This window comes from Phycicoccus sonneratiae, from assembly GCF_016887965.1.
GTDB classification, from domain to species: domain Bacteria; phylum Actinomycetota; class Actinomycetes; order Actinomycetales; family Dermatophilaceae; genus Phycicoccus; species Phycicoccus sonneratiae.
The window spans coordinates 1-55,298 of the sequence record NZ_JAFDVD010000014.1 but is presented as its reverse complement, the minus strand read 5'-3'; the positions used below and the strand labels follow the sequence as shown (position 1 = coordinate 55,298).

56 protein-coding genes (1 of these 56 running past the window's edge) are annotated in these 55,298 nt (G+C 73.1%); 24 read left to right on the top strand and 32 right to left on the bottom strand.

Annotated features, from left to right (window positions below):
* Together JQN70_RS13130 and JQN70_RS13125 are read left to right on the top strand one after the other, a co-directional pair.
* Window positions 1–3, top strand: partial view of a hypothetical protein gene (locus JQN70_RS13130; protein ID WP_204131806.1) — the 3' end only. The gene continues 288 nt to the left of window position 1, outside the view; only the last 3 of its 291 coding nucleotides appear in the window; its start codon lies off the left edge, out of view; it ends in the stop codon at window positions 1–3.
* Between the two features lie 2 nt (window positions 4–5).
* The gene (locus JQN70_RS13125; protein WP_307835972.1) at window positions 6–710 is read left to right on the top strand and encodes a dienelactone hydrolase family protein; all 705 of its coding nucleotides are present in this window, start codon (window positions 6–8) and stop codon (window positions 708–710) included.
* Here the strand turns inward: JQN70_RS13125 and JQN70_RS13120 are convergent.
* The 4 genes from JQN70_RS13120 to JQN70_RS20995 form a co-directional block, all read right to left on the bottom strand.
* Window positions 707–1,480, bottom strand: a complete 774-nt coding sequence (locus JQN70_RS13120) for a maleylpyruvate isomerase family mycothiol-dependent enzyme (RefSeq protein WP_204131805.1) — start codon at window positions 1,478–1,480, stop codon at window positions 707–709. The two genes, JQN70_RS13125 and JQN70_RS13120, sit on opposite strands and share 4 nt — an antisense overlap.
* Before the next feature lie 137 nt (window positions 1,481–1,617).
* Window positions 1,618–2,433, bottom strand: coding sequence for a dioxygenase family protein (locus JQN70_RS13115; protein WP_204131804.1), 816 nt, complete (start codon window positions 2,431–2,433; stop codon window positions 1,618–1,620).
* Between the two features lie 59 nt (window positions 2,434–2,492).
* Window positions 2,493–3,176 carry a response regulator gene (locus tag JQN70_RS13110; RefSeq protein ID WP_204131803.1) on the bottom strand — a complete coding sequence of 228 codons (684 nt, stop codon included), beginning with the start codon at window positions 3,174–3,176 and terminating at the stop codon, window positions 2,493–2,495.
* On the bottom strand, window positions 3,173–4,354 hold the full coding sequence (locus JQN70_RS20995) for a sensor histidine kinase (RefSeq protein ID WP_204131802.1): 1,182 nt from the start codon (window positions 4,352–4,354) through the stop codon (window positions 3,173–3,175). The genes JQN70_RS13110 and JQN70_RS20995 overlap by 4 nt, the downstream gene beginning before the upstream one ends.
* Before the next feature lie 141 nt (window positions 4,355–4,495).
* On the opposite strand from JQN70_RS20995, the gene JQN70_RS13100 reads away from it, so the two are divergent.
* Window positions 4,496–5,389, top strand: a complete 894-nt coding sequence (locus tag JQN70_RS13100) for an ABC transporter ATP-binding protein (RefSeq protein ID WP_204131801.1) — start codon at window positions 4,496–4,498, stop codon at window positions 5,387–5,389.
* Window positions 5,386–6,195, top strand: a complete 810-nt coding sequence (locus tag JQN70_RS13095; protein ID WP_204131800.1) for an ABC transporter permease — start codon at window positions 5,386–5,388, stop codon at window positions 6,193–6,195. Before JQN70_RS13100 ends, JQN70_RS13095 begins: the two co-directional genes overlap by 4 nt.
* 192 nt (window positions 6,196–6,387) lie before the next feature.
* Here JQN70_RS13095 and JQN70_RS13090 read toward each other — a convergent pair whose 3' ends face one another.
* From JQN70_RS13090 to iolC, 5 genes are all read right to left on the bottom strand, one after another.
* Window positions 6,388–7,893 carry a CoA-acylating methylmalonate-semialdehyde dehydrogenase gene (locus JQN70_RS13090; RefSeq protein ID WP_204131799.1) on the bottom strand — a complete coding sequence of 502 codons (1,506 nt, stop codon included), beginning with the start codon at window positions 7,891–7,893 and terminating at the stop codon, window positions 6,388–6,390.
* A gap of 97 nt (window positions 7,894–7,990) precedes the next feature.
* The gene (locus JQN70_RS13085) at window positions 7,991–9,010 is read right to left on the bottom strand and encodes a Gfo/Idh/MocA family protein (protein WP_204131798.1); all 1,020 of its coding nucleotides are present in this window, start codon (window positions 9,008–9,010) and stop codon (window positions 7,991–7,993) included.
* Window positions 9,011–9,012: 2 nt separating this feature from the next.
* The gene (iolB, locus tag JQN70_RS13080; RefSeq protein WP_204131797.1) at window positions 9,013–9,960 is read right to left on the bottom strand and encodes a 5-deoxy-glucuronate isomerase; all 948 of its coding nucleotides are present in this window, start codon (window positions 9,958–9,960) and stop codon (window positions 9,013–9,015) included.
* Window positions 9,957–10,847, bottom strand: coding sequence for a Cgl0159 family (beta/alpha)8-fold protein (locus JQN70_RS13075; protein WP_204131796.1), 891 nt, complete (start codon window positions 10,845–10,847; stop codon window positions 9,957–9,959). The genes iolB and JQN70_RS13075 overlap by 4 nt, the downstream gene beginning before the upstream one ends.
* On the bottom strand, window positions 10,844–11,800 hold the full coding sequence (iolC, locus tag JQN70_RS13070) for a 5-dehydro-2-deoxygluconokinase (protein ID WP_307835971.1): 957 nt from the start codon (window positions 11,798–11,800) through the stop codon (window positions 10,844–10,846). The genes JQN70_RS13075 and iolC overlap by 4 nt, the downstream gene beginning before the upstream one ends.
* A 127-nt stretch (window positions 11,801–11,927) precedes the next feature.
* Here iolC and JQN70_RS13065 point away from each other — a divergent pair, with 127 nt between their 5' ends.
* From JQN70_RS13065 to JQN70_RS13040, 6 genes are all read left to right on the top strand, one after another.
* Window positions 11,928–12,665: a GntR family transcriptional regulator gene (locus JQN70_RS13065; protein ID WP_204131795.1), complete on the top strand. Its 738-nt coding sequence runs from the start codon at window positions 11,928–11,930 to the stop codon at window positions 12,663–12,665.
* Window positions 12,666–12,762: 97 nt separating this feature from the next.
* A complete protein-coding gene (locus JQN70_RS13060) occupies window positions 12,763–13,644 on the top strand; it encodes a sugar phosphate isomerase/epimerase family protein (protein ID WP_204131794.1) in 882 nt (293 codons plus the stop codon).
* Between the two features lie 45 nt (window positions 13,645–13,689).
* Window positions 13,690–15,600, top strand: coding sequence for a 3D-(3,5/4)-trihydroxycyclohexane-1,2-dione acylhydrolase (decyclizing) (gene iolD / locus JQN70_RS13055; protein ID WP_204131793.1), 1,911 nt, complete (start codon window positions 13,690–13,692; stop codon window positions 15,598–15,600).
* Window positions 15,601–15,881: 281 nt separating this feature from the next.
* On the top strand, window positions 15,882–16,883 hold the full coding sequence (locus JQN70_RS13050; protein ID WP_204131792.1) for a substrate-binding domain-containing protein: 1,002 nt from the start codon (window positions 15,882–15,884) through the stop codon (window positions 16,881–16,883).
* A gap of 7 nt (window positions 16,884–16,890) precedes the next feature.
* Window positions 16,891–17,928 (top strand): ABC transporter permease, encoded by a 1,038-nt coding sequence (locus JQN70_RS13045; protein WP_204131791.1) that lies wholly within the window; start codon window positions 16,891–16,893, stop codon window positions 17,926–17,928.
* A complete protein-coding gene (locus tag JQN70_RS13040) occupies window positions 17,925–18,830 on the top strand; it encodes an ATP-binding cassette domain-containing protein (RefSeq protein ID WP_204131790.1) in 906 nt (301 codons plus the stop codon). Before JQN70_RS13045 ends, JQN70_RS13040 begins: the two co-directional genes overlap by 4 nt.
* Window positions 18,831–18,951: 121 nt before the next feature.
* Here JQN70_RS13040 and JQN70_RS13035 read toward each other — a convergent pair whose 3' ends face one another.
* From JQN70_RS13035 to JQN70_RS13025, 3 genes are read right to left on the bottom strand one after another with little or no spacing between them, the layout of a single operon-like run.
* A complete protein-coding gene (locus tag JQN70_RS13035; RefSeq protein ID WP_204131789.1) occupies window positions 18,952–19,374 on the bottom strand; it encodes a universal stress protein in 423 nt (140 codons plus the stop codon).
* Window positions 19,375–19,388: 14 nt separating this feature from the next.
* On the bottom strand, window positions 19,389–20,393 hold the full coding sequence (locus JQN70_RS13030; protein ID WP_204131788.1) for a Gfo/Idh/MocA family protein: 1,005 nt from the start codon (window positions 20,391–20,393) through the stop codon (window positions 19,389–19,391).
* Window positions 20,394–20,410: 17 nt separating this feature from the next.
* Window positions 20,411–21,346, bottom strand: coding sequence for a TIM barrel protein (locus JQN70_RS13025; protein WP_204131787.1), 936 nt, complete (start codon window positions 21,344–21,346; stop codon window positions 20,411–20,413).
* Window positions 21,347–21,453: 107 nt separating this feature from the next.
* Here JQN70_RS13025 and JQN70_RS13020 point away from each other — a divergent pair, with 107 nt between their 5' ends.
* Complete coding sequence (locus tag JQN70_RS13020; RefSeq protein WP_204131786.1) at window positions 21,454–22,323, top strand: sugar phosphate isomerase/epimerase family protein; 870 nt, start codon at window positions 21,454–21,456, stop codon at window positions 22,321–22,323.
* Window positions 22,324–22,330: 7 nt separating this feature from the next.
* On the opposite strand, the gene JQN70_RS13015 is transcribed toward JQN70_RS13020, so the two are convergent.
* Window positions 22,331–23,098: an AAA family ATPase gene (locus JQN70_RS13015; RefSeq protein ID WP_204131785.1), complete on the bottom strand. Its 768-nt coding sequence runs from the start codon at window positions 23,096–23,098 to the stop codon at window positions 22,331–22,333.
* A 100-nt stretch (window positions 23,099–23,198) separates the two neighbouring features.
* On the opposite strand from JQN70_RS13015, the gene JQN70_RS13010 reads away from it, so the two are divergent.
* The 4 genes from JQN70_RS13010 (at window position 23,199) to JQN70_RS12995 (ending at window position 25,991) form a co-directional block, all read left to right on the top strand.
* A complete protein-coding gene (locus JQN70_RS13010; RefSeq protein ID WP_239111570.1) occupies window positions 23,199–24,650 on the top strand; it encodes a lysine--tRNA ligase in 1,452 nt (483 codons plus the stop codon).
* Window positions 24,651–24,654: 4 nt separating this feature from the next.
* Window positions 24,655–24,909 carry a hypothetical protein gene (locus tag JQN70_RS13005; protein ID WP_204131783.1) on the top strand — a complete coding sequence of 85 codons (255 nt, stop codon included), beginning with the start codon at window positions 24,655–24,657 and terminating at the stop codon, window positions 24,907–24,909.
* A 114-nt stretch (window positions 24,910–25,023) separates the two neighbouring features.
* The gene (locus tag JQN70_RS13000; RefSeq protein WP_204131782.1) at window positions 25,024–25,353 is read left to right on the top strand and encodes a histone-like nucleoid-structuring protein Lsr2; all 330 of its coding nucleotides are present in this window, start codon (window positions 25,024–25,026) and stop codon (window positions 25,351–25,353) included.
* A 59-nt stretch (window positions 25,354–25,412) separates the two neighbouring features.
* A complete protein-coding gene (locus tag JQN70_RS12995; RefSeq protein ID WP_204131781.1) occupies window positions 25,413–25,991 on the top strand; it encodes a (2Fe-2S)-binding protein in 579 nt (192 codons plus the stop codon).
* Between the two features lie 144 nt (window positions 25,992–26,135).
* Here JQN70_RS12995 and JQN70_RS12990 read toward each other — a convergent pair whose 3' ends face one another.
* The 3 genes from JQN70_RS12990 to ligD (JQN70_RS12980) all read right to left on the bottom strand — a co-directional run bounded on the left by JQN70_RS12990 (window position 26,136) and on the right by ligD (JQN70_RS12980) (window position 28,372).
* On the bottom strand, window positions 26,136–26,393 hold the full coding sequence (locus tag JQN70_RS12990; protein WP_204131780.1) for a hypothetical protein: 258 nt from the start codon (window positions 26,391–26,393) through the stop codon (window positions 26,136–26,138).
* Between the two features lie 145 nt (window positions 26,394–26,538).
* The gene (gene ligD, locus JQN70_RS12985; RefSeq protein WP_204131779.1) at window positions 26,539–27,423 is read right to left on the bottom strand and encodes a non-homologous end-joining DNA ligase; all 885 of its coding nucleotides are present in this window, start codon (window positions 27,421–27,423) and stop codon (window positions 26,539–26,541) included.
* The gene (gene ligD, locus JQN70_RS12980; protein WP_204131778.1) at window positions 27,416–28,372 is read right to left on the bottom strand and encodes a non-homologous end-joining DNA ligase; all 957 of its coding nucleotides are present in this window, start codon (window positions 28,370–28,372) and stop codon (window positions 27,416–27,418) included. Before ligD (JQN70_RS12980) ends, ligD (JQN70_RS12985) begins: the two co-directional genes overlap by 8 nt.
* A 40-nt stretch (window positions 28,373–28,412) precedes the next feature.
* Between ligD (JQN70_RS12980) and JQN70_RS12975 the strand changes: the two genes are divergently transcribed.
* The 4 genes from JQN70_RS12975 to JQN70_RS12960 all read left to right on the top strand — a co-directional run bounded on the left by JQN70_RS12975 (window position 28,413) and on the right by JQN70_RS12960 (window position 33,318).
* A complete protein-coding gene (locus tag JQN70_RS12975; RefSeq protein ID WP_204131777.1) occupies window positions 28,413–28,970 on the top strand; it encodes an ATP-dependent endonuclease in 558 nt (185 codons plus the stop codon).
* A 372-nt stretch (window positions 28,971–29,342) separates the two neighbouring features.
* Complete coding sequence (locus JQN70_RS12970; protein WP_204131776.1) at window positions 29,343–30,047, top strand: SPFH domain-containing protein; 705 nt, start codon at window positions 29,343–29,345, stop codon at window positions 30,045–30,047.
* An 87-nt stretch (window positions 30,048–30,134) separates the two neighbouring features.
* A complete protein-coding gene (ku, locus tag JQN70_RS12965) occupies window positions 30,135–31,028 on the top strand; it encodes a non-homologous end joining protein Ku (RefSeq protein ID WP_204131775.1) in 894 nt (297 codons plus the stop codon).
* A 190-nt stretch (window positions 31,029–31,218) separates the two neighbouring features.
* Window positions 31,219–33,318: a hypothetical protein gene (locus tag JQN70_RS12960; protein WP_204131774.1), complete on the top strand. Its 2,100-nt coding sequence runs from the start codon at window positions 31,219–31,221 to the stop codon at window positions 33,316–33,318.
* Between the two features lie 157 nt (window positions 33,319–33,475).
* On the opposite strand, the gene JQN70_RS12955 is transcribed toward JQN70_RS12960, so the two are convergent.
* The 3 genes from JQN70_RS12955 to JQN70_RS12945 all read right to left on the bottom strand — a co-directional run bounded on the left by JQN70_RS12955 (window position 33,476) and on the right by JQN70_RS12945 (window position 37,665).
* Window positions 33,476–34,006, bottom strand: coding sequence for an amino-acid N-acetyltransferase (locus JQN70_RS12955; RefSeq protein ID WP_307835969.1), 531 nt, complete (start codon window positions 34,004–34,006; stop codon window positions 33,476–33,478).
* A gap of 349 nt (window positions 34,007–34,355) precedes the next feature.
* Window positions 34,356–36,875, bottom strand: a complete 2,520-nt coding sequence (locus tag JQN70_RS12950) for an ATP-dependent Clp protease ATP-binding subunit (RefSeq protein ID WP_204131773.1) — start codon at window positions 36,873–36,875, stop codon at window positions 34,356–34,358.
* A gap of 163 nt (window positions 36,876–37,038) precedes the next feature.
* Window positions 37,039–37,665: a CGNR zinc finger domain-containing protein gene (locus JQN70_RS12945; protein ID WP_307835968.1), complete on the bottom strand. Its 627-nt coding sequence runs from the start codon at window positions 37,663–37,665 to the stop codon at window positions 37,039–37,041.
* A gap of 70 nt (window positions 37,666–37,735) precedes the next feature.
* Here JQN70_RS12945 and JQN70_RS12940 point away from each other — a divergent pair, with 70 nt between their 5' ends.
* A complete protein-coding gene (locus JQN70_RS12940; RefSeq protein ID WP_204131772.1) occupies window positions 37,736–38,314 on the top strand; it encodes a hypothetical protein in 579 nt (192 codons plus the stop codon).
* A 12-nt stretch (window positions 38,315–38,326) separates the two neighbouring features.
* Here JQN70_RS12940 and JQN70_RS12935 read toward each other — a convergent pair whose 3' ends face one another.
* The 3 genes from JQN70_RS12935 to JQN70_RS20170 all read right to left on the bottom strand — a co-directional run bounded on the left by JQN70_RS12935 (window position 38,327) and on the right by JQN70_RS20170 (window position 40,452).
* Window positions 38,327–38,821 (bottom strand): hypothetical protein, encoded by a 495-nt coding sequence (locus JQN70_RS12935; RefSeq protein WP_204131771.1) that lies wholly within the window; start codon window positions 38,819–38,821, stop codon window positions 38,327–38,329.
* Window positions 38,822–38,860: 39 nt separating this feature from the next.
* Window positions 38,861–39,688, bottom strand: coding sequence for an Fpg/Nei family DNA glycosylase (locus JQN70_RS12930; RefSeq protein WP_204131770.1), 828 nt, complete (start codon window positions 39,686–39,688; stop codon window positions 38,861–38,863).
* Window positions 39,689–39,753: 65 nt separating this feature from the next.
* Window positions 39,754–40,452 carry a DUF305 domain-containing protein gene (locus JQN70_RS20170; RefSeq protein WP_204131769.1) on the bottom strand — a complete coding sequence of 233 codons (699 nt, stop codon included), beginning with the start codon at window positions 40,450–40,452 and terminating at the stop codon, window positions 39,754–39,756.
* 152 nt (window positions 40,453–40,604) lie between these two features.
* On the opposite strand from JQN70_RS20170, the gene JQN70_RS12920 reads away from it, so the two are divergent.
* Window positions 40,605–42,023, top strand: coding sequence for an LVIVD repeat-containing protein (locus tag JQN70_RS12920; RefSeq protein ID WP_204131768.1), 1,419 nt, complete (start codon window positions 40,605–40,607; stop codon window positions 42,021–42,023).
* Between the two features lie 67 nt (window positions 42,024–42,090).
* Here JQN70_RS12920 and JQN70_RS12915 read toward each other — a convergent pair whose 3' ends face one another.
* Window positions 42,091–42,681: an MOSC domain-containing protein gene (locus JQN70_RS12915; RefSeq protein ID WP_204131767.1), complete on the bottom strand. Its 591-nt coding sequence runs from the start codon at window positions 42,679–42,681 to the stop codon at window positions 42,091–42,093.
* Window positions 42,682–42,857: 176 nt separating this feature from the next.
* Between JQN70_RS12915 and JQN70_RS12910 the strand changes: the two genes are divergently transcribed.
* On the top strand, window positions 42,858–43,727 hold the full coding sequence (locus tag JQN70_RS12910; protein ID WP_204131766.1) for an HAD family acid phosphatase: 870 nt from the start codon (window positions 42,858–42,860) through the stop codon (window positions 43,725–43,727).
* 15 nt (window positions 43,728–43,742) lie between these two features.
* Here JQN70_RS12910 and JQN70_RS12905 read toward each other — a convergent pair whose 3' ends face one another.
* The 9 genes from JQN70_RS12905 to JQN70_RS12865 all read right to left on the bottom strand — a co-directional run bounded on the left by JQN70_RS12905 (window position 43,743) and on the right by JQN70_RS12865 (window position 52,960).
* On the bottom strand, window positions 43,743–44,702 hold the full coding sequence (locus JQN70_RS12905; RefSeq protein WP_307835967.1) for an HhH-GPD family protein: 960 nt from the start codon (window positions 44,700–44,702) through the stop codon (window positions 43,743–43,745).
* A gap of 1 nt (window position 44,703) precedes the next feature.
* Entirely contained in the window at window positions 44,704–45,780 is a 1,077-nt protein-coding gene (gene disA, locus JQN70_RS12900) for a DNA integrity scanning diadenylate cyclase DisA (RefSeq protein ID WP_204131837.1), read from the bottom strand.
* Between the two features lie 267 nt (window positions 45,781–46,047).
* Window positions 46,048–47,451 (bottom strand): DNA repair protein RadA, encoded by a 1,404-nt coding sequence (radA, locus tag JQN70_RS12895; protein ID WP_204131765.1) that lies wholly within the window; start codon window positions 47,449–47,451, stop codon window positions 46,048–46,050.
* 99 nt (window positions 47,452–47,550) lie between these two features.
* The gene (gene rplI / locus JQN70_RS12890; RefSeq protein WP_204131764.1) at window positions 47,551–47,997 is read right to left on the bottom strand and encodes a 50S ribosomal protein L9; all 447 of its coding nucleotides are present in this window, start codon (window positions 47,995–47,997) and stop codon (window positions 47,551–47,553) included.
* Window positions 47,998–48,013: 16 nt separating this feature from the next.
* Entirely contained in the window at window positions 48,014–48,250 is a 237-nt protein-coding gene (gene rpsR / locus JQN70_RS12885) for a 30S ribosomal protein S18 (protein ID WP_030526145.1), read from the bottom strand.
* Window positions 48,251–48,351: 101 nt separating this feature from the next.
* Window positions 48,352–48,933: a single-stranded DNA-binding protein gene (locus JQN70_RS12880; RefSeq protein ID WP_204131763.1), complete on the bottom strand. Its 582-nt coding sequence runs from the start codon at window positions 48,931–48,933 to the stop codon at window positions 48,352–48,354.
* A 46-nt stretch (window positions 48,934–48,979) separates the two neighbouring features.
* Entirely contained in the window at window positions 48,980–49,267 is a 288-nt protein-coding gene (gene rpsF / locus JQN70_RS12875) for a 30S ribosomal protein S6 (protein ID WP_204131762.1), read from the bottom strand.
* Window positions 49,268–49,298: 31 nt separating this feature from the next.
* A complete protein-coding gene (locus tag JQN70_RS12870) occupies window positions 49,299–50,639 on the bottom strand; it encodes a hypothetical protein (protein ID WP_204131761.1) in 1,341 nt (446 codons plus the stop codon).
* A gap of 101 nt (window positions 50,640–50,740) precedes the next feature.
* Window positions 50,741–52,960, bottom strand: a complete 2,220-nt coding sequence (locus JQN70_RS12865; RefSeq protein ID WP_204131760.1) for a transglycosylase domain-containing protein — start codon at window positions 52,958–52,960, stop codon at window positions 50,741–50,743.
* A gap of 495 nt (window positions 52,961–53,455) precedes the next feature.
* On the opposite strand from JQN70_RS12865, the gene JQN70_RS12860 reads away from it, so the two are divergent.
* Together JQN70_RS12860 and JQN70_RS12855 are read left to right on the top strand one after the other, a co-directional pair.
* Window positions 53,456–54,019, top strand: coding sequence for a PadR family transcriptional regulator (locus JQN70_RS12860; protein WP_204131759.1), 564 nt, complete (start codon window positions 53,456–53,458; stop codon window positions 54,017–54,019).
* A 70-nt stretch (window positions 54,020–54,089) separates the two neighbouring features.
* Window positions 54,090–55,181, top strand: coding sequence for an inositol-3-phosphate synthase (locus tag JQN70_RS12855; protein WP_204131758.1), 1,092 nt, complete (start codon window positions 54,090–54,092; stop codon window positions 55,179–55,181).
* The last annotated feature ends 117 nt before the right edge of the window (window positions 55,182–55,298 follow it).

Genomic DNA, 55,298 nt, shown 5'->3' with positions numbered 1-55,298 from the left:
TGACCGTGGCCGCCGGGCCGACGCGGGTGGGCGACCTCGACGCCCACCTCGCGGTTCCGCCGGGGGACGGGCCGTGGCCGGGGCTCGTCCTCGTCCACGAGGCGTTCGGGCTCGACGACACGATGCGCGGCCACGCCGACCGGATGGCGGGCGCCGGGTACCTCACGCTCGCGCCCGACCTGTTCTCGCGCGGTCGCCGGGCGGCCTGCCTGCGGGCGACCTTCGCGGCGCTGCGGCGGGGGAGCGGCCCGGCGTTCGACGACGTCGAGGCGGCCCGGGCCCGGCTGCTCGCCGACCCGCGCTGCTCGGGGCGGGTCGGGGTCATCGGGTTCTGCATGGGCGGCTCGTTCGCGCTGGCCCTCGCGGGCCGGCCGGGATGGGCGGCGTCGGCCGTCAACTACGGGATGCTGCCGTCCTCGCCGGACGCCCTCGACGCCGCCTGTCCCGTCGTCGCGAGCTACGGCGGTCGCGACCGCAGCCTCACCGGGGCGGCCGAGCGCCTGGAGGTCGCGCTCGAGGCCCGCGGGGTGCCGCACGACGTCCGCGAGTACCCGCACGCCGGGCACTCGTTCCTCAACCCGGTGGCCACCGCGCCGTGGTGGCTGGCCCCGGTGACGCGCCTCGTCCTGCACGCCGGGCCGGAGCCCGAGGCGGCCGCGGACGCCTGGCGACGCATCGACGCCTTCCTCGCGGAGCACCTCGCGGGCTAGGTGATCCGCCCGTGGTGGCTCCAGCGGCCGAGGAGGCCGGCGGGGTCGTCGGGTGCGCCCCCGCGGTTCCACAGCGCGAGGTACACCTCGACCGGGGAGCCTTCGAGGACGAGCGCCTCGACCGGGGCGGCCTCCTCGGGCGGGAGCTCGCGGACGACGGGTGCCTCGGACCCGATGTCGAGCAGCCAGCGCCGGTCCGCGGCCGAGACGACGGCGCGGTACGGGTCGCCCTCCGCGCGAGGGCCCTTGGTGCGGCGGGGCCAGAAGCCGACGAGCAGCTCGTCGATGCCGTCGAGGGCGGTGGCGTCGTCGAACCACGCGTCGGCGGGCTCGGGGGCGCGGCGCTCGAGGGCGGCGAGGGCGTCGAGCGCGTGGACGGTCGTCTCGTGGTGCTGGCGGCGGGCCCAGAACAGCCGCGCCGGAGGGGCATCCTTGAGGAAGGTGAACGCCTCGAGGTCGTCGGGTGCGTCCCGGAGGGTGTCGAGCAGGTCGGCCGCGCCGGCCCGCAGCCACCCGCCGAGGTCGTCGGCCGCGGCCCCCTCGCCCTCGAAGTCGCCGATGTCGACGGCGCGCGGGTCGCCGCCACGCAGCATCGCCGTCGCCCAGCGGTGCACCGCGCCCTGGTGCACGACGAGCTCGCGGACGGTCCACCCGGGACAGGTCGGCACGGGGGCGTCGGGACCGGCCGCCTCGGCCCAGGCGCCGAGCCGGTCGACGGCGAGCTCGAGGCCGCCGAGGTGCTGCGGGGTCGACAGGTGCACGTCGCTCATGCCGGCCAGTCTGCCGCCCCGACCGGCGGACGACACGGAGGCCGCGGGGCGTGACGGGCCGTGCTCACGACACCCGCGGGCAGCCGCTCGGTGTCGTTGGTCGGCAGGTGCGGTCGATCAACCGGTCCGGCCGCCGGTCAGGCGAACTGCCAGGAGCGCTTGCTCAACCCGTACCAGAAGCCGTCGATGACGCTGTCGCCGGCGGCGTCGCCGCCGACCGACGCGGCCCCGAGCGCGACGTAGAGCGGCGCCCAGTGCTCGGTGCGCGGGTGGGCCTCGCGGGCGGCGGGCGCCTTCGCGAGGAAGTCGAGCACGGCGTCGACGTCACCCGCGGCGACCGTCTCGGCGGCCCAGTGGTCGAACTCCGAGGACGGGGTCGGCGGGGCGGCGTCGGCCCCGGCGCGCGGGTCGAACCAGCCGAGGTTGTGCGTCGTGAAGCCCGAGCCGACGACGAGCACGTTCTCGTCGCGCAGCGGGGCCAGCCGCCGCCCGAGCTCGAAGAGCCGGTGCGGGTCGAGCGTCGGCATCGAGAGCTGGACGACCGGCACGTCGGCGTCCGGGTACATCTCCTTGAGCGGGACGTAGGCGCCGTGGTCGAGTCCGCGGGTGGGGTCCTGGTGCAGCGTCTCGCCGGCCCCGGCGAGCAGTGAGGCGACTGAGCGGGCGACCTCGGGCGCACCGGGCGCGTCGTAGGTGACCTCGTAGTAGCGCTGCGGGAAGCCCCAGAAGTCGTAGGTGAGCGGCACGTCGCCCGAGGTGGCGGACACCGAGATCGGCGCCTGCTCCCAGTGCGCCGACACCATGAGGACCGCGTCGGGTCGCGGCAGGTCGCGCGCCCAGTCGGCGAGCTCGCGGGTCCACGTCGCGTCGTCGGCCAGCGGCGGGGCGCCGTGGCTGAGGTAGAGGACCGGCGGACGGGCGGTGCCGCGGCTCGGGGTGTCGGTGGCGGTCATGCGGGGCTCCTCGGCGTGTGTCGTTGAACATTCAACCAGATCCGCCGCCCGGGTGTTCCTCAGTCCGCGTCGGCCCCCGCGTCGTGCACGAGGATCGCCACCTGGGTGCGGTTCTCGAGCCCGAGCTTGGTGAGGATGCGCCCGACGTGCGCCTTGACCGTCGCGACGCTGAGGTGCAGCGCCGCCCCGATCTCCTGGTTGGTGCGGCCCCGACCGACGTCGACCGCCACCTCGAGCTCGCGCTCGGTGAGCCCGCGCAGCGCCCGGCGGGCCTCGTCGCGCCGCTGCCGCGCGGGCGACCCCTCCTCGCCCTGACCGCCGATGGCGGCGATGAGGGCCGAGGTCGCGCTCGGCGAGAGGATCGGCTCCCCGGCGGCGACGGCGTGCACGGCCTCGACGAGCCGGGCCGGCGGCGTGTCCTTGAGGAGGAAGCCGTGCGCCCCGACCCGCAGCGCCCGCAGGACCATCTCGTCGGCGTCGAAGGTCGTGAGGACGAGCACGCGCGGGGCGTCCGGCAGGGCGAGGACGTCACCGGTGGCGGCGATGCCGTCGCGCCGGGGCATCCGGATGTCCATGAGGACGACGTCGGGGCGGCTCGAGCGCACGAGCCCGACGGCCTCGGACCCGTCGCCGGCCTCCCCGACGACCTCGAGGCGCGGGTCCCCGCCGAGGATCATCGACAGCCCGGCCCGCACGAGCGGGTCGTCGTCGACGAGGGCGACCCGGACCGGCGTGCTGCTCATGCCGTCCACGGTATCGAGGCCCGGAGGACGAAGCGCCCGCGCTCGGTGCCGTGCGTCAGGCGGCCGCCGAGGAGGTCGACCCGTTCCTCGAGGCCGAGCAGCCCGAGCCCCGAGCCGGGCACCGCCGACCGCGCCGACACCGGCACCGGGTTCGCGACCTCGACGACGACGGCGTCGCCGTCGGTGCCCTCGACCGACACGGTGACGGGGCAGCCGGCGGCGTGCTTGCGGGCGTTGGTCAGCGCCTCCTGGGCGACCCGGTAGACCGTGCGGCCGACGGTCGGCGGCACGTCCGGCGGGCACCGGTCCTCGAGGGTCACCCGGGTACCGGCGGCCCGGGTCTGGGCGACGAGGTCGGGCAGGTCGGCGAGCCCGGGCTGCGGGCGCTCGGGGTCGAGCGAGCCGTCGGGCAGCTCGGCCCGGAGCACCCCGAGGACGTCGCGCAGGTCGCGCAGCGCGAGGTGGGCGTTCTCCTCGATGGTCCGCGCCACCTGGGCCTGCTGCTCGCGCGGGAGGTCGTCGCGGAAGGACAGGGCTCCGGCGTGCATCGCGACGAGCGAGATGCGGTGGGCGAGCACGTCGTGCATCTCGCGGGCGATGCGCGTGCGCTCGGCGGAGCGGGCGGCGGCCACCCGGGCCTGCTGCTCGCGCTCGCTCGTCTCGGCGCGGTCGCGCAGCGACTGGACCCGCGCGCGGTCGGCGCCGATCGAGGAGCCCATGGCCACGACGACGGCCACGACGAGCGCGGCCACGAGCGCCGCGACCCACAACGGGAGGGACTGGTTCGAGGGGTAGATCCCCTCGAAGGCCAGCGAGGCGAGGAGCGACAGGAGCGCCAGCGGGGCGATCTCGCGGACCTGCCGACGGGTCGCGAGCGTGCACAGGGCCAGCGCCCACGCGCCGCCGGCCACCGCCGAGACACCGGAGAGCAGCGTGACGGCGACGGCGACCGGCACCGGCCACCGGCGCCGGAACGCCGTCAGCCCGAACGCGACGAGCCCGAGCACCGGGTCGACGACCGCGGCCCACGCCGTCTGCAGCTCGCTGAAGCGCGTCGACGGGTCGTCCGCCGCGAGCACCGACGCCGACCAGAGGACCAGACCCACGAGCCCGGCGAGGCCGAAGCGCCACGTGTGGCCCCACCAGGTGAGGCGCGGGGCGGGCGGGGGAGCGGGCACCTCGTCACCCTACGAGCCCTCCGGACCAGGCCGCGTCCGTCTTTGGTCTACCCCGGGCGCCCCGACGACCGACCGAGGTCGGTGCCGCGCGAGACCCGCGGCCGATGTGGCGGCCCCGCCGGCCCCGGCAGGCTCGTCCCCATGATCCAGATCGAGAACCTCACGAAACGCTACGGCCGCGTCGCCGCCGTGGACGGCGTCACCTTCTCCGTCCCCGCGGGGTCGGTCACCGGCTTCCTCGGGCCGAACGGCGCCGGCAAGTCGACCGTCATGCGGATGCTCACCGGCCTCACGCCGCCGACCAGCGGACGGGCCACCGTGCTCGGGAAGGACTACCGCGACCTCGTCAACCCGGGCAGCCGGGTCGGCGTCATGCTCGACGCGTCGGCGCAGCACCCGGGGCGCACCGGCCGCGAGGCCCTGACCCTCGCCGCCCTCACCGTCGGCGTGCCGCGCACCCGGGTCGACGACGTGCTCCGGCTCGTCGGCCTCACCGACGACGAGGCCGGCCGCCGCGTCCGCACGTACTCCCTCGGGATGCGCCAGCGGCTCGGCCTGGCCGGCGCCTTCCTCGGCGAGCCCGAGGTCCTCGTCCTCGACGAGCCGGCCAACGGCCTCGACCCCCAGGGCATCCACTGGATGCGGACCCTCCTGCGCGACTTCGCCGACCGCGGGGGAGCGGTCCTGCTCTCCTCGCACCTGCTCCACGAGGTGCAGGCCGTCGCCGACGACATCGTCGTCATCGGGCGCGGGCGGATCGTCGCGCAGGGCTCGATGGCCGAGCTCGTCGCGGGCTCCGGCAGCCGGGCCCGCTCCGAGGACGACGGCGCGCTCGCCGTCGCGCTCGAGGCCGCCGGCCACACCGCGACGCTCACCCCCGACGGGGTGGTCGTCGACGTCGAGCCCGCCGACCTCGGCCGGGTCGCGCTCGCGGCCGGCATCGTCGTCACCGACCTGCGCCCGCACGGGTCGCAGGGCCTCGAGGAGCTCTTCCTCCGGCTGACCGCCGACGACTCCCGGGAGGTGGCGGCGTGAGCACCGCGACCCGCACCCCGTCCCGCGCGGAGAACCCCGCACCTGCCGCGCCCCGCACCGACGGCCGCCCCGGCGTCCCGTTCGGCCGCCTCCTCCGGGTCGAGCTGCGCAAGCTCCTCGACACCCGGGCGGGCCGCTGGCTCGGCATCGTCACGGCGGGCATCGCCGTCGTCGCGGTCGTGGCCTTCCTCGTCTGGGGCGAGGCCGCCGACGCGACGTACGCCGGGCTGCTCGGCATCGCGACGCTGCCGCTCGTCATGCTCCTGCCCATCCTCGGCATCATGACCGCGACGGCCGAGTGGAGCCAGCGCACCGGCCTGGTCACCTTCGCCCTCGAGCCGCACCGCGGCCGGGTGGTGCTCGCCAAGCTCGTCGCCGCCGTGGTGCTCGGGCTCGGGGTCGTCGCGGCGGCGGCGCTCGCCGTAGCCCTCGCGCACCTCGTCGGGTCCGGGGCCCGGGACCTGCCGACCGCGTGGGAGGTGCCCGCGGCGACCGCGCTCGGGCTCGTGCTCGCCCTGACGATCTACCTCGTCCAGGGCGTCGCCTTCGGCCTCGTGTTCCTCAACACGCCGGTGGCCATCGTCGCCTCGCTCCTGCTGCCGACGGTGTTCAGCATCGTCACCTCGCTCGTCGACGGCTTCGAGAAGGTGGCGGCGTGGCTCGACCTGTCGCTCGTCACCGAGCCCCTCACCGAGGGCACGATGGCCGGGCAGGACTGGGCCCACCTCGCGACCGCGGCCCTCGTGTGGATCGGGGTGCCGCTCGGTGTCGGGACCTGGCGGGTGCTCACGAAGGAGATCGCCTGACGGCCGCGGGGGGGGGGGGGCCCCCCGGGGGCCCCGCCCCCCCCCCCCCCCCCCCCCGGGGGGGTCGGCCCCCCCCCCCCCCCCCCCCCCCCGCCCCGGCCCCGGGGGGGGGGGGGCGCCCCCCCCCCCCCCCCCGCCGGGGGGGGGGGGGGGCCCGGACGCTGCCCCACGAAGTCGGGGAGAGGCGCGGGGTCAGGCGTTCTGCGGGAAGCCGAGCTCGATGCCGCCGTGGCTCGGGTCGAGCCAGCGCGAGGTGACGACCTTGCCGCGGGTGAAGAAGTGCACGCCCTCCATGCCGTGGGCGTGGGTGTCGCCGAAGAGGCTGTTCTTCCAGCCGCCGAACGAGTAGTACGCCATCGGCACGGGGATCGGCACGTTGACCCCGACCATCCCGACCTCGACCTCGTTCTGGAAGCGCCGGGCGGCACCGCCGTCGTTGGTGAAGATCGCCGTGCCGTTGCCGTACGGGTTGTCGTTGATGAGCTTGAGGCCCTCGTCGTAGGTCTTGACCCGGACGACCGAGAGCACCGGGCCGAAGATCTCGTCCTGGTACACCGACATCTCCGGGGTGACGTTGTCGAAGAGCGTCGGCTTGAGGAAGTAGCCCTCGCCGTCGGCGTCGACGTCGCCCTCACGGCCGTCGATGACGAGCGTCGCGCCCGCCTCGGTGCCGGCGTCGAGGTACGAGGTGACCTTGTCGCGGTGCTGTGCGGTGACGAGCGGGCCCATGTCGCAGCCGCGGGTGCCGTCGCCGGTGACGAGCTTGCCGACCCGGTCCTGGATCTTCTGCACGAGCTCGTCGGCGATGGTGTCGACGGCGAGCAGGGCCGATATCGCCATGCAGCGCTCGCCGGCCGAGCCGAACCCGGCGTTGACGGCGGCGTCGGCGGCGAGGTCGAGGTCGGCGTCGGGCAGCACGAGCATGTGGTTCTTCGCGCCGCCGAGGGCCTGGACCCGCTTGCCGTGCGCGGTACCGGTCTCGTAGACGTACTTCGCGATGGGCGTCGAGCCGACGAACGAGACGGCCTTGACGTCCGGGTGGGTGAGGAGGGCGTCGACCGCCTCCTTGTCGCCGTGGACGACGTTGAGCACGCCGTCGGGCAGGCCGGCCTCCTTCCACAGGGCGGCGACCGCGTTGACGGCCGACGGGTCCTTCTCGGACGGCTTGATGACGACCGCGTTGCCGCAGGCGATGGCGACCGGAACGAACCACAGCGGCACCATGGCCGGGAAGTTGAACGGGCTGATGACCGCGACGACGCCGAGGCTCTGCCGGATGGAGTACACGTCGACCTTGGTCGAGGCGTTCTCGGTGAAGCCGCCCTTCATGAGGTGTGGGATGCCGCAGGCGAACTCGGCGACCTCGAGGCCGCGGGTCACCTCGCCGACGGCGTCGGAGAGGACCTTGCCGTGCTCGGCGGTGATGAGCGCGGCGATGTCCTCCTTGCGCTCGTCGAGCAGCTGGCGGAACTTGAAGAGGACCTGGGTGCGCTTGGTGAGCGAGACGTTGCCCCACTCCTCGGTCCAGGCCTGCTTGGCCGTGGCGACGACCTCGCCGACGAGGTCCGCCGAGGCCAGGTCGAGCACGCCGGTCTGCTCGCCCGTCGCCGGGTTGTGGACGGGGCTCGTGCGCTCGGCGGTGCCCTCCCACGGGACGCCGGCGAGGAGGTGGGTGATGCGGGTGGGGGTCGTGCTCACGGGTATCGGTCCTTGTCCGTGGAGGTGGTGGATTCAGTGTGTCAGGTCGACGGTGACCGACGGATGCAGCAGGTTCGACGGCATCGCGCCGTCTCGATCAGTGGGCGATGGCGAGCAGCCCAGGGACGTCGGCGAGGTCGACCGGCTGCCCCGTGGTCATCGAGCGGGCGCACGCCTCGGCGGTGCGGAAGGCCTGGAGCGCGTCGGCGACGGTGCAGGGGCTGGGGGCGGCACCCCGGGCGACGTCCGCGAAGGCGGTGAGCTCGGCGACGTACGCGGGCAGGAACCGCTCCATGAACGACCAGTGCCGCGGTCCGGGCGGCCAGTCGACGCCCTCCTCGGCCGAGGTGATCGCCAGCGTCGTGTCGTGCCCGACCCCGAGGGTGCCCTGCGAGCCGTGCACCTCCATCCGCACGTCGTGGCCGGCCCCGTTGTAACGGGTCGCGGTGACCGAGACGAGCGTGTCGTCGTCGAGGACGAGGGTGGCCGCCGCGGTGTCGACGTCGCCGGCCTCGGTGAAGAACGGCTCGCCCTTGTTGGCGCCCACGGCGAAGACGCGGCTCACCTCGCGGCCGGTGACGAACCGGACGATGTCGAAGTCGTGCACGCTGCAGTCGCGGAAGAGGCCGCCCGAGGTCGGCAGGTACGCCGCGTGCGGCGGGGCTTGGTCCATCGTCGCGGCGCGCACGGTGTGGACGAAACCGATCTCCCCGGCGGCGACGGCCGCCTGCACCCGCCGGTAGCCGGCGTCGAAGCGCCGCTGGAAGCCGATGTGCACCGGCACCTCGCTGCGGGCCTCGAGCTCGGCGAGGGCGATGGTGCGCTCGAGGTCGAGGGCGACCGGCTTCTCGCAGAAGGTCGGGATGTCGCGCGCGACGGCCGCCTCGATGAGGTCGGCGTGGGCGGCGGTGCCGGCGGTGATGACGAAGGCGTCGAGGCCCGACCCGAGCAGGGCGTCGATGGAGGGCGCGCTGACGATGCCGAGCTCGGTCGCGACCCGGTCGGCGAGCGTGGTGTCGAGGTCGGCGACGACGACCTCGTCGACGCCCGGCAGGGTCGAGAGCGTCTTCGCGTGGAAGGCGCCGATCCGGCCGGTGCCCGCGAGTCCGATGCGCATGGTCACTGCTGTCCCTTCGTGAGGCGGGGGTCGACCGGTTCGTCGGCCCAGGAGTCGCGGACCCAGGCGTGCGCGGGGTCGTCGCAGATCCGCCAGGCCCGCTCGGGGCCGGGGCCGGCCATGACGTTGAGGTAGTAGAGGTCGGCGTCGGGGGCGGCGACGGCGGGGCCGTGCCAGCCGTGCGGCACGAGGACGACGTCGCCGGTGCGCACCTCGGAGAGGACGTCCAGCGGCCGCTCGTCCGAGGAGCCGTAGACCCGGAGGTAGCCCATCGGGTCGGTGTTGCGCGCGTCGGTGGCCCGCGTCTCGACGTAGTAGATCTCCTCGAGCTCGGTCTCGACCCCGGGGCGCTCCTCGTCGTGCTTGTGCGGCGGCCAGGAGCTCCAGTTGCCGGCCGGGGTGATCACCTCGCAGACGAGGAAGGAGTCGGCGTCGAGCACGTCGGGCAGCCCCATGTTCCGGACCTCGCGGCTCGCTCGCCCGGCGCCCCGCAGCTCGACGGGCACGTCACGGGCCTCGATGTGCCGGAACGGTTTCGGCGCCTCGGACTTCGTCGCGGGGGCTCCGCACAACGCGACGCGACCCGCCCCGCCCGTCGTGTTCGTGACGCGCAGGCTGGAGCCCCGCCCGGCGTAGACGACGTCGGTGGGCCCGTCGAAGACCGTGGCCCGGCCGGGCAGCTCGGCGGTGTGGACGGTGCCGTCGGCGTCGGTGACCTCGACCCGCCACGACCCCTCGAGGGGCACGACGAGCGTCTCCTCCTCACCGGACGCGTGCTCGACGACGGCGTCGGCGTCGCACGCGGCGACCCGCAGGGTCGTGTGCTGCCAGCCGGGCGCCGGCGTGGCGGAGGTCGGGGCCACGGAGACCTGGAACGGCCCCTCGGGTGCGGACCCCCAGGGCCGGACCCAGTCGTGGTTGTCGAGGCCGACACCGGTGGGCGAGGTCATCGGGAGCCTCCGTGGACGAGGTCGGCGGCGACGTCGACGGCGGACGCGACGTCGCCGTCGGGCGGGAAGAGCAGGGCCCGGCCGACGACGAGACCGGCCGCCGACGGGTGGGCCAGCGCCTTGCCCCAGAGGGCGTAGGTGTCGGCCGGCTCGCCGGTGGGGTCGCCGCCGAGGAGGAGGCAGGGCAGCGTCGTGGCGTCGAGGACGCGGTCCATCTCCTCGACGACCGGGAGCTTGAGCCAGGTGTGGGCGCTCGTGGCCCCGAGCCCGGAGGCGACGTGGATCGAGGAGATGACCGAGTCGGGGTCGAGGAGGTTCTCGACGCGGGTCGGCGTGCGGCGCACCGTGAGGAACGGCTCGACCATCGCCATCAGCCCGTGCCGGGCGAGCTCGGTGACGGCCCGGCCGCTCGCCTCCAGCGTCGGCGCCGTGCCCGGGTCGTCGAGGGCGACCCGGGTGAGCATCTTGCCGCCCTCGAGGCCGTTCGCGGCGAGGGTGTCGGCGTCGTAGGCGGTGAACCGGTCGTCGAGCTCGAAGACCGCCCCCTGGAGGCCGCCCCGGTTCATCGAGCCGATGGCGACCTTGCCGTCGAGCAGGCCGGCGAGCAGGAGGTCCTCGAGCACGTCGGGGGTGCCGAGGACGCCGTCGACGCCGGGCCGCTCGAGGGCGGTCGCCAGCCGCTCGAGGAGTGCCGGGCGCGAGGCCATCGCCGTGGCGTCGGAGCGGACCGCGAGCGCGCCGCGGGCCGGGTGGTCGGCGGCCACGAGCAGCAGCCGGCCGTCGTCGCTCAGCGCCGACCGACGGCGCCGGCCGGCCCAGGCGGCGGCGACCGCCCCGGGGTCGGCGACACGGCGGGCCGTGAGTGCCGCGGTGTCGAGGGAGCTCACGTCGCGCTCCCGTCCATGAGGGCCAGCACCTCGTGCTCCTCGGGCATCGCCGTCGAGCACTCGAGGCGGGAGGCGACGATCGCGCCCGCGCTGTTCGCGAAGCGGAGGGTGCGCTCGAGGTCCCAGCCCTCGAGCAGGCCGTGGCAGAAGGCTCCGCCGAAGGCGTCCCCGGCACCGAGGCCGTTGGCCACCTCGACGGGGACCGGGGGCACCTCGACCCGCTCGCCCGCGGCCGAGACGGCGAGCACGCCCTTGGGGCCCTGCTTGACGACGGCGAGCTCGACCCCGCGGTCGAGGAGAGCCTTCGCGGCGTCCTCGGGGTCGTCGGTGCCGACGGCGACGCGGCACTCCTCGAGGTTGCCGATGGCGACGGTGCTCGCCTCGAGGGCCTCGGCGGCGGCCCGGGTGGCCTCGCCCTCGGCGCGCCAGAACTGCGGGCGGAAGTCGAGGTCGACGACCGTGTGCGAGCGCCGGCCGCGCAGGGCCCAGGCGGTGGCGTGGGCGGTGCGGCTCGGTTCGGCGGACAGGCCGGTGAGGGTCGTCCAGAAGAGCCGGCTCTCGCGGGCGGCGACCGGGGCGATCTCCTCGGGCGTCACCCGCAGGTCGGGGGCCTGGGGGTAGCGGTAGAAGTAGAGCGGGAAGTGGTCGGGCGGGAAGATCTCGCAGAAGGTGACCGGGGTGGGCAGCGACGGGTCGGTCGTCACGTAGACCGGGTCGACGCCGAGCTCGGCGAGGGTGCGGGTGACGAAGCACCCGAAGGGGTCGTTGCCGGTGCGGCTGACGAGCGCGGCGCTGTGCCCCAGCCGGGCCACCGCGACCGCGACGTTGCCGGCGCTGCCGCCGAGGAACTTGCCGAAGGTCTCGACGTCCTCGAGGCCGACGCCGGTCTGCATCGGGTAGAGGTCGACGCCGACCCGCCCGATCGCGAGGACGTCGAAGAACCGGTTGGGCACGGTTCCTCCTCGCGGTCGGTGGGGGTGTCTGGCGACAAGGCTGCCAAACGTCCCGGGCTCGTGTCAACATTTGTTAGGACATTTGCAAGAGCGGACTCGTTGTCAACCTCGCCCGTACACTGCCGCCATGCCCGAGATCGCCGTCACCATCGACCGCGCCAGCCCGGTCCCGCTCTACCACCAGCTCGCCGAGCAGCTCACCGCGGCCATCGACAGCGGCCGGCTCAAGCCCGGCGACCCGTTCGAGAACGAGCTGGCCCTCGCCGACCGCCTCGAGCTCTCGCGGCCCACGGTACGGCGGGCCATCGCCGAGCTCGTGGGCCGCGGGCTGCTCGTCCGCCGTCGCGGGGTCGGGACGACCGTGGCCAGCCAGGTCATCCACCGGCGCGACGAGCTGACCAGCCTCTACGACGACATGGTCCGCAAGGGACAGAAGCCACGGACGACCGTGGTCTCCCTCGACACCGACGTCGTCGACGCCGTCGCCTCCGAGGCCCTCGGCCTGCCCGCCGACACCCCCCTCGTGTCGCTCGTGCGGCTCCGGTCGGTCGACGACGTGCCGGCCGCCCTCATGCACAACTGGCTCCCGCCGCAGTTCGCCGACCTCACCGAGGGCGACCTCGCCGACGCCAGCCTCTACGCCGTCCTCCGCTCCCGGGGTGCCCACCCGGTCATCGCGCACCAGACCATCGGTGCCCGGCGGCCCACCGCACGTGAGCGCAAGCTGCTCGGCCTGGCCGCCGGCGACCCGCTCCTCACGATGAGCCGCCGCGCCTACTCGGCCAAGGGCGAGGCGGTCGAGTACGGCGACCACTGCTACCGCTACGACCAGTACGCCTTCGACGTCACCGTCCACGACCGCTGAGGGGTTCCGCAGGGGTCCGCAGGACGTTAGAGTGCTAATGTTCTGACATTAGGCCATGTGATGGCGCCCGCTCCGATGGGCCCGGGAGGACCCCGACGTGAAGATCGCCCAGGACCCCACGCCCTTCCACCACGACCACGCGCTGCTCGACTTCCCGCGCGTCGTCGCCGACCTGGGCTACGAGCACATCCAGCTGACGCCGCACGTCGACCTCGTCCCGTTCTTCCGCCACCCCAAGGCCGACGACGCCCTCGTCCGGTCGCTCAAGAGGGCCTGCGACGGCGCCGGGGTCGGCATCGCCTCCCTCCTGCCCGTGCAGCGGTGGTCGAGCCCCGACGAGTGGGCCCGCGAGGCCGCCGTGCGCAACTGGCAGCGGATCATCCAGATCGCCGTCGACCTCGACGTGCGGGTCATCGGCACCGAGTTCTCCGGCCGGCCCGAGCGGGCGGAGGAGTCCGAGGCCGCCTTCCACCGCTCGATGGAGGAACTGCTGCCGATCATCGAGCGCGAGGGCATCGACGTGCTCATCGACCCGCACCCCGACGACTTCGTCGAGGACGGGCTCGAGGCGGTCCGGATGATCCGGGGCCTGAACTCCCCCAACGTCGGGATGGTCTACGTCGCCTGCCACACCTTCCACATGGGGCACCCGATGCGCGAGATCATGCGCGCCGCCGGCGACCTCATCCGCCTCGTCCACGTCGCCGACACGATGGACCACCACCGCTCGCACGGCCTGCGCTACATCTCCAACCCTCCGGGCAACACCGCGCGCGTGCACCAGCACCTGCGGATCGGAGCCGGCGACCTCGACTGGGACGACTTCTTCGGCGGGCTCGCCGAGATCGGCTTCTACGACCGGCCCGGCACGGTGATGTGCAACTCGGTCTTCGCCGAGGACGAGAACGCCGACGAGATGGCCCGCTACCAGCTGCGGACGATGACCGAACAGGTCGCCCGCTTCTCCAGCACCTCCTGACCGGCCGGACCCGGCCGAGAACCCTGCCCGACGAAGGAGTCGACGATGACCGCGACCGTGCGGCTGACCACCGCCCAGGCGCTCGTGAAGTTCCTGGCCGCCCAGTACTCCGAGCGCGACGGGGTCGAGCAGCGGCTCGTCACCGGGATGTTCGGCATCTTCGGTCACGGCAACGTCGCGGGGGTCGGGCAGGCGCTGCTCCAGGCCCAGGTGCAGGGCGAGGAGGGCGCGAGCGGCGACGACGTGCTCGGCGACCTGCCGTACTACCTCGCACGCAACGAGCAGGGTGCCGTGCACGCGGCGACGGCGTTCTCCCGCACCCGGAACCGCCGCCAGGTGCTGGCCGTGACGACCTCGATCGGCCCGGGCGCGACGAACATGGTCACCGGGGCGGCGCTCGCGACGACCAACCGCATCCCGGTGCTCCTGTTCCCCGCCGACCAGTTCGCCAACCGCGTCCCCGACCCCGTGCTCCAGCAGCTCGAGGACCCGGGCGACCTGTCGGTGAGCGTCAACGACGCCTTCCGCCCGGTGTCGCGCTTCTTCGACCGGGTGCACCGGCCCGAGCAGCTCATCCCCTCGCTGATGAACGCGATGCGCGTGCTCACCGACCCCGCCGACACCGGCGCCGTCACGGTCTGCCTCCCGCAGGACGTCCAGGCCGAGGCCCACGACTGGCCGCTGGCCTTCTTCCGCAAGCGGGTGTGGCACATCGGCCGACCCGTCCCCGAGCCCGCCGCACTGGCCCGGGCCCTCGAGGTCATCCGCTCGGCGAAGCGACCGCTCGTCGTCGCCGGTGGTGGGGTCGTGTACTCGGAGGCCTCCGAGGAGCTGCGGGCGTTCGCCACCGCCACGGGGATCCCGGTGTCCGACACCCACGCCGGCAAGGGCGCCATCAACTGGGACCACCCGTCCGCCGTCGGCGGCGTGGGGTCCACCGGCTCCTCGGCAGCGAACGCGCTGGCCCGCGAGGCCGACGTCGTCATCGGTATCGGCACCCGCTACTCCGACTTCACGACCGCCAGCCACACGGTCTTCGCCGACGAGGACGTGCGCTTCGTCAACGTCAACGTCCTCGGCTTCGACGCGGCCAAGCACGGGGCGACGATGCTCCTCGCCGACGCCCGCGAGGCCCTGCGCGCCCTCACGGACGGGCTGGCCGGCTGGCGGGTCGACGACGCCTACCGCCAGGAGGCCGTCGACCTCGACGCCGCGTGGCAGCAGGTCGTCGACGAGTGCTTCCACCGCGACCACACCCCGCTCCCCGCGCAGACCGAGGTCTTCGGCGCGCTCAACGAGCTGATGGGCCCGAAGGACGTCGTCATCAACGCGGCGGGCTCGATGCCCGGCGACCTCCAGTGCCTGTGGCGCGCCTCGACTCCCGAGCAGTACCACGTCGAGTACGCGTACTCCTGCATGGGCTACGAGATCCCGGCCTCCCTCGGGGTGAAGATGGCCGTGGGGGATGCGCAGCAGGTGGTCGCCATCGTCGGAGACGGCACGTACCAGATGCTGCCGATGGAGCTCGCGACGATCGTCTCCGAAGGGGTCAAGGTCATCCTCGTGCTGCTCCAGAACCACGGGTTCGCCTCCATCGGAGCGCTGTCCGAGTCACGCGGCTCCCAGCGGTTCGGGACGAAGTACCGGATGCGGCAGGCCTCCACCGGCCGCCTCGACGGCGAGAACGTGCCGTTCGACCTCGCCGCCAACGCCGAGTCGTGGGGCGCCGACGTGCTGCGCTGCGGGTCGATGGCCGAGTTCCGGGAGAACTACGCGAAGGCCGCGGCCTCCGACCACACGACCGTCCTCTACATCGAGACCGACCTCCTGGGCCCGAACCCGCCCGGGTCGGCCTGGTGGGACGTGCCGGTGTCCGAGGTCTCGGCGCTGGAGTCGACGCAGCAGGCCTTCGAGGAGCACCTCGAGAACAAGAGGGCCCAGCGCCCCTACCTCTGATGGTCTCGACCCGGTCACAGAATGACCGAATGTCAGGACAATTGCTTGACATCATCATCCTCCAAGCGGTCCAATAACACCCGAGGCCACCCCGGCCCACCCAACTGAACAGCTCGACCGGTCCGTGGACCGCCGGCGGGGACACCCTCCCTCCGACCCCACCGGCCACCGCCGCATCGTCGCGAGCGCGCATCCCGGGCAGGCCTCCATGGGCCCACCGGCGCGGCACCCAGACCTCCCGCAGGGTTGCGGGAGGTACGCCCCGAAAGGACACCGTCCCCATGAATCAGAGTCGATTCCGGAAGGCGCTCACGGCCTCCGTCGTCGCGGCATCCGCCACCATCGCCCTGGCCGCGTGCAGCTCCAGCGGCGGCAAGGCATCGACCGACAGCTCCGCCGACACCGGCGCGGCCGCCGAGAAGACGATGACCATCATCATGGTCACCCACCAGGCTCCCGGTGACACGTTCTGGGACCGCATCCGCAAGGGCGCGGAGGCGGCCGCCGCCAAGGACGGCGTCGACTTCCAGTACACGAACGACCCGGACGCCACCAAGCAGGCCCAGCTCATCCAGGCCGCCATCGACAAGAAGCCGGACGGCATCGCGGTCACCGACCCGAACACGGGCGCCATCGGCGACGTCATCAAGAAGGCCGTCGCCGCCGGCATCCCGGTGTCGATGTTCAACGCGGGTGGGCCGGACGCCCTCGGGCTCGGCGCCATCGGCTACTTCGGCCAGGGCGAGAGCGACGCGGGTCTCGCGGTCGGTCAGAAGGCGGCCGGTGACGGCGCGAAGAACATCCTCTGCGTCATCCAGGAGCAGGGCCAGTCCCAGCTCGAGGCCCGCTGCGACGGTGTCACCAAGGGTGCCGGCGGGGCCAAGGTCACCCGGCTCTACGTCAACGGCCGCGACGACGCGGACGTGACGACGAAGATCCAGGCCGCGCTCACCCAGGACAAGACGGTCGACTACGTCGTCACCCTCGGGGCGCAGTTCGCCCTCGACGCCGGCAAGGCCGTGAAGTCCGCGGGCAGCAGCGCGAAGGTCGGCACGTTCGACACGAACGAGGAGCTCATCAAGGCGATCCAGGACAAGTCGGTGACCTTCGCGGTCGACCAGCAGCCCTACCTCCAGGGTTACCTGGCCATCGACAGCATCTGGCTCTACAAGAAGAACGGCAACACCCTCGGCGGCGGCCAGAACGTCGCGACGGGTCCGGCGTTCATCGACGCGAGCAACGTCGAGGCCGTCGCGGGCTTCGCGGCCAACGGGACGCGGTGACCGGACGATGAGCACCGCGACACCAGCGGTGGCAGGAGACGACCGGGTCCAGGCCCGGTCGTCTCTGTCCACCTACCTCGGGATGCCGGCCGTCGGGGCCGTGATCGGCGCCGTGGCCATCGCCGCCCTGTTCCTCGTCATGGCTCCCGCCTTCCGCGAGCTGGGGAACATCGGCACCGTGATGTACCAGGCGTCGACCATCGGGATCATGGCGGTCTTCGTGTCCCTGCTGATGATCGGTGGGGAGTTCGACCTCTCCGCTGGTGTCGCGGTGGTCTCGTCGAGCCTCTGTGCGGCCCACGCCACCTGGTACTTCGGGCTCAACGTGTGGATGGGCGTGACCATCGCGCTCGTCTTCTCGGTGGCGGTCGGCGCCTTCAACGGCTGGCTGCTGCAGGCCACGAAGCTGCCCAGCTTCCTCGTGACGCTCGGTTCGTTCTTCGTGCTCTCCGGAGCCAACCTCGCGCTGACCCGCATCATCGCGGGCGGCGTCTCGTCGAACAACATCAGTGACATGGACGGGTGGAGCACCGCGCACGCGGTGTTCGCCTCCACCTGGCAGCTCGGGCCGATCGAGCTGAAGATCCCCGTCATCTACTGGCTGATCCTCACCGGGATCCTGTCCTTCGTCCTGCTCCGGACCAAGTACGGCAACTGGATCTTCGCCGCCGGCGGAGACTCCGCGGCGGCCCGCGCCGTCGGTGTGCCCGTCACCGCCACCAAGGTCGTGCTCTTCATGGGCGTCGGCTTCGGAGCCTGGCTCCTCGGGATGCACAACCTCTTCGAGTACAACAACGTGCAGTCCGGGGCCGGCGTCGGCTACGAGTTCATCTACATCATCGCGGCGGTCATCGGCGGCTGCTTGCTCACCGGTGGCTACGGCTCGGTGGCCGGCGCGACGGTCGGTGCCCTGATCTACGGCATGACCAACCTCGGCATCACCTACGCGGGCTGGGACGTCGACTGGCTAAAGACCTTCATGGGCGTCCTGCTCATCGGGGCGGTCCTCGTCAACCAGGCCGTGAAGAGGAAGGCGCAGGCATGACCATCACCGACCAGACCAGGACCACCACGGCACCGATCCTCGAGCTCGACGACATCGGCAAGCGCTACGGCAACGTCCACGCGTTGCGTGGGGTGAACATCCGGGTCCGCAAGGGTGAGGTCACCTGCGTTCTCGGCGACAACGGGGCGGGCAAGTCGACCCTCATCAAGATCATCGCCGGCCTGCACGACTACACGGAGGGCTCGATGAAGCTCGACGGGGAGGAGACCCACTTCGCTTCCCCACGAGTGGCCCAGTCGTCGGGCATCGCCACGGTGTACCAGGACCTCGCTCTGGCGCCGCTGATGTCCGTGTGGCGCAACTTCTTCCTGGGCAACGAGATCCGCAAGGGCGTAGGCCTCGACATCGACGAGATGAAGAAGGTCGCCGGCGAGGAGCTCACCAAGATGGGCATCGTCATTCCCGACCTGGACCGGCCGGTGTCGGCCCTGTCGGGAGGACAGCGACAGGTCATCGCGATCGCCCGGGCGATCTACTTCGGTGCCAACGTCGTCATCCTCGACGAGCCGACGGCCGCCCTCGGGGTCAAGCAGTCGGGCGTGGTGCTCAAGTACATCCTCAAGATGCGTGACGCCGGCCTCGGGGTCATCTTCATCACCCACAACCCGCACCACGCCTACCTCGTGGGCAACCACTTCGTCATCCTCAAGCTCGGCAGGGTGGTCCTCGACGCCCACCGCGACGAGCTCACCCTCGAGCAGCTGACGGGAGAGATGGCCGGCGGGCAGGAGCTCGCCGAGCTGTCCCACGAGCTGGCCGGGGCCGACCCCGGCAAGGTCGTTCCGCCGGCGCCGGACGGTGCGGCCGACGTGGTGGCGCCGACCCTCGCGGCCGACGCGCGGGCCGAGCTCCTCGAGGAGGAACAGGACGAGAGCCTCTGAGCTCGTCCCGTTCGCCTCGGCGACGGGAGCCCCCGGCGGAACTGGGTCGCCGGGGGCTTTCGTCGTCCGGGGGCCCCGGACCCACGCGACGCGGATCCGACCCGCGCGGCCGGGGTACGACTCAGGCGGAGACCGGGTCCTTGACGACGAGGACCGGGACGCTGGAGTCGAGCAGGAGCTCCTGGGTCACGCTGCCGAGGAAGGCTTTTCCGACCCGTGAGCGACGGCGCGCACCGATGACGAGCATCTGGGCGCCTGCAGCCTCCGCGGCATCGAGGATGGCCGTCGCCGTGTCGTCGATGGTGGCGTCCTCGCTCGTCGCGATGACCACCTCCCACCCGACACCGTCGACTCCCCGGGCCGCCGCCGCCTGCTCGACCAGGCCCCCGATACCGGAGCGCAGCGCCTCCTCGGTGTCGAGGTCCTTGGTCGTCACGACGTTGATCACCACCAGGGTGGTGTCGCGGCGAGCGGCCTCGTCGACCGCGGCCTCCATGACGTAGGCGCTGGCCCCGCTGGCGTGGTGTGCGACGGCGACGGTCATCGGGTCTCCTCGGGTCAGGCGTAGAACGCCGGCTTCTCGATCATCTCGACGGCGACCTCGCCGTCCTCGGTCAGGGCCTGGACCCCGGCGTCGCAGACGCAGGCGGCGGCGTAGCCGTCCCACGAGGTCGACCCCGTGTGCTCGCCCCGGGCCACCGCCGAGATCCACTCCTGGACCTCGGTGACGAAGGCGCCCCAGAACCGCTCGTTGTGGTCGCGGGTGATGGCGTTCGAGGCCCTGAAACCCGAGCGCACGTCGATGACGTTCTGGTCGGCGAGGCTCACGGCACCCTTCTCGGCGACGGCCTCGCAGCGGATGTCGTAGCCGAACTGGCAGTTGACGAAGATCTCGTCGTCGACGCGGACGCCCGACTCGCTCGTGAGGATGAGCACGAGCGGGTCCTGGAGGTGCGGGAAGCGCAGGGAGGTCTTCTTCGGGGTGTCGACCCGGGCGGAGACGAACTCCTCGCCGAGCAGCCAGCGCATGGTGTCGACCTCGTGGATCGCCGTGTCGTTGATCGCCATGTCCCAGGTGTAGATCTCCGGCACCGTGGGGTTGCGGTGGGCACAGTGCACCATGAGGGTCTCGCCGAGGTCGCCGGAGTCGAGGAGGGCCTTCATCTGCCGGTAGCCGGCGTCGAAGCGGCGCATGAACCCGACGGTGACGAGCTTGCGGCCGGCAGCCTGCTCGGCGTCCATGATCCGCAGCGCGGCGTCGGCCGTCGGCGTCAGCGGCTTCTCGCAGAACACCGGCTTGCCCGCGGCGATGCACGCGAGCACGTCGACCTCGTGGGCCGGGCCGAAGCTGCAGATCATCACGGCGTCGACCTCGGGACTGGAGATGAGCTCGGCCGAGCCGGCGTGGGCGACAGCCCCGATGCGCTCGGCGACGGCCTGCGCGTTGTCGGCGTTGACATCGCTGACGGCGACGACCCGACCGCCGGCGATGACGGTGTGGATGCGGTCGATGTGGGCCTGCCCCATGCCCCCGGGGCCGATCATCCCGATGCGGACGGTCATGTCGTCGGTCTCCTGGGTCACTTCAGGCCGAGGCCGAGGGAGGCGAGGTACTCGCGGGTCTGCACGGCGATGGGGAGCGGCTGGTCCTTGGGGCACCCGTACATGTCCTGCTCGCAGACGACGTAGAGCTCCTTGTCGAGGTCGGCGAGCGCCTCGATGAGGTCGCCCATGTCGGGCAGCCCGGCGGGCGGGGCCACCGAGACGCCGGCGTGCACGGCCTTGACGAACGGCCAGTCCTCGTCATGGGCCTGCTTGACCAGGCTCTGGTCCATCGCCTTGATGTGGACGTAGGAGATCCGTTCGGGGTACTTCCGGCACAGCTCCATCGGGTCGCCGTCGCCGTAGATGATGTGGCCGGTGTCGAGGCAGAAGCCGACGTACTCGGGGTCGGTGGCCTGGAAGACGCGGTCGATGTCCTCGGGCGTCTCGATGTGGCTGTCCCCGTGGGGGTGGAGCACCATCTTCAGGCCGTAGTCCTCCTTCATGATCCGCCCGAGCCGGTCGGCGTTCTTGATGTAGAGGTTCCACGCCTCGGTGGAGAGGACCTTGTCGTCGATGTAGTCGCCGGTCTTCTCGTCGCGGAACATCGGGGGCAGGTGCACGACGTACTCGGCGCCGACCGCGGCGTGCGTCTCGCCGATCTGCCGGAAGAACCTCTCCGTCTCGGCCCAGGCCTCGGCCTTGTGGAGGATGCCCCAGCCGGTGCCGGCGACGACCCGGAAGCCACGGGCGTCCATCTCCTCCTGCAGACGCTTGGGGTCGGTCGGGAAGTACCCGAAGGGCCCGGTCTCCATCACCGAGAAGCCGGCGCTGGCCATCTCGTCGAGGGCGACGTCCCAGTCGATCTGCTTCTCGTCCTGGGGGAACCAGACGCCCCACTGGTCGGGGCACACCCCGATGGTCAGCTTGCTGTACCGCGGGTCGTTCGTGTTGACAGCCTTGGACTCGGCCACGGCGGATCCTCTCGACGATGAGGGCAGGGCTCTCTGCCATTATGTTAGGTCATTAGGTCAACCCAGCATAGTGGTACCGCCAACTTCCCACCCGTCGAGGAGGTCCCGTGCCGACCGCACACCCCGAGCTCATCGCCACCTGCTGGACGAGCGCCGGTGACGCCTCGCCCCTCGGCCGGCAGCGCAGCCCGTCGTCGGTCGAGGAGCGGGTGCGGGCCGTGGCCGCCACCGGCTGGCAGGGGCTCGGCCTCGTCCTTGCCGACCTCCTGCCCGTGCGCGACACCATCGGCTTCGACGGGCTCCGCGAGCTGGTCGCCGCGAACGGCTTGCGGCACACCGAGGTCGAGCTCGTCGAGGACTGGTGGACCTCCGGGGTCGCGAAGGAGGAGTCCGACCGCCGGCGCGACCTGCTCCTCGACGCCGCCGTCGCCCTCGGCGCCCTGCACGTCAAGGCCGGTCCGCCCGTCGACACCGGCCCCGCCGACCCGCACGACCTCGTCCCCGGGCTGCGCGCGCTGGCCCGGGCGGCCGGCGAGCGCGGTGTGCGCGTCGCCCTCGAGCCGCTGCCGTTCTCGACCGTCTCGACGCTGCCGCTCGGGGCGCGGCTCGTCGAGGAGGCCGGCGTGCCGAACCTCGGGCTCGTCGTCGATGCGTGGCACGTGTTCCGCGCCGGCACCTCGCTCGACGAGCTCGCGGATGCCCTGGGTCCGGGAAGCGTGTTCGCGGTCGAGCTCAACGACGCCGACCCCCAGGTGGTGGGCACGCTCTTCGAGGACACGGTCCATCGCCGCCGCTACCCCGGCGAGGGCTGCTTCGACCTCGACGGTCTGGTGCGCGTCCTCACGGCCGCCGGGTTCGAGGGGCCGTGGGGGGTCGAGATGCTGTCGACCGAGCACCGCACCCGGCCGCTCGAGGAAGGGCTGCGGGCGGCCCACGCGTCGGCCACCGCCGTGCTCCGACGCGCGCTGTCGGCCTGAGCCGGGGTCACCCCTCGAGGTCGTCGAGGACGTGGCGCAGGTACCGGCGCGGGTCGTCGAGGAAGCCCCGGTGGTGGGCGACGACGTCGAGCTCGTCCCACGCACTGGGCCGGATGCCGTGCTCACCCAGCTCGAGGAGGTGCGCCCCGGGGATGGCCGCGAGCACCGGCGAGTGCGTGGCGATGACGACCTGCGTGCGCGGGCGGCGGGCCATCTCGGCGAGCTCGGCGACGAGGTGCAGCTGGGCCGAGAACGACAGGCCCGCCTCGGGCTCGTCCATGACGAACAGCCCCTCGCCCCGGAACCGCTTCGTCCCGAGCAGCGCGACGAAGGACTCGCCGTGCGAGAGCGTGTGGAACAGCGGGTCGCGGCTCCACGGCGACTCGGCCCGCGAGGTGTCGAGGTAGGTGAACAGCCCGTGCATCGTCTCGGCCCGCACGAAGTACCCCCAGCGCGGCGCCCCGGGGTCGCGGACCACCCGCAGCCACTCGTCGAGCGGTGACTCGCTGGCGTGGGTGCGGTGCAGCGCGCCCGTGGATCCGCCCTCGGCGTTCATCCCGGCGGCCATCGCGAGCGCCTCGACGAGGGTGGACTTGCCCGACCCGTTCTCGCCGACGAGCACCGTGCACCGGGCGAGGTCGAGGCCGTGCGCGAGGACCTGGGCGACGGCCGGGACCGTGAGCGGCCAGGTGCCGGCCGGCGGTACCTCGGCCTCGCGGACCCGCTCGAGGCGCCGGGCCGGGAGCCCCTCGTCCCACCGGGGCCGTGTGCTCATGCCGGGACGGTACCGGCGCCCCACGACAGCCCCCGTAGGCTTGACCCCCGTGACCGAGAACGTCCCCACCGCCGTCCCCGAGGCCGACCTGCCCGAGCAGATGCGGGTGCGCCGCGAGAAGCGCGACCGGATCGTCGACGGCGGCGGCGAGGCCTACCCGGTGGCCGTGCCGCGCACGCACGCGCTCGCCGAGGTCCGCGAGCAGTGGGGCCACCTCGCCACCGGTGAGGAGACCCAGGACGTCGTCGGGGTCGCCGGTCGCGTCGTCTTCGTCCGGAACACCGGCAAGCTCGCCTTCGCGACGCTCCAGGAGGGCGTCGGCACGCGGCTCCAGGTGATGCTCAGCCTCGCCGAGGTCGGTGAGGAGGCGCTCGCCGCGTGGAAGGCCGACGTCGACCTCGGTGACCACGTGTGGGTCGAGGGGCGCGTCATCTCCTCGCGTCGCGGCGAGCTGTCGGTGATGGCCGGCCGCTGGGGGATGGCGAGCAAGGCCCTGCGCCCCCTGCCGGTGCTGCACAAGGAGCTCTCGGAGGAGTCGCGCGTCCGCCAGCGCTACGCCGACCTCGTCGTGCGCCAGGAGGCCCGCGACATGGTGCGCACGAAGGCCGCGGCCCTTCGGGCGGTGCGCTCGGTGCTCGACGGCCAGGGCTACCTCGAGGTCGAGACGCCGGTCATCCAGCTCGTGCACGGAGGCGCCGCGGCCCGGCCCTTCCGCACGCACATGAACGCCTTCGACCACGAGATGGTCCTGCGCATCGCCCTCGAGCTGAACCTCAAGAAGGCCGTCGTCGGTGGGGTCGACCGGGTCTACGAGATGGGGCGGATCTTCCGCAACGAGGGCGTCGACGCCACCCATTCCCCCGAGTTCACGATGCTCGAGGCCTACCAGGCGTGGGGCGACCAGACCTCCATCGGCGCCCTGATGCGCGACCTCTACCTCGGGGTCGCCGACGCGCTGGGGTCGCGGCAGGTCGAGACGCCGGCGGGCACCGTCGACCTCGACGGCGAGTGGCGCTGGCTGCCGGTGTACGACGCCGTGAGCGAGGTCGTCGGCGAGACCGTCACCCTCGACACCCCGCAGGAGGTGCTCCTCGGGTACGCCGAGCGGCACGGGGTCGAGGTCGACCCGGAGCTCGAGAAGGACAAGGTCTTCCTCGAGCTGCTCGGCGAGCTCGTCGAGCCGCAGCTGCTCCAGCCGACCTTCCTCTGCGACTACCCCGCCATCGCCCAGCCGCTGGCGCGCCCGCACCGCAGCGCGCCGGGGCTCATCGAGGCCTGGGACCTGATCATCGCCGGCGTCGAGCGCGGCACCGGGTTCTCCGAGCTCGTCGACCCCGTCGTGCAGCGTCGGGTCCTCACCGAGCAGTCGCTGCGCGCGGCCGGCGGCGACCCCGAGGCGATGCAGCTCGACGAGGACTTCCTGCGCGCCCTCGAATACGGTGCACCGCCGATGGGCGGGCTCGGTCTGGGAATCGACCGGCTCGTCATGCTCTTCACCGGGGCCTCCATCCGCGAGACCATCCTCTTCCCCCACCTCAAGCCGGAGGCCTGACCCCATGGACTCCGTGGTCCCCTACGTCGTCGCCATCGTCCCGACCATCGTCGTCGCCGTCTTCTTCTACGTCATCATCAAGCGGATGATCGAGGGCGACCGACGGGAACGCCTCGCGCAGAGCAGGTTCGAGGCCGAGGAGGATCGTCGCAGGTCAGCCCACGAGTCGGCCGGCCCCGGGCCGTCAACGGCGGAGCCCACCCCGGGTCCGCGCGACCCCGACGGACCGGACGAGGGCGAGGACAATTCCCCCCGGTAAATGCGCGAAAGCGTGGTCTTTACCATTGCTTTACCCGTAGAATACCTTTTGCATAACCGTGGTGCGGCATGCTCGGAAGCACCCCGGAAATCATCCACCCCGAAGGAATGCCAGATGGCCAAGAAGGTCCAGGTCCTGCTCGTCGACGACGTCGACAAGGAGTCGCCCGCCGACGAGACGGTGACGTTCGCCCTCGACGGCGTCAGCTACGAGATCGACCTCACGAGCGGCAACGCCGCCAAGCTGCGTGACGCGCTCGCCGTGTGGATCGGTCACGCCGAGCGCACCGGTGGCCGCCGCGCCACGTCGCGGGCCGCCGCCAAGGGCCAGCGCCGCGACGTCAGCGCCATCCGCGAGTGGGCGCGCTCCAACGGCTACGACGTCAGCGAGCGCGGCCGCATCTCCACGGAGGTCCAGGAGGCCTACGAGAAGGCCAACTCCTGACCCCTCCCGACGCACCGCACGCGGCGGCGGCACCCGACCTGGGTGCCGCCGCTGCGCGCATGTCCCGGCGGCACGCCTGGCTGCGGTTCGTCGCCGGGGGGCCGCCCCTGCCCCACCGGCCGGCCGGCGACCCCACCGCCTGGCAGCACGGGCTCGGGGCCCTGCACGCGCGCTGGTACGACGGCGCGGCCCCGCCCTCGGTCGCGGCGGTCTTCGTCCTCCAGTGGGTCCTCCAGGTGCCGGCCCACACCGCCGCGCACGCGGCCGCGGCCGGCCCGTGGCGGGCCCGGCTGACCGACCTCACCTTCTCGCTGGGCGGCTCGCTGGTGCCGGACGTCGTGCGGCTCACCGCGCTGGTGGCCGACGCCGAGGACCTCGCCGGGCGGCTCGACGCGGCCGAGGCCGACTACCGGGCGGTCGCGACGCCCCTCGCCGAGGGGTACCCGGCCCCGGTGCGCCTGGGGCCCCACGTCCGGGCCGCCCTCGTCGACGACATGTGGGCCGCCGCCCGGCGCGAGGCCGAGGGCGCGGCCGGTGTGCTCCGGCCCGGCGTCCTGCCGCGGGCGTCGTGCTGCCTCATCTACGCCCTGCCGGGCTGCGTCGAGTGCGCCGGCTGCCCACGACTGCTCCGGCCCTGACGCCGACTTCTTGCCGGTTTGGCCGCCCGACACGCCGCACAGCAGGGTGTGGAGCGGCCCAACTCGCAAGAAGTCGGGGTGAACGGGCGGGGGCGGGGGCCCACGCCTGCTCGGCGGGGCCCACCCACGCCCCGCCGGGCCGAGTCAGACCGGCACCCAGCGCCCGTCCGCCCAGCGGTAGGTCGCGACGACCTGGGTCGTCGTGTCGCGCGGGAGGGCCGACGGGCCGCGGGGATGACGGGACGGCGGGTGCGGCCGGTCGTCGGTGACCCCGGCGGCGGCGGCGGTCGCGGGCGGGAGCACGGCGACCCCGGCGAACGCGACGGCGACCGCCGAGGTCAGGGCGCCGGCGACGCGGATCCCGGTGGAGCGGACGGGGTGCGGGGAGCTGGTCCTGGTCATGGCCCCACCCTCGCGCCGGGTCGCGGGACCCCGCTGTGCGCGTCCTGTGCACTCCCCATGACCGACTTCTTGCGAGTTCCGCCGTTCGGCGCGCCGCTGACAGGCGTGTCGAGCGGCCGAACTCGCAAGAAGTCGGGGTTGCGGGTCAGGGGAGGTCGGCGAGGAGGTCGCCGTCGCGCGCGACCCGGTCGAGCACGTCGTCGAACATCAGCTGCTGCAGCGAGTCCGGCTCCTGCGCACCGCGTTCCACCTCGTCCCAGGTCCGCGGCGCCGCGACGTGCGGCAGCTCGCGTCCGCGCAGCGAGTAGGGACTGATCGTCGTCTTGGCCGCGACGTTCTGGCTCCAGTCGAGGAACACCTTCCCGGGCCGCAGCGACTTCGTCATCTTCCACAGGACGAGGTCGGGGTGCTTCTTCGTCATCTCCTGGGCCAGCTGCATCGCGAGCTCGCGGACCTCGTCGGAGGACAGGTCACCGCCGAGCGCGGCGTAGAGCTGCATCCCCTTGCTGCCCGAGGTGACGGGGTACAGCTCGAGGCCGAGCCGCTCGAGCCGGTCGCGGACGAGCAGGGCCACCCGCGCACACTCGTGCAGCCCCGCCGGCTTGCCGGGGTCGAGGTCGATGACCAGCCGGTTCGGGTTCTGCCGCACCCCGTCCGCGTCGATCGTCCACTGCGGCACGTGCAGCTCGAGGGAGTTGAGGTTGACGAGGTAGGCGAGCTCGGCCATCCCCGGCACGAGCGGGTACGTGACGTCGTCGACCGGCACGCGCGGGAGCCAGGACGGCGCCCCGGACGGCAGGTTCTTCTCGAAGAACATCTGGTCCTCGACGCCGTGCGGCCAGCGCACCCGCGTCACCGGTCGGTCGGCGAGGTGGGGCAGCAGCACCTCGGCGATCCGCGCGTAGTAGTCGAGGACCTCGCCCTTGGTCGTCTCGGTGGCGGGGTACATCACCTTCTCGAGGCTGGTCAGTTTCAGCCGCCGCCCGGCGACCTCGACCCGCGTCACCGACGGGACGTAGCGCTCAGCCACCCTCCTCGACCTCCCGGAGCTCCTCGGGCGTCAGGTCGTGGCGGACCCCGAGGTAGGTCGGCTGGCGCAGCCGGTGGTCGGCGGTGAGCATCAGCGTGCGCACCTCGACCACCAGCGTCGGCTCGACCCACGTCGTACCCGAGGCGTCGACGCGCGGCACCTCGTCGGCGAACGGCGACGTCGCGCGCTCGGCCGACCGCAGACGACGCAGCAGGGCCACGCCGGCCGACCCCGCCAGCCCCGAGCCCACCCGGCCCGCGTACCGCCAGCCACCGTCGTCGTCGGGCAGCCCGACGAGCACCGCCCCGAGCCGGTCGGCCGACGACGCCCCCGAGCCGACCTCGGGCCGCCAGCCCCCGACGACGACCGAGTACGTGCGCCGGTGCGCGACCTTGCGCCAGTCGGCCGAGCGGCGCCCCGGGACGTAGGTCGCGGTCCGCCGCTTGCTGACCACCCCCTCCAGCCCCTGCTCCGCGGTGACGCGCAGGAGCAGCTCGCCGTCGTCGTGCACCTCGGGGACGTGCCACGAGCGGCCGTCGAGCTCGAGCTCCTCGAGCAACCGCCGCCGGACCGACCACGGCTGGCGGGTGAGGTCCTGCCCGAAGAGCCGCAGCAGGTCGAAGACCATGAGGGTGACCGGCCGCCCGGCGACGAGCTTCTCGGCCTGCCGGCGCTTCGTCACGTGCATCCGCTCGGCGAGGGCGTGGAAGCTCGGCCGGCCGTCGTCCATCGCGACGACCTCGCCGTCGAGCAGCAGGTCGTCGTAGGTGTCGGCCAGCCCGTCGAGCTCCGGGAAGGCCGCCGTGACGTCCCGCTCGGTCCGCGAGCTCACCGTCACCGCACCGCCGCGCACGTCGACGAGCACCCGCATCCCGTCCCACTTCACCTCGTGCACCCAGGCGGCGCCGCGCGGCGGGGCCTCGGCGGCGGTGGCGAGCATCGGGCGCATGGGCTCATCCTGCCCGCCCGCCCGGGCTACGGTCACCGACATGGAGGCCACCGGCGGGCACGGCCCCGTCGTGCTCGTCGAGGGCGAGAGCGACGCGGTCGTCGTCCGTGCCCTCCTCGCCCGCCGCGGCGCCGCTGCCGACGTCGTGCCGATGGGTGGGGTCACCAACCTCGCCGCGCACCTCGACCCCCTCGGCGGACCGGCCCCCCACGTCCTCGCCCTCGTCGACGCCCCGGAGGTGCGCTTCGCCGTCGGGGCGCTGCGCCGGCACGGGGTGCGGGCCGAGACGCTCGAGGAGCTCGGGTGGCACGGGGTGCTCGTCTGCGACCGCGACCTCGAGGACGTCCTCATCCGCGCCCTCGGCCCGGACGCCGTCCTCGACGCGCTCGCCGGGATGGCCGAGCTCGGCGCCTTCGAGTCCCTCGCCCAGATGCCGCACTGGCGCGGACGGCCCGTGGCCGAGCAGCTGCACCGCTTCGCCGGCTCGGGGTCCGGGCGCAAGAGCCGGCTGGCCGCGCGGCTCGCCGACCGGCTCGACCCGGCGGCCCTCCCGGACCCGCTCGGCCCCCTCGTCGACGCCGTCCTCGCCATGCCCTGACCGCGCCGGTACCGTCGATCTGCCGAAAACCGTTGGCGCGACGGCCTGCCGAGGCCCCACCCTTGTCGGCGGACAGCGGAGCGGGAAGCAGCCACACCGGGGTACCGGTACGGTCCTGCGCGTCGCCCGTTCCGTCGTGGGTCCACTGCACTGTTCATGCAGACACCTGGCGTGCGGGGTTCGACTCCCCTGGCGCCGCCGGTCGGGACCACGGGAGCCACGGGCCCTGAGGTCCGGTGCCGCCAGCACGGGGCACCGTCACCCCGCCCCGGCCCCCGCCCGACCGGCGGCGTCGTCCGGGCTGCCCGGCCGGTGCCCGGGCCCACCCGTCCGACCGACCGAACCCCGAGCGGCCCCGAGGAGGTGCCCGAGATGTCCCTGTTCAGCCTCACCGTCCCGTCCCACACGACCCGTGTCGAGTACCGCCACGGCGCGGTCCTGCGCGTCCTCGAGCCCGGGCGCCACCCGCGTCGCCTCGGCGCCAGCGGGCGCTCGGTCGACCGGCGCGAGTCGCTGCTCGCCGTCGCGCCGCAGGAGGTCCTCGCGGCCGACGGCGTCTCGGTCCGCGTCTCGGCGACCGTCCTCTGGGCGGTCGGCGACCCGGTCGCCTGGCTGGAGCGCTCCACCGACCCGCTCGGGTCGGTGTACCTCGCGACGCAGCTGGCCCTGCGCGACGCCCTCGCCGCGCTGACGTCCGACGAGCTGGCCCGCCGCGGGGCGACGCTGCCCGCCGAGGCGCTCACCACGGCCGTGCGCGCGGTCGCCGGCGAGGTCGGTGTCGAGGTCCGGGAGGTCGTCGTCAAGGACGTCGTGCTCCCGGGCGAGCTGCGCGCGGCGGCCCTCGAGGTCGTCGCGGCCCGCTCGCGCGGTGCCGCGCAGCTCGAGGCGGCCCGGGCCGAGACGGCCGCGCTCCGCTCGCTCGCGAACGGGGCGAAGCTGCTCGACGACCACCCGGCGCTGGCCCGGCTGCGGCTGGTCCAGTCGGCGCCGTACGGGTCCACGCTGGTCCTCCGCCTCGGTGACGGGGCCGAGGGCCAGGACCCCGGCCCCGACGCGGACCGGGCCGGAACCCGGTGACGGACGGCCGGCGCCCCCGACGGGGGCGCCGGCCGTTCCTCGTCCCGACCCCTCCCCAGCGACCCGCGACCCGCCTACGCTGGGACGATGCGAGCGATCTGGAAGGGCGCGGTCTCCTTCGGGCTGGTCAGCGTGCCCGTGCGCCTCTACTCCGCCACCGAGAACCACGACGTGCAGTTCCGCCAGGTGCACCGCGAGGACGGCGGCCGCATCAAGTACAAGCGCACCTGCTCGATCGACGGCGAGGAGGTGAGCTACGACGACATCGCCAAGGGCTACGAGACCGAGGACGGCGACATGGTCGTGCTCACCGACGACGACTTCGCCGACCTCCCGAGCACCTCGTCCAAGGAGATCGGCGTGACGAAGTTCGTCCCCGCCGACCAGATCGACCCGATGTGGCTCGACAAGAGCTACTACCTCGAGCCCGACAAGTCGGCCACCAAGCCGTACGTCCTGCTCCGCGACGCGCTGGAGAAGGAGAAGCGGATGGCGGTCGTCACCGTCTCCATCCGCACCCGGATGACGATGGCCGTGCTCCGCGTCCGTGACGGCGTCATCGTCATGCAGACGATGCTCTGGCCCGACGAGATCCGCGCCGCCGACTTCGCCTCCGTCACCGAGGACCAGAAGGCCAGCAAGCAGGAGATGGACATGGCGCGCATGCTCATCGACCAGCTCGCCGGCGACTACGACCCCGACGACTACGAGGACGACTACGCCCTCGCCGTCAAGGAGCTCGTCCGCGCCAAGGTCGAGGGCGGCGAGGTGCGGGCCCCGGCCGTCGAGGAGGAGGAGTCCGGCGAGGTCGTCGACCTGCTCGCGGCGCTGTCCCGCTCGGTCGAGAAGGCCAAGGCCTCCCGCGGCGAGGCGCCGGCGCCCGCGTCGAAGGCGCCGGCGAAGAAGGCCGCGAAGAAGTCCCCGGCCAAGAAGGCCACCAAGAAGACGGCCGCGAAGAAGTCCGAGAAGAAGGCCAGCTGACCCGAGTGCGGCCGCTGCGCCGAAACCGCGCTGCAGGGTCCTCCGGGATGGGCGAGAATGGCGGTCGGCGGTGATTTCCGGAAACGCCCCACGGTGGCCGTACCCACCGGTAGTCGTGAGATTTCCCGGACTTTCTGCCTAGCATCGGTCGACTGCCCCCGCCGGTGGGCTCGACGACTCGGAGGGACGCATGAGGAGGATGGTGCTGCGCGCGGCCGGTGCGGCCGCCGTCACCGTGCTCACGGCCTCCACGGTCCTGCTCGGAGCCCCCTCCGCGGTCGCCGCCGAGGGCCTGTCGGCCAGCGCCACGAGCCGCTACGTCCTCGACACCGAGGCCGAGGTCGTCCACGCCCGGATGAGCATCGACCTCGAGAACGTCAGCCCGGACAAGCAGGCCGACGGCGGTGTCTACACCTACTACTTCGACGCCTACACGATCCCCGTGCCCGAGGGCATCGAGAAGGTCAAGGCCGTCAGTGGCGACGCCGAGCTCGACGTCTCGCTCTCCGGCACCGACGACCCGAGCACCCAGCTGGCCCGCATCGGCTTCCCGGACCTGCGCTACCACCAGAAGCGCAGCATCGTCCTCACCTTCGACATCCCCGGGGCCCCGCCGCGCTCGGACAACAGCACCCGCGTCGGGCCCGGGTACGCCACGTTCGTCGCCTACGGTCCCGGCGATGAGGGGCACAACCGGGTCGAGGTGCTCGCCCCGTCCGCGATGTCGTTCTCGAGCACCGTCGACGGGTTCACCCCGGCCGGCGACGGCGACACGACCACGTACACGGCCACCGAGAACACCTTCGAGGGCGGCCTGTGGGCGGCGGTCTCGTTCCGCGACCCGAAGCAGACCACGGAGCGCACCGTCGAGGTCGACGACCTGTCGCTGACCCTCGAGTCCTTCCCCGACGACGCGAAGTGGTCGGCCTTCGTCGCCGACAAGGTGACGGCCGGGCTGCCCCAGCTCGAGCGGCTCGTCGGCAACCCGTGGCCCGGCGGGCTCCAGCGCATCCGCGAGGACGCCTCGCCGTCGCTGCGCGGCTACGACGGCTGGTTCGACCCCACCGGCGACGAGATCGTCGTCGGCGAGCAGCTCGACGACGACCTGATCTTCCACGAGCTCTCGCACGCCTGGGTCTCCGGCGAGAGCTTCGAGGGACGCTGGCTCTACGAGGGGCTGGCCCAGGCGATCGCCGAGCGGGCGGTCAAGGCCACCGACGGCACACCGCGCTCGCATTCCTCGGTCTCACGCACCTCCTCGGACGCGGTGCCGCTCAACTCCTGGGAGGGTGATGCCGGCAGCCGCACGGCCGACGTCGACTCCTACGCCTACCCGGCGTCCTACCGGGTGATGACCGAGCTGCTCGGGAAGCTCTCCGACGAGCAGTTCGCGGCCGTCGTCGGTGCGGCCGTGCGCGGCGAGCGGGCCTACGACCCCGCCGGCCTCGTCACCCCGAGCGGTGGACGCACCGAGTGGACCGACTGGCTCGACCTCGTCGAGACCCGCGGCGGGGTCACGGGTGCGCCGAAGGTGTTCTCCGAGTGGGTGCTCACGAAGTCGCAGGCCAAGCAGCTCGCCCCCCGCGCGGCGGCCCGCACGGCCTACGCCGACCTCGACCGCGGCGACGGCGGGTGGCTGCCCCCGGAGGGCCTGCGCGACGCGATGACGGTCTGGGACTTCGACCGCGCGAAGCACGTCCGCGACGCCGTCGCGCCGCTCGGGGCCCGCGCGGTCGCGGTGCAGCAGGCCGCGCAGCGCACCGGGCTGCCCGTGCCGAAGGCCGTCCGCGAGTCCTACGAGGAGGCCTCGCTCGACGACGACTACGCCGATCTCGCGACGAGCCTGCCGGCCGCGGCGAGCACCATCCTCGACGTCGGGGCCGCCCGCCGCACCGCCGAGGCCGACCACGACCCGCTGACCGACCTCGGGGCCGGGCTGCTCGGCGTGCACGAGCGGTCCGACCGGGCCGTCGCCGCGCTCGCGGCCGGCGAGGTCGAGCGGGCCGGGGCGCTCGCCGACGACGTCCGCGACCGCTCCGGATGGGCGCTGCCGCTGGGTCTGGGCCTCGTGCTCCTCGTCGTCGCGCTCGTCGGCGGGGCCGCGACGGTGGTCGTCCTCGTCCTGCGCCGGCCCGCCCCCCGGCACGCCGTGGCGTCGGTGCCGGCCCCCTCACCCGTCCGGCCGGCCGAGACGCCGGAGGCGGACCGTCCGGCACCGGTCGGTGCGCACCGGGCCCCCCGCAGCGGTGCCCAGGAGTCGGTGGGCCACGGCGGTCGCCCGCTCGGCTGACCCGCGCACGTCGAGGTGCATCAGCGGGGGGTTCGAGGTGAAACCCGACCGTCATCGGGTCCTGTTTCACCTCGGTCGAGCCGGTCATGACCCGGGTCGAGGTGAAACCCGACCGTCATCGGGTCCACTTTCACCTCGAACCGCGGTGGCGGCGGGATCAGAGGACGCGCAGCATCCGGGTGTTGCCGAGCGTGTTCGGCTTGACCCGCTCGAGGTCGAGGAACTCGGCGACACCCTCGTCGTAGGAGCGCAGCAGCTCGGCGTAGACGGCCGGCTCGACCGCCTGGCCGTCGATGGGCTCGAAGCCGTGGCGGCCGAAGAACGCGGTCTCGAAGGTCAGGCAGAACAGCCGCGACAGGCCGAGCAGCCGGGCCCGCTCGACGAGGCGGGCGAGCAGCGCCGACCCGACCCCCTGCCCGAGCACCGAGTCGTCGACGGCCAGGGTGCGGACCTCGCCGAGGTCCTCCCAGAGCACGTGCAGCGCCCCGCAGCCGACGACCCGGCCGCCGACCTCGGCGACGGTGAAGTCGCCGACCGACTCGTAGTACGCGACCGCCTCCTTCTGGAGGAGCACGCGGCGCTCGGCGAGCGGGGCGACGAGGGAGCGGATGGTCCGGACGTCGGCCGTGCGGGCCGGTCGCACCGTGACGGACGGTGCGGCCACGGATTCCGGGGTCTGCTCGGCCACCTCGGCAGCGTAGCGAGTGCCGCGGACCCTCGCGGCGGCGTCCACGGACCCGGTGGCGGACATGGTGCGGCCCGCCACCGCAGGGGTGGTGGCGGGCCGCTGCAAGGTGCCCCGGAGGCCCTTGCCCGACCAGTGTGCGTCACCGCGACCGGCAAGTGGGTAAAGGAACCGTAAGTTTCTGCCTCGAACGGTGTGACCTACGGAATCCGTCGTCAGGTGTGGAAATCCGCAGGTCAGGGGCGCGCGTCTTGGGAGCGCCGCGGACGCGGGGCGGACGCAGGGCGGACGACGGCGAGGGCCCCCGACCGCGGTGGTCGGGGGCCCTCGTCGACGACGGGCGCCGGGTGGCTCAGCCCTCGGCGGCCTCGGCCGCGACGACCGGGAGCTCGATGCCCCGGCTGTGCGGCGTGCCCTGGAAGGTGAACGTGTCGTCCTTGGTCTCGCCGGTGGCGTCGACCGCGACGATCTCGCCGGACTTCAGCTCGTTGAAGAGGATCTTCTCCGAGAGGACGTCCTCGATCTCGCGCTGGATCGTGCGCCGCAGCGGGCGCGCGCCGAGCACGGGGTCGTAGCCCTTGGTCGCCAGCAGGTTCTTGGCCGCGGGCGTGAGCTCGATGCCCATGTCCTTGTCCTTGAGCCGCTTGTCGAGCTTGGCGATCTCGAGGTCGACGATCTGGACGATCTCGGCCTGCGAGAGCTGCGGGAAGACGATCGTGTCGTCGACGCGGTTGAGGAACTCGGGGCGGAAGTGCTGCTTGAGCTCGTCCTGCACCTTGGCCTTCATCCGGTCGTAGTCCGACCGGGTGTCGGGACCGGCGCTGAACCCGAGCGTGCCCTTGGAGATGTCCCGCGTCCCGAGGTTGGTCGTCATGATGATGACCGTGTTCTTGAAGTCGACCATCCGACCCTGGGAGTCGGTGAGCCGGCCGTCCTCGAGCACCTGCAGGAGGCTGTTGAAGATCTCCGGGTGGGCCTTCTCGACCTCGTCGAAGAGCACGACCGAGAACGGCTTCCGGCGCACCTTCTCGGTGAGCTGGCCACCCTCCTCGTACCCCACGTAGCCGGGGGGCGAGCCGAAGAGCCGCGAGACCGTGTGCTTCTCGCTGTACTCCGACATGTCGAGCTGGATGAGGCTGTCCTCGTCGCCGAACAGGAACTCCGCCAACGTCTTCGCGAGCTCGGTCTTCCCCACACCGGTCGGGCCGGCGAAGATGAACGAGCCGCCTGGACGGCGCGGGTCCTTGAGGCCGGCCCGCGTGCGGCGGATGGCCTGCGACAGCGACTTGATGGCCTCGTCCATGCCGACGACCCGCTTGTGCAGCTCGTCCTCCATGTGGAGCAGGCGGCTGGACTCCTCCTCGGTCAGCTTGAAGACCGGGATGCCCGTCGAGGCGGCGAGCACCTCGGCGATGAGCTCCTCGTCGACCTCGGCGATGACGTCCATGTCGCCGGACTTCCACTCGGCCTCGCGCTTGGCCTTCTCGGTGCGCAGGTTCTTCTCGTCGTCGCGCAGCCGCGCGGCCTTCTCGAAGTCCTGGCCGTCGATGGCCGACTCCTTCTCGCGCACGACGGCCGCGATCCGCTCGTCGAACTCGCGCAGGTCCGGCGGTGCGGTCATCCGGCGGATGCGCAAGCGCGCGCCCGCCTCGTCGATGAGGTCGATCGCCTTGTCCGGGAGGAAGCGGTCGTTGACGTACCGGTCGGCCATGTTCGCCGCCGCGACGAGCGCGCCGTCGGTGATGGACACCCGGTGGTGCGCCTCGTAGCGGTCGCGCAGGCCCTTGAGGATCTCGATGGCGTGCGCGAGGGTCGGCTCGGCGACCTGGATCGGCTGGAAGCGGCGCTCGAGCGCGGCGTCCTTCTCGATGTGCTTGCGGTACTCGTCGAGGGTGGTCGCGCCGATGACCTGCAGCTCGCCGCGCGCCAGCATCGGCTTGAGGATGCTCGCGGCGTCGATGGCGCCCTCGGCGGCGCCCGCACCGACGAGGGTGTGGATCTCGTCGATGAACAGGACGATGTCGCCGCGGGTGCGGATCTCCTTGAGGACCTTCTTCAGCCGCTCCTCGAAGTCACCGCGGTAGCGGCTGCCGGCGACGAGCGCGCCGAGGTCGAGGGTGTAGAGCTGCTTGTCCTTGAGGGTCTCGGGCACCTCGCCCTTGACGATGTCCTGCGCGAGGCCCTCGACGACCGCGGTCTTGCCGACACCGGGCTCGCCGATGAGGACGGGGTTGTTCTTGGTGCGGCGGGACAGCACCTGCATGACCCGCTCGATCTCCTTCTCGCGCCCGATGACCGGGTCGAGCTTGCCCTCGCGCGCGGCCTGGGTGAGGTTGCGGCCGAACTGGTCGAGGACGAGCGAGCCGGCCGGGGTGCCCTCGGCGGGACCGCCCTGCGCCGAACCGGCGCCCGGGGCCGCACCCTCCTTGCCACCCTGGTAGCCGGAGATGAGCTGGATGACCTGCTGGCGCACCCGCGAGAGGTCGGCGCCGAGCTTGACGAGCACCTGGGCCGCCACGCCCTCGCCCTCACGGATGAGGCCGAGCAGGATGTGCTCGGTGCCGATGTAGTTGTGCCCCAGCTGGAGCGCCTCGCGCAGGCTCAGCTCGAGGACCTTCTTGGCGCGCGGGGTGAACGGGATGTGCCCGGTGGGGGCCTGCTGGCCCTGACCGATGATCTCCTGCACCTGCTCGCGGACCGCCTCGAGGCTGATGCCGAGGCTCTCCAGGGCCTTGCTCGCGACACCCTCGCCCTCGTGGATCAGGCCGAGGAGGATGTGCTCGGTCCCGATGTAGTTGTGGTTGAGACCGCGCGCCTCCTCCTGGGCGAGCACGACGACGCGGCGTGCGCGGTCGGTGAACCGTTCGAACATGGTGCTTCTCCTGACGTCGAGTCCCCTCGATGCTAGTCGCGTGACCTGAACGTGGCGCCTCCGTTGTCGAAGCCACGGGCCGCGCGTCCTACGGGATGGACAACGCGGCGGCGGGCGGCGGGTGTTCCGCGTTCGCCCTCGGCGTAGCGGCCGGCGCGCCGGGTCAGCGCGGGCGGGCGGCGGACTTCTGGCGCTCCGCGTGGGCCCGGACCTTCGCGCGGTTGCCGCACCACCGCATCGAGCACCAGCGGCGCCGGCCGGAGGTGTCGAGGAAGACCCACCCGCAGCCCAGCCCCGGGCAGCTGCGCACCCCGGAGACCTCGGGGCGGGTCAGCAGGTCGGCGGCGGCCCAGGCGAAGGCGTCGGCGGGCCGGTCGAGGTGCTCGGCCGTGATGCCGCCGACGAGCCAGCGCGCCGGGTGGCCGGGCACCAGCTCGACGGTCGGGGCAGCGGACTGGGCGGCGACGGCGAGCTCGCCGACCGCCTCGGCGTCCGCGGGGTCGAGGACGGCCGAACGCACGACCGCCCGCACCGTGCGCGCCCGCTCGAGCGCGGCCTCGGCGACCTCCGGCTGGCGCGAGGCCGCCCGGCGCAGCCGGGCGACGTCGTGCTCGGGGAGCAGGCCGACCTCCCCCGCGAGGACCGCGAGGTGGTCGAAGGAGACGAGGTAGTCGCTCGCGTGCGCGCCGTCCCATCCCGAGAAGGTGTTGACGAGCTCGAGCGCCGGGTGCCGGGCGACGGGCTGGGGCAGCACGAGACCGTCGACCGTCCTCCAGTGCTGCTCCGCCACCACTGGAGGGTAACGGTCGGTTACGGTCGGTACTAACCGGTTAGTTCAATTGAATGGTTAGGAGACGACCATGACCCCCGTCCGACCGGCCCTCCGGGCCCTCGCCGCCCCCCTCGCCGCCGCCGCCCTGCTCGGCGCGCCCGCCGTCCCGGCCCTCGCCGCCCCGGCCCCCGCGACCTCGGGGACGAGCGCGCGCCCCGGCCACGGGTCGCCGTGGACCCCGTACCGCACCGAGGAGGTCGTCGTGCCGGCCGCCCGCTCGACCTGCGGGTTCGACGTGCGCATCACCCCGCTCATCGACGAGGAGGAGTACCGCACGACCTCGACCTGGCCGGACGGCACGCCGCGGACGCAGCTCTTCCGCGGAGCCCTCGTCGAGCGCTACACCAACCTCACGAGCGGCGCCTCCGTCGTGCGCGACCTCAGCGCGACGGCCGTCTTCGCCTACCGCCGGGACGGCTCGCCGGCGTCGCTGACCTCGCTGCACGGCGCGTTCGGCACGACGATGCCGCCCGGCAGCACCCCGGACACCGGGCTCTACGTGCTCGGCGGGACGGGCACCACCGTGTTCTTCCGGACCGACGACACCCGGGCCTTCGTGCTCGGCCCCCACGGCACGGCCGAGGACGTCTGCGACGCCCTCGACTGACCCGGGGGACGTTCAGGCAGGGGGCGGCCCGGACACCTCGTCGGAGAGCACGGTCATCGCGACGACGAGGTCCGGGCCGCGACGCGACTCGACGAGCACCGGCATCCCCGGCCGGGACAGGTCGAACCAGTAGTGGTCGACCGCGTCGCCGTCGGTGACGGTGTACCGCAGGCAGTCGAGGTCGCCGAGCGGGTGCTCGAGCCGGACCCGTTCGCGCACCGTGCGGTCCGCCGGGAAGGAAGCGTGCGCCTGGAGGTCGACCCACGTGACGGCCTCGCGCGCCGACTCCCCCGCCGGCGCCCCGTCCGGCCCGAGCGGCGTGCGCACCTGGACCGCTCCCGCGTCCCCGGCCTCGGCGTAGACGATGCGCCGGGTCGAGGCCTCCGCCCCGGCCGGCTCCACGCGCACCACCTGGGTGCGACCGTCGGGCGAGGCCGCCCGGATCTCGTCGGCGCTGAACGGGGTCGGGAGGTGCCGGGGGTCCAGCAGGTGCGGGTCGTGGCTCATCGCCCCTGCCTACCAGCCCGGCCGCGCGGCTGTCACGGGTCAGCGCCGCCGCTGGCAGCGCCCGCACCAGAAGAGGTTGCGCCCCGCGACGACCTGCGTCCGGATGCGCGAGCCGCACCGCTCGCAGGGCTCCCCCGCGCGCTTGTAGACCGACGAGGTCCGCACCTCGAGCCGGGGCACCTCGCCGCGGCCGAGCGCCGCCTCGACCTCGAGCACCTGCTCCTCGACGGTGACGATGCGGCCCGTGGCCACCCCGAGGGGCATCAGCCGGACGAGGTCGTCCCAGACGAGCCGCCAGGACGCCGGCCGGACCAGCCGTCCCTCGGTGAACGGCGAGAGCCGGTGCCGCCAGAGCACCTCGGACCGGTAGACGTTGCCGACGCCGGCGAGCACCGCCTGGTCCATGAGCAGCTCGGCCACCGGCCGCGAGGACCGCTGGAGCCGCCGCCACGCCCGGTCGGGATCGGCGTCGGCGCGCAGCGGGTCGGGGCCGAGCCGCTCGAGGACGGCCTCGACCTCCTCCGGCGTCTCCACCGCGCAGAGCGTCGGACCCCGCAGGTCGGCGACGTGCGCCTCGGTGACCATCCGCATCCGCACGGCACCGACGACCGGCGCCTCGGCTGTCCAGGCGCCCTCGTCGACGGTGAAGGTGCCGATGAGCCCGAGGTGCACGTGGACGAACCGGTCCCCGGCGAACTCGAGGAAGAGGTGCTTGCCCCGCGAGCTCGCCGCGAGCAGCTCGTGGCCGGAGACCTGCGCCGCCCCCTCGACGAACCGGCCCTGCGGGCTCGTGACGGTGGGCCGGGTGCCGGCGAACGCGGCGTGGAGGTCGCGGGCGAGCGCGAACAGCGTGTGTCCCTCGGGCATGGCCCCATCCTCCCCGGTCGGGGGCGGGCCGCGGGGCGGGCGCGGGCGTCGGGACGCGCGCCGGGTCAGCGCAGCCGGGCGAGCATCGCGCGCATCTGGGCGATCTGCTTGGTCTGCGTGACGTCGATGTCGGCCGCGATCTCCTCGACCCGCTCGTCGGCGGCCTGGCGCGCGTGCTCCTCGACCATCGTCAGGGCGCCCTGGTGGTGCCGGATCATCAGGGTGAGGAACAGCCGGTCGGCGGCGACGCCCGTGGCGGAGCCGAGGGCGCGCAGCTCCTTCTCGCCGGCCATCCCCGGCATCGAGTGCGCGCCGTGGTCCGCGAGGTGCGGGTTGGTCGCCTCGGGCGGCACGGGGGCGCCCCGCTGCTCGAGGTAGCCGGCCATCGCGTCGATCTCGGGCCGCTGCTCGTCGCGGATGCGCGAGGCCAGCGAGGCGACCTGACGGTCGGTGAGGTCGCCCGCGACGGCGTCGACCATGACGATGGCCTGCGCGTGGTGGGTGACCATGTCGGTGAGGAAGCGGGCGTCGCCCGGCCGCAGGCTCGGGGTGGTGACCGGTGCCGCGGCGGACCCCGTGAGGGTGGCGTTCGGCTCACCCGGGCGCCCCGGCTGCAGCACGGGCACGGAGGGCGTCGCGGGCGTGACGGCCGGGGCCGACCCGCCACCCGACGAGCACGCCACAACCCCCACGAGGGCCCCGACGACGGCCACGCCGGCGGCGGCTCGCCGGAGGGCGACGGTCGGGAACGGGAGGGTCGTCACCCGTTCACCCTAACAACCCACATCGTGGGAATTCTTTACGCTCGGCATACTCTGAGAAGATCCTGAGTGGGGCAGGGTGGCCGGATCACACGCCTGTCCGGACGCGACGCACCCCGTCTCACCTCGCATCCGGCCGACGGATCGGGGATCACATGAGACTCACACGCCTCGTCGCGGTGGCTGCCGCCGCGACCCTGGCCACCACCCTCGGCGGGATCGGCATCGCCGTCGCCGGGGACGGCCGTGACAAGTCCGGGACCCAGCTCGGGGTCGACGAGATCGGCTACAGCCGCACCGTCCAGCACCTGAGCAACACCCCGCCGGTCGGCAGCTTCGCCGGGTCCACCGGGTCCGACATCGCCTTCCAGGACCACTACGCGTTCGCCGGGAACTACAACGGGTTCGTCATCTACGACATCTCCAACCCCAAGCGCCCCAGGACCGTCGCCCAGGTCAGCTGCCCGGGGTCGCAGAACGACGTCACGGTCAACGGCAACCTGCTGTACCTCTCCACCGACTCCTCGCGCAGTGACGACAGCTGCTCGAGCACGACGGCGTCGGCCACGGAGAAGTCGTCGTGGGAGGGCATCAAGATCTTCGACATCAAGAACAAGTCGGCCCCCCGCTACCTCAAGGCCGTCGAGACCAAGTGCGGGTCGCACACGCACTCGCTGCTCCCCGGCAAGGGCAAGAACAAGGGCAACGACTACCTCTACGTCTCGAGTTACTCGCCGAACGCGACCTTCCCGGACTGCCAGCCGCCACACGACATCATCTCGATCGTCGAGGTGCCGACGAAGAACCCCGCGGCCTCGCGGGTCGTCGCGACGCCGAACCTCTTCCCCGACGGCGGCAACCCCGGCGGCACCGGCCCGACCGGCGCCGGCTACTCGGCGACCACCGGGTGCCACGACATCACCGTCTACCCGAAGAAGGACCTCGCCGCCGGCGCGTGCATGGGCGACGGCATCATCATGGACGTCAAGGACCCGAAGGCGCCCACGGTCATCGAGCGGGTCAGCGACACCGAGAACTTCGCGTTCTGGCACTCGGCCACGTTCAACAACGACGCCACCAAGGTCGTCTTCACCGACGAGCTCGGCGGCGGCGGCGCGGCCACGTGCAACACCACGGTCGGCCCGACCCGTGGCGCGAACGCGATCTACGACCTGTCCAAGCGCAACAAGCTGACCTTCAAGTCGTACTACAAGATCCCGCGCAACCAGTTCGACACCGAGAACTGCGTGGCCCACAACGGCTCGCTCGTCCCGGTCAAGGGCCGTGACGTGATGGTCCAGTCCTGGTACCAGGGCGGGACCTCGGTCTGGGACTTCACCGACTCCGAGAACCCGAAGGAGATCGGCTACTTCGAGCGCGGCCCGATCAGCAAGACCACGCTCGTCGGTGGCGGCACGTGGTCGAGCTACTACTACAACGGGTTCGTCTACTCGAACGACCTCGTCAAGGGCTTCGACGTGCTCAAGCTCAAGGACACGTCGCTCAAGCCCGCCGAGTCGGTCCACCTGGACCAGCTCAACCCGCAGTCCCAGCCGGTCTACAGGACGCGCTGACCCGACGCACGGAGCGGCCCGTCCCCTCGTCGGGGGCGGGCCGTTCCGTGTGTCGCGGGGCCGGGCGTCAGGCGGGGCGCTCGACGGTCACCGGGTCGCCGGGACGGACGCGGCCCGCGACGACGACCCTGGCGTTGAGGCCGCGCAGCCGCAGCGGACGGCCGACCTCGCCGTTGACGAAGCGCATCGCCTCGGCGCCGAAGCGCTCGACGAACTTCGCGCAGCCGGTGTGCGGCGCCTCGGTGACCTCGACGACGGCCCCGCGCGTGCCGGGGTCGCCGATGACCAGCCGGGTTTCGGCCGGCAGGTTCTCGTGGGACAGGTCGAGGTCGAGGTAGAGCTGGTCGCCCGCGAGCGCCCGCCGCTCGGGCTCGCCCGCGAGGAACGCGACGAGCCGGGCGTTCATCACGTTGAGCTGCATGTCGGGGCGGGCGCTGCCGTCCGGGGTGCGGCTGCTGCCGCGGACCCGCCAGCCGTCACCGACGAGACCCTCGACGAGGTCGAGCTCGCCCTCGTCGAGCACCTCGCGCTCGCCCGGCACCGGCCGGCGCACGAGCAGCTCGAGGGTGCCGACGTCGCGGGGGCTGTCGGCGAGGAGGGTCGGCAGGAACGCCTCGAGCTCCTCCGGGGTGCGGTGGCGCAGCGCGGTCTCGATCACGCGAGCCAGTGTGGCGGGCCGACGCCCCCGCGCGCCACGACGTCCCGGCAGGCGGCCGGGCACCGACTGAGAGCCCGCTGAGGTGGTCCCCGGAGCCCGCCCGGTCCTCCGGCGCCACCGGGACCCGGCCGCGGCTAGCGTGCCGCCGTCATGACCGCCCTGAGGAGGACCCCTCGATGAAGCTCCGTGCCCGTTCCCTGTCCCGCCGCACGACGACGGCCACCGCCCTCGTCTGCGCCGCGCTCGTCGGCGGTGGCGTCGCCTACGCCGCGACCGCCGAGCCCGCCATCACGACCTTCACCCCCCGCTCGGCGGACCAGGTGACCAACATCGACGTGCTGCGCCAGCAGCTGCGCAACTACTACGGCGACCCGCTGGGCACCGGCACCTTCGCCCCGGACGGCAACTACGCGAAGGAGGCCGCGTCGGTCGCCCGCGCCGGCTCGCGCTGGCTCGACGACCGCGGCCACGAGCACGGCCGGTCCGATTACCGCGACCGCCACCACCACGGCACGAAGGCCATCGTCCTCGACGTCGACGACACGAGCCTCACGACGTGGAACTACGAGATCGCGAGCAACTGGGCCTACAACCCGAGCACCAACGGCCAGTACGTCACCGACCAGAAGTTCCCGGCGACCCCGGGCATGGTCGAGATGGCGACCCGGGCGGCGAAGGAGGGCTACGCGGTCTTCTTCCTCACCGGCCGGCCGACCTCGCAGGAGGCCGCGACCCTCGGCAACCTCACGTCCGACGGGGTCGGCGTCGACGCCGGCTACCCCGCCCCGACGCAGCTGCGCAACGGCGAGGACGGCCTCTTCACCAAGCCCGACGTCGCGGCCTACCCCGACTACCTCCAGAAGGCCTGCGCGGCCGACCCGGGCGGCAAGTGCACGACGATCCACTACAAGTCGGCGACCCGCGCCCACATCGAGTCCCTCGGCTACGACATCGTCGCGAACTTCGGCGACCAGTACAGCGACCTCAAGGGTGGGTACGCCGACCGCACCTTCAAGCTGCCGAACCCGAACTACTACCTGCCCTGACCGGCGGGAGGCGGCTCAGGCGGGGAGGCGGAAGGCCTCCCCGCCCGGGCCGTCCGGGCCGTCCGGGCCGTCCGGGCCGACCGGGCCCGGCACCGGCTCGACGAGGCCGTCCTCGACGAGCGATGCGAGACAGCGCTCGACCTGTGCGGCGTGCTGCCGCGCGTCGAGCCCGAGCCGGGTGAGCACCTCGTCCTCGAGCAGGGGCCGTGGGACGGGGTGCTCCCCCTCGCGCAGCACCTGGACGAGCGCACCGCGCACCTGCCGGTCGGTGCCGTGCCAGGCCTGCCCGCGGCGGGGCGGCCCGTCGTCCGGCGGGCTGCCCGCCGCGACCCAGGCGCAGACGTCCGCGAGCGGGCAGGCGCCGCACTCGGGCGTCCGGGCGCGGCAGACGAGTGCGCCGAGCTCCATCACCGCGACGTTCCACACCGCGCTCGTCGCCGGGTCGTCCGGGACGAGCGAGGCCGCCAGCCGGGTCTCGGCGGCGGTGAGCGACGGGGAGGCCAGCGCCCGGCCCTCCACCGCCCGGGCCAGCACCCGCCGGACGTTCGTGTCGACGACCACCGAGCGCCGGCCGAACGCGAAGGCCGCGACGGCCGCCGCGGTGTAGGTGCCGACGCCGGGGAGGGCGCGCAGGGCCTCCTCGTCCGGCGGCAGCTCGCCACCGTGGCGCTCGACGACGACGACCGCCGCCTCGCGCAGCCGCAGCGCCCGCCGCGGGTAGCCGAGCCGGCCCCAGGCCCGGACGACGTCGCCGGGGGTGGCCGCCGCGAGGGCGGCGGGGGTCGGCCAGCGCTCCATCCACTCGCGCCACACCGGCTCGACGCGGCCGACCGGCGTCTGCTGGGCCATCACCTCGGAGACGTGGACGCCCCACGGGGTCGTGGCCGGGTCGCGCCACGGGAGGGGCCGGGCGTGCTCGGCGTACCAGTCGAGGACGCGCCGGTGGAGGACCTCGCGGGGTGGGGCCGCGGGCACGTCAGACGTAGCGCTCGAGGATGCTCGTCTCGGCCAGGCGCGAGAGGCCCTCGCGGACCAGGCGGGCCCGGCCCTCGCCGACGCCGTCGACGTCCATGAGGTCGTCGATGTTCGCCGCGAGCAGCTTCTGGAGGCTGCCGAAGTGGGTGACCAGACGGTCGACGATGGCCCCGGGCAGGCGGGGCACCTTCGAGAGCAGGCGGTGGCCGAGCGGGCTGACCGAGGAGTCGAGGGAGTCACCGACGACGGTGAAGCCCATGGCCTTGGCGCCGGCGGCGGGGTCGAGCAGCTCGGTGGAGTCGATGGCCGTGAGGTTGTCGACGGCCTCGTCGAGGGTGAAGCCGGCCTTGGCCTCGGGGAGGTAGTCGCGGATGACGAGGCCGAGGTCGTCGGAGAGCCCGCCGGTGAGCTCCTCGAGCTGGAGGCTGAGGAGGCGGCCGTCGGTGCCGAGCTGGACGACGTACTCGGCGATCTCGTCCTTGATCCGGCGCACCATCTCGAGGCGCTGCAGGACGTTGGCGACGTCGCGGACGGTGACGAGGTCCTCGATCTCGAGCGCCGACAGGGTGCCGGTGACCTCGTCGAGGCGCGACTTGTAGCGCTCGAGGGTCTGCAGGGCCTGGTTGGCGCGGGACAGGATGGCGCTGGAGTCCTCGAGGACGATGCGCCGGCCGGCCACGTAGAGCTGGATGATGCGCATCGACTGGCTGACCGAGACGACGGGGAAGCCGGTCTGCTTCGCGACGCGCTCGGCGGTGCGGTGGCGCGTGCCGGACTCGAGGGTCTCGATGCCGGCGTCGGGCAGCAGCTGGGTGGCGGCGCGCAGGATGCGGGTGACGTCGCGGTCGACGACGACGCCGCCGTCCATCTTCGCGAGCTCGCGCAGGCGGGTCGCCGAGAACTCGATGTCGAGCGGGAAGCCGCCGGTGGCGATCTGGTCGATGACCCGGTCGTGGCCGAGGACGATGAGGGCGCCGGTGCGGCCCCGGAGGATGCGCTCGAGGCCGTCGCGCAGCTCGGTGCCGGGGGCGACCGCGGCGAGGGTGGCGCGCAGGAGGTCGTCCTCGCTCTGCGGCACGCTCACTCCTCCTCCTTCGCGGGTTCCGGGGCCCCCGGGCCCACGCGGGGTGGCGGGCCGGTCCGGCGCGATCCTATCGGGCGGTCGGTCACGGGACGGTCTCGATCTGCGGGACCTCGCAGGGGCCGCGCCGCGGGTCGAGGTGAAACCCGACCAGCAGGCGGTCCTGCATCACCTCGACCCCAGCAGCTCACCCACGGGTCGAGGTGAAACCCGACCACCACAGGGTCCTGCATCACCTCGACCCCAGCAGCCACGCCGATGGCGTCAGCGGGCGGGAACCTCGTGCAGCGCCCGGCCGACCGCCTCGGCGACGGTGCCCACCTCGAGGACCGACAGCCCGTCGGGTACCGGCCCGGCCCCGAGCACCCCAGCAGGCACGACCGCCCGGGTGAACCCGAGGCGCGCGGCCTCGGCGAGCCGGCGGTGCGCTCCGGTGACCGGACGGACCTCGCCGGCCAGCCCGACCTCCCCGAAGGCCACCGTGCCCTCGGGCAGCGGCCGGTCGGTGATCGCCCCGGCGAGCGCGAGCGTGATGGCGAGGTCGGCGGCCGGCTCGGCGAGGCGCACGCCGCCGACGGTCGAGAGGTAGGCGTCGCTGGAGCCGATGGGCGCCCGGGCCCGCTTGTCGAGGACGGCCAGCACCATGTTGACCCGGGCGGAGTCGAGGCCGCTCGTCGCCCGGCGCGGCGTGGCCAGGGACGACGCGGTGACCAGCGCCTGCACCTCGGTGACGAGCGGCCGCCGTCCCTCGAGCGTGACGGTGACGCAGGTCCCGGCCACCGCCGCCGTCCGGCCCGAGAGGAAGAGGCCGCTGGGGTCGGCCAGCCCGACGATGCCGACGTCGGAGAGGTCGAAGCAGCCGACCTCGTCGGTCGGGCCGTACCGGTTCTTCACGGCCCGGACGAGCCGCAGCCGCGAGTGCCGGTCGCCCTCGAACTGCACGACGACGTCGACGAGGTGCTCGAGGACCCGCGGACCGGCGATCGAGCCGTCCTTGGTGACGTGGCCGACGAGGAGCACCGCGATGCCGCGCGCCTTGGCCACCTGGATGAGGGAGGCCGCGACCTCGCGGACCTGGGTGACGTTGCCGGCCGACCCCTCGACCTCGGCGCTGGCCACGGTCTGCACGGAGTCGACGACGAGCAGCTCGGGCTGCACCTGCTCGACCTGCCCGAGCACGGTCGCGAGGTCGGTCTCGCTCGCGAGGTAGAGCGAGCGGGCCATCGCCTCGATGCGCTCGGCGCGGGCCCGGACCTGCGCGGCGGACTCCTCGCCGCTGACGTAGAGAACGCGGCGCTCGCCGTGCTCGCCGGAGCGCGCGGCCCGCCCGGCGACGTCGAGGAGCAGCGTGGACTTGCCGATGCCCGGCTCGCCCGCGACGAGCACCACGGCCCCCGGCACGAGCCCGCCGCCGAGCACTCGGTCGAACTCGGCGACCCCGGTGGGGCGGGCGACGGCGTGCGTGACGTCGACCTCGGCGATGGGCAGCGCCGGCCGCTCGACGGTGCTGGCGGCCGTGGTGCGCGCCGTGACCGCCCCCACCTCGGCGACCGACCCCCACGCCTGGCACTCGCCGCACCGGCCGACCCACTTGGCGGTCTGCCACCCGCACTCGGAGCAGCGGAAGGCGCTCGCCCCCTTGCCCCGTCGTGCGGTCGTCCCGGCCATGGGCGTCACCCTAGGCCGCGCCGCCGACACGACCCGGGTCGGACGCGCGAGGGCCCCGGACCGCAGTGGTCCGGGGCCCTCGGTGTCGAGGTGTCGGCGTCAGCCGGCGACGACGTCGAGCTCGACGGTCGCCTGGACCTCCGGGTGCAGGCGCACGAGCGCCGTGTGCGACCCGGTGGTCTTGATCGGGCTGGGGACCTCGATCCGGCGGCGGTCGAGCTCGGGGCCGCCCGCGGCCTTGACCGCCGCGGCGATGTCGGCGGTGGAGACGGCGCCGAAGAGGCGGCCGCCGGTGCCCGCGTGCGCGGTGACGGTGACGGCGTTCGCCTCGAGGTTGCCCTTGATGGACTTCGCCTCCTCGAGCGACTTCACCTCGCGGGTCGCACGACCCTTGGCGATGGAGTCGACCTGCTTCTGGCCGCCCTTGGTCCACGCCGTCGCGAGGCTGCGACGGAAGAGGAAGTTGCGGGCGTAGCCGTCCTTGACGTCGACGACGTCACCGGCGGTGCCGAGGCCGGTGACCTCGTGGGTGAGGATGACCTTCATCTGTCGGCTCCTTCGCTCAGCGGGACGAGGACGAGTACGGGAGGAGCGCCATCTCACGGGCGTTCTTCACCGCGTTGGCGATGAGGCGCTGCTCCTGGACCGAGACGCCGGTCACCCGACGCGCACGGATCTTGCCGCGGTCGGAGATGAACTTGCGCAGCAGCGCGACGTCCTTGTAGTCGATGTTCTCGACCTTCGCCGCCTTGAGCGGGTTGGCCTTCTTCTTCGGCTTGCGAATGGCGGGCTTGGCCATCGTGGTGCTCTCCTTCTGCCGGCCGGGCCGGCGGATGAGCCCCGGTCACCCGGGGATGGTGTCTGTCTGGTGTGGTGCGAGTCGTCGGCGGGGCCGACGGCTCAGAAGGGGGGCTCGTCGTAGCTCGGCGCCTGGCCCCAGCCGCCGCCCTGCTGACCACCCTGCTGCGGCTGCTGCTGCGGGGCCTGCTGGCCACCGCCCCAGCCGCCCTGCTGGCCGCCGCCACCCTGCTGGGGGGCGGAGCCACCGGTGGCCCACGGGTCGTTCTGCTGGAAGCCGCCGCCACCGCCACCGAAGCCGCCACCCGAGCCACCGCCGCGCTCGGCCTTGGTGACCTTCGCGGAGGCGTAGCGCAGGGACGGGCCGACCTCGTCGACCTCGAGCTCCATGACGGTGCGCTTCTCGCCCTCCTTGGTCTCGTACGAGCGCGACTTCAGCCGGCCCGAGACGAGGACGCGGGTGCCCCGGTGGAGCGACTCGGCGACGTTCTCGGCCGCGTCGCGCCAGATGGAGCACCGCATGAAGAGCGTCTCGCCGTCCTTCCACTCGTTGGACTGGCGGTCGAACTGGCGCGGCGTGGAGGCCACGGTGAAGTTGGCGACCGCGGCACCCGAGGGGGTGAAGCGGAGCTCGGGGTCGGCGGTGAGGTTGCCGATGATGGTGATGACGGTGTCGCCTGCCATGACGTGCGTCCCTTCGGGGTCGGTGCGTTGGGCTGGGGACGGAGGCTCAGGCGCCGGGGCGCAGGAGCTTGGTCCGCATGACCGACTCGTTGAGGCCGAGCTGGCGGTCGAGCTCCTTGGCCGTGGCCGGCTCGGAGGTGAAGTTGACGACGGCGTAGATGCCCTCGGCCTTCTTCTTGATCTCGTACGCGAGGCGACGACGGCCCCAGACATCGATCGTGTCGACGGTCCCGCCGTCGGTCGTGATGACCTTGAGGAACTTCTCCAGCGAGGGCTGGACGGTCCGGTCGTCGAGCTCGGGGTCGAGGATGACCATGAGTTCGTACTGACGCATGCGCTAACCCGCCTCCTTCGGTCTCAAGCGGTCACGGTCTCTCCGTGACAGGAGGGTATGCGGTGCGGCCCGGGGCCCCCGTCGAGATGTCCACAGGGTGCCCGGTGGGCAACCGCTCCAGCGTACCCGCAGGCGGCGGATCGCCCCAACTCGCGGCCGGCTCCGGCGCGAGGGGCCCCGGCCGGCGCGGGGACACGACGCCCCAGGTGGCCCGGGCCCAGACCACCCAGCCGATCCGCCCGAGCGCGACGAGGCGCAGCGCGAGGGCGGTCGCGTACCACCCGGCCGGCAGGCCGTGGCCGGGGTCGCTCGCGGCTCCCAGCCAGCCGAAGAGGGCGACCGCGTGGACGACCTCGGCCCCCGCCCAGACGAGGTGGTCGCGCCACGGGACGCCCGCGAGCGCGACGAAGGGCACGAGCCACAGTGCCGCCGCCGGAGGCAGCGCGGGGGCGGTGAGAAGAACGACGACGAGGGCGAGCAGCGCGACGTCGGCGACCGGCGGCCGGGGCGTGCGGCGGGAGGCGACGACGGCGAGCCAGCCGGCGACGAGCATCCCGGACAGGGCGAACCCCGCGACGACCGACGCCCCGAGCGGGTGGCGGGCGAGGGTCGGGACGAACCACACCGACCCCGCGGCCGCGCCGTCGGAGAACCACGCGGTGACCGGGCGCAGGAGGAGGCCGAGGTCGACCGCAGCCACCGGTCCGACGACGAGGAGCAGGGTGACCCCGGTGGCCACGAGCAGGCGGCGCGCGGCGTCGCGGACCCCGGCCGGTGGCACGAGCGCCATCGCGAGGAGCACCGGTGCGGCGAGCAGGCCGCCGAGCAGGGCGAGGGCCCCGAGCGCCCCGGCGAGGACCGGCCGACCGCGCCCCCACGCCCAGACGGCGACGACGGCGAGGGCGAGCGGCACGAGGTCGACCGAGAGCAGGACCGCGAGGGCGAGCACGGGCGAGAGGGCCAGGGCCACCGGGTCGGCGAGCGGATGACCCCGCACCGTCCCGACGGCGAGCACGAGCCCGGCGAGCAGTACCGCGGCGAGCAGCGTCCACGCGACGAGGACCCAGCGCTGCTGCGCGAGACCGGCACCCGGCGCGAGCGAGGCGAGCGAGGACGTGACCAGCCCGCGGACGACCGGGACGTCGAGCGTGGTGCGGCCCCCCAGCCAGGCCCCGAGACCGAGGCCCGCACGGTCCTCGACGAGGGAGGCGAACAGCGGTGACGCGCACTGCCGCCACACCGGTGCGCGGCCCTCCCACCCGGTGCCGGCGCAGGCGGCCTGGCGCAGGGCGGCGACGAGCAGCGGCAGGCCGAGGAGGAGGACGACGGGCGCGAGCCGGGCCAGCCCGGCGGGCCCGGTCGGTGCGGGCACGGCCCGGGCACCCCGGGGCCCCCCGACCACCGTCAGCAGGCGGTCGGGGAGCGGGACGGGCCCTCCGGGCGCGGGCGGCACCGGCGTCGGGGCGTCGCCGGTCAGCCCGTGCCGGGGGACGGCTGCCCGCCCGGCGAGGACGGCGGGCCGGTGGGCAGCGTCGGCAGCGGGTTGCTCGCGGACGGGCTCGGCGACTCGCTCGGCGGCGGCGCGCTCGAGCTCGGCGGCGCACTGCTCGACGGCGGCGCGCTGCTCGACGGCGGACGGGTCGTCGTGGGCGGCGGCGGGTCGGCGTCCTGGTTGACGTGCGCCGGCGTCGGAAAGTCGACGACCTTGGAGTCGCCGAGCGCGGCCTTCATGTACGCCGTCCAGATGCGGGTCGGGAAGGTGCCGCCGGTGATGGAGCCGTCGTTCGGCAGGTTCTCCATCGCGAGCTCCTTGCCGTCCTCGGCGGAGCGGTACAGCCCGACGGCCGTCGCGAGCTGCGGCACGTAGCCGTCGAACCACGCCGAGCGGAACGACTCCGAGGTGCCGGTCTTGCCGGCCGCCGGCCGCCCGAGGTTCTGGCCGACGTACCGGGCCGTGCCGCCGTTGACCGGCTCCTGCATCGCGTCGATGACGTCGGACATCAGCTTCTTGTCGAAGACCTGCTGGGTCTTCGGCTCGGCCTTGATGGTCGGCAGGGTCTTGTCGGCGAACCCGATCTGCTTGACGAGGTACGGGTCGGCGCGCGTGCCCTGGGCGGCGATCGTCGCGTACGCGGTGGCCATGTCCATGACCGTCACGTAGTCGGTGCCGAGCACGTCGGCCATGTTCGGCTCGAGCTTCGAGCGGACGCCGGCGTCCTCGGCGGCCTTCATCGTGTTCTCCGGACCGGCGAGGATGTTCAGCGCCGCGTAGACGGTGTTGACCGAGTGCCCGGTGGCGGTCAGCAGGTCGATGTTGCCGAACTGCTCGTTGCCGAAGTTCTTCACCCGGCCCCGGCGCTGGTTCTCGGTGGAGCCGTTCGGGTCGGCGAACTCCTTGAAGTACTGCGGGCTGTAGCCGGGGAAGCGGCTGCGGGTGCTGACCTCCTCGGACTGCAGGGCCGCGATGAGCGTGAAGATCTTGAACGTCGAGCCGGCCTGCATCTTGGCCTGGGTGGCGTTGTTCAGCGCCCGGTCGGCGAAGTCCTCGCCGCCGTAGAGCGCGACGACGGCACCGTCGCCGGGCTTGATGGAGACCAGCCCCTCGTGGATGTCCTTCTGCTTCGGCTGCTCGTCCTTGACCGCCTTGACCGCGGCCGCCTGCTTGCCGCGCTCGATCGTCGAGACGACGCGCAGGCCGCCGCGCTGGACGTCGGCCTCGGAGAGCTTGTACTTGCCGACGAGCTCCTTCTTCACGAGGTCGACGATGTAGCCGGCCGTGCCGCCGAGGGCCTTGGGCTTGTAGGCCGGGACGGCGTCGAGCATCTTCGGGACGTCGGCGTCCTGGCGCTCCTCGGGGGTCAGCCACTTCTTCGTGACCATCGCGTCGAGGATGTAGCTGCTGCGCGTCTCGGCGTTCTTGCGCTGCTGGTCGCCGAGTGTCGGGTCGTAGAGCGAGGGCCCGCGGATGATCGAGGCGAGCAGGGCCGACTGCTCGGGGTTGAGGTCCTTGGCGTGCACCTTCGGGCCGAAGTAGGCCTGGGCGGCGGTCTCGATGCCGTACGCGCCCCGGCCGTAGTAGATCGTGTTGAGGTAGTTGGCGAGGATCTCGTCCTTGGACTGCTGCTTGTCGATCTTCAGCGCGAGGAGGATCTCGCGGGCCTTGCGGGTCAGCGTGCGGTCCTGGGTGAGGAAGTAGTTCTTGACGTACTGCTGGGTGATCGTCGACCCGCCCTGCGTCGCCTGCCCGCCCTTGACCGCGACCCAGACCGCCCGCGCGATGCCGGTGGGGCTGATGCCGCTGTTCTGGTAGAAGTCGCGGTCCTCGGCGGCGAGGATCGCGTGCTGCATGTTCGGGCTGATCTGGTCCAGCGGCACCGAGACGCGGTTGCCGCCCTCGTCGGAGAGCCGCGCGAGCTCGGTCTTGCCGTCGGAGTAGTAGACGATGCTCGCCTGGGCCCGGACCATCGCGTTCGGCTCGGGGATGTCGGTCATCGCGTACGCGACCCCGAACCCGGCGATGCCGAGGACGAAGAGCCCGAGCGCGGTCCACATCCCCCGGCGCAGCCAGGTGCGGCGCCGCGAGCGCGGTGCCGTGCGGCCCGGGCCGGACCCCGAGGAGCCACCTCGTCCGGAGGATCGGGTGGCGGCGGCCTGCTTGGCCTCGGCGCGGGTTCGGGGCTTGCGCTGCGTCATGGGCTTCCGGGGGACGGGGACGGGGGGTGGGGGGTTCGGGCGCCGCTCGCGAGCGCACCCACCGGCCAGTATGACGACGCCGTCTGGGAAAAACCCAAACGCCGCCGAACCGGTGCACCCGGCGCTCGGTGGCATGTCCGACCCCGGCCCCGGCGCCCGGGCCGGCGACCGGTCCGGCCGCCGGGGTCGCGCCTCACGCGTATCGGGTGACCCGGGTTCGCTGCGCTTCACCCCGGAACCGTTCCCGGGGAAAGCGCGGCCGTATCGGGTGACCCGATACGCGGGTGACTCGTGGGGCGGGCGGGCGGATCCCACGGCCCCGGATCCCACGGACCCCGAGCCGCCGAACCGGTGCACCCGACGCGCGACGGGGCGGACCCGACAACCGGCCGCCGGGCGCCGATGTATCGGCCCGATATATCTGTGTTAGCGTCGAGGTGACAAGGTCCGAGTTTGTCACCTCGGACCCCGCGCCCCGACCCGCAGGAGGAGACCGTGGTCCCACGCCGCGCCCAGCTCCTCGAGTTCGCCGTCCTCGGCCTCCTCCACGAGGGCCCGACCCACGGCTACGACCTGCGCCGCCGGCTCAACGAGGCGCTCGGTCCGTTCCGGGCCCTGTCCTACGGCACGCTCTACCCGGCGCTGAAGACCCTCCTCGGCCGCGGGCTCATCGCCGAGGCCCCCGACCCCGGCCGCCGCGGCAAGCGCCCGCGCGTCGTCTACGAGCTGACCGCCGCCGGCAAGGAGCACTTCGCCGACCTCGTCGCGCGCGCCGACTCCTCGGCCTACGAGGACGACGCGTTCGACGTCCGCTTCGCGTTCTTCGCCCGCACCGAGAGCGAGGTGCGCCTGCGCATCCTCGAGGGCCGGCGCGGCCGCCTCGAGGACGACCTCGAGCGGGTCCGCGAGCGCGCGGTCCGCAGCCGCGAGCGCCTCGACTCCTACACCGCGGCCCTCCAGCAGCACGGCGAGGAGCGGGCCGAGCGCGAGGTCCGCTGGCTCACCGAGCTCATCGACGCCGAGCGGCGTCACCCCACCGACCCCGGCCCCCAGCCGTAGGGCCCCGGGCGCTCGCGCCCACGGACCCGTCCCGTCCCCCGTCCACCCCATCCCGTCACAGGAGCAAGTCATGGGTTCCATCCGCGTCGCCGTCGTCGGAGTCGGCAACTGCGCGTCCTCCCTCGTCCAGGGCGTCCACTACTACCGCGACGCCGACCCGGCCTCGACCGTCCCCGGTCTGATGCACGTCGCGTTCGGCGAGTACCACGTGCGCGACGTCGAGTTCGTCGCCGCGTTCGACGTCGACGACAAGAAGGTCGGCAAGGACCTCGCCGAGGCCATCAACGCCTCCGAGAACAACACCATCAAGATCGCCGACGTCCCCACCACCGGTGTCACCGTCCAGCGCGGCCACACCCTCGACGGCCTCGGCAAGTACTACAAGCAGACGATCGACGAGTCGGGCGCCGAGCCGGTCGACGTCGTCGCCGCCCTGCGCGACGCGAAGGTCGACGTCCTCGTCTCCTACCTCCCGGTGGGCTCTGAGCAGGCCGACAAGTTCTACGCGCAGTGCGCCATCGACGCCGGCGTCGCGTTCGTCAACGCCCTGCCGGTGTTCATCGCCTCCGACCCCGAGTGGGCCGCGAAGTTCGAGGCCGCCGGCGTGCCGGTCATCGGTGACGACATCAAGTCCCAGGTCGGCGCGACGATCACCCACCGCGTCATGGCCAAGCTCTTCGAGGACCGCGGCGTGCAGCTCGACCGCACCTACCAGCTCAACGTCGGCGGCAACATGGACTTCAAGAACATGCTCGAGCGCGAGCGCCTGGAGTCCAAGAAGATCAGCAAGACCCAGGCCGTCACGAGCAACCTCACCGGGGCCCTCGCCGGCAAGACCGAGGACCGCAACGTCCACATCGGCCCGTCCGACTACGTCGCGTGGCTCGACGACCGCAAGTGGGCCTACGTGCGCCTCGAGGGTCGCGCGTTCGGCGACGTCCCGCTGAACCTCGAGTACAAGCTCGAGGTCTGGGACTCCCCGAACTCGGCCGGCATCATCATCGACGCCATCCGCGCGGCGAAGATCGCCAAGGACCGCGGCATCGGCGGCGCCCTGCTCTCGGCATCGTCCTACCTCATGAAGTCGCCGCCGGAGCAGCGCCCCGACGAGGTCGGCCGCGCCCGCCTCGAGGCGTTCATCACCGGCGACGAGGAGCGCTGAGGCGCAGCACGACCCCAGCACGCACGAGCGGGGCGGCCCCCCCCCCGGGGGCGCCCCCCGCGGGGGCGGGGGGGGGGGGGTTGGGGTGATGTTGGAGTTGGCGGCGTGCGGGGGGGA

Coding starts and splice junctions, on each gene's coding strand:
- JQN70_RS13120 (WP_204131805.1), bottom strand. CDS start 1,480: ATGAGCGACGTGCACCTGTCGACCCCGCAGCACCTCGGCGGCCTCGAG.
- JQN70_RS13115 (WP_204131804.1), bottom strand. CDS start 2,433: ATGACCGCCACCGACACCCCGAGCCGCGGCACCGCCCGTCCGCCGGTC.
- JQN70_RS13110 (WP_204131803.1), bottom strand. CDS start 3,176: ATGAGCAGCACGCCGGTCCGGGTCGCCCTCGTCGACGACGACCCGCTC.
- JQN70_RS13100 (WP_204131801.1), top strand. CDS start 4,496: ATGATCCAGATCGAGAACCTCACGAAACGCTACGGCCGCGTCGCCGCC.
- JQN70_RS13085 (WP_204131798.1), bottom strand. CDS start 9,010: ATGCGCATCGGACTCGCGGGCACCGGCCGGATCGGCGCCTTCCACGCG.
- iolB (WP_204131797.1), bottom strand. CDS start 9,960: ATGACCTCGCCCACCGGTGTCGGCCTCGACAACCACGACTGGGTCCGG.
- JQN70_RS13065 (WP_204131795.1), top strand. CDS start 11,928: ATGCCCGAGATCGCCGTCACCATCGACCGCGCCAGCCCGGTCCCGCTC.
- iolD (WP_204131793.1), top strand. CDS start 13,690: ATGACCGCGACCGTGCGGCTGACCACCGCCCAGGCGCTCGTGAAGTTC.
- JQN70_RS13050 (WP_204131792.1), top strand. CDS start 15,882: ATGAATCAGAGTCGATTCCGGAAGGCGCTCACGGCCTCCGTCGTCGCG.
- JQN70_RS13045 (WP_204131791.1), top strand. CDS start 16,891: ATGAGCACCGCGACACCAGCGGTGGCAGGAGACGACCGGGTCCAGGCC.
- JQN70_RS13040 (WP_204131790.1), top strand. CDS start 17,925: ATGACCATCACCGACCAGACCAGGACCACCACGGCACCGATCCTCGAG.
- JQN70_RS13035 (WP_204131789.1), bottom strand. CDS start 19,374: ATGACCGTCGCCGTCGCACACCACGCCAGCGGGGCCAGCGCCTACGTC.
- JQN70_RS13030 (WP_204131788.1), bottom strand. CDS start 20,393: ATGACCGTCCGCATCGGGATGATCGGCCCCGGGGGCATGGGGCAGGCC.
- JQN70_RS13015 (WP_204131785.1), bottom strand. CDS start 23,098: ATGAGCACACGGCCCCGGTGGGACGAGGGGCTCCCGGCCCGGCGCCTC.
- JQN70_RS13010 (WP_239111570.1), top strand. CDS start 23,199: ATGCGGGTGCGCCGCGAGAAGCGCGACCGGATCGTCGACGGCGGCGGC.
- JQN70_RS13005 (WP_204131783.1), top strand. CDS start 24,655: ATGGACTCCGTGGTCCCCTACGTCGTCGCCATCGTCCCGACCATCGTC.
- JQN70_RS13000 (WP_204131782.1), top strand. CDS start 25,024: ATGGCCAAGAAGGTCCAGGTCCTGCTCGTCGACGACGTCGACAAGGAG.
- JQN70_RS12995 (WP_204131781.1), top strand. CDS start 25,413: ATGTCCCGGCGGCACGCCTGGCTGCGGTTCGTCGCCGGGGGGCCGCCC.
- JQN70_RS12990 (WP_204131780.1), bottom strand. CDS start 26,393: ATGACCAGGACCAGCTCCCCGCACCCCGTCCGCTCCACCGGGATCCGC.
- ligD (WP_204131778.1), bottom strand. CDS start 28,372: ATGCGCCCGATGCTCGCCACCGCCGCCGAGGCCCCGCCGCGCGGCGCC.
- JQN70_RS12975 (WP_204131777.1), top strand. CDS start 28,413: ATGGAGGCCACCGGCGGGCACGGCCCCGTCGTGCTCGTCGAGGGCGAG.
- JQN70_RS12970 (WP_204131776.1), top strand. CDS start 29,343: ATGTCCCTGTTCAGCCTCACCGTCCCGTCCCACACGACCCGTGTCGAG.
- ku (WP_204131775.1), top strand. CDS start 30,135: ATGCGAGCGATCTGGAAGGGCGCGGTCTCCTTCGGGCTGGTCAGCGTG.
- JQN70_RS12960 (WP_204131774.1), top strand. CDS start 31,219: ATGAGGAGGATGGTGCTGCGCGCGGCCGGTGCGGCCGCCGTCACCGTG.
- JQN70_RS12950 (WP_204131773.1), bottom strand. CDS start 36,875: ATGTTCGAACGGTTCACCGACCGCGCACGCCGCGTCGTCGTGCTCGCC.
- JQN70_RS12940 (WP_204131772.1), top strand. CDS start 37,736: ATGACCCCCGTCCGACCGGCCCTCCGGGCCCTCGCCGCCCCCCTCGCC.
- JQN70_RS12935 (WP_204131771.1), bottom strand. CDS start 38,821: ATGAGCCACGACCCGCACCTGCTGGACCCCCGGCACCTCCCGACCCCG.
- JQN70_RS12930 (WP_204131770.1), bottom strand. CDS start 39,688: ATGCCCGAGGGACACACGCTGTTCGCGCTCGCCCGCGACCTCCACGCC.
- JQN70_RS12920 (WP_204131768.1), top strand. CDS start 40,605: ATGAGACTCACACGCCTCGTCGCGGTGGCTGCCGCCGCGACCCTGGCC.
- JQN70_RS12910 (WP_204131766.1), top strand. CDS start 42,858: ATGAAGCTCCGTGCCCGTTCCCTGTCCCGCCGCACGACGACGGCCACC.
- radA (WP_204131765.1), bottom strand. CDS start 47,451: ATGGCCGGGACGACCGCACGACGGGGCAAGGGGGCGAGCGCCTTCCGC.
- rplI (WP_204131764.1), bottom strand. CDS start 47,997: ATGAAGGTCATCCTCACCCACGAGGTCACCGGCCTCGGCACCGCCGGT.
- rpsR (WP_030526145.1), bottom strand. CDS start 48,250: ATGGCCAAGCCCGCCATTCGCAAGCCGAAGAAGAAGGCCAACCCGCTC.
- JQN70_RS12880 (WP_204131763.1), bottom strand. CDS start 48,933: ATGGCAGGCGACACCGTCATCACCATCATCGGCAACCTCACCGCCGAC.
- rpsF (WP_204131762.1), bottom strand. CDS start 49,267: ATGCGTCAGTACGAACTCATGGTCATCCTCGACCCCGAGCTCGACGAC.
- JQN70_RS12865 (WP_204131760.1), bottom strand. CDS start 52,960: ATGACGCAGCGCAAGCCCCGAACCCGCGCCGAGGCCAAGCAGGCCGCC.
- JQN70_RS12855 (WP_204131758.1), top strand. CDS start 54,090: ATGGGTTCCATCCGCGTCGCCGTCGTCGGAGTCGGCAACTGCGCGTCC.